This window comes from Tessaracoccus sp. ZS01, assembly GCF_022342445.1.
Taxonomy (GTDB): Bacteria; Actinomycetota; Actinomycetes; order Propionibacteriales; family Propionibacteriaceae; genus Arachnia.
The window spans coordinates 1-48,343 of the sequence record NZ_PQFE01000020.1 but is presented as its reverse complement, the minus strand read 5'-3'; the positions used below and the strand labels follow the sequence as shown (position 1 = coordinate 48,343).

The 48,343-nt window shown below is 69.2% G+C and carries 45 protein-coding genes and 1 pseudogene; 14 read left to right on the top strand and 32 right to left on the bottom strand.

The window, feature by feature from the left end:
• The 7 genes and pseudogenes from C3E87_RS13355 to C3E87_RS13325 all read right to left on the bottom strand — a co-directional run.
• Positions 1–1,256 (bottom strand): annotated as a pseudogene (locus C3E87_RS13355) (S9 family peptidase); the annotation flags it as partial.
• Between the two features lie 84 nt (positions 1,257–1,340).
• The gene (locus C3E87_RS13350; protein WP_076063752.1) at positions 1,341–2,570 is read right to left on the bottom strand and encodes a serpin family protein; all 1,230 of its coding nucleotides are present in this window, start codon (positions 2,568–2,570) and stop codon (positions 1,341–1,343) included.
• Positions 2,567–3,790 carry a serpin family protein gene (locus C3E87_RS13345; protein ID WP_083665672.1) on the bottom strand — a complete coding sequence of 408 codons (1,224 nt, stop codon included), beginning with the start codon at positions 3,788–3,790 and terminating at the stop codon, positions 2,567–2,569. The genes C3E87_RS13350 and C3E87_RS13345 overlap by 4 nt, the downstream gene beginning before the upstream one ends.
• Positions 3,787–5,202: a serpin family protein gene (locus C3E87_RS13340; RefSeq protein WP_076063750.1), complete on the bottom strand. Its 1,416-nt coding sequence runs from the start codon at positions 5,200–5,202 to the stop codon at positions 3,787–3,789. Before C3E87_RS13340 ends, C3E87_RS13345 begins: the two co-directional genes overlap by 4 nt.
• Position 5,203: 1 nt before the next feature.
• Positions 5,204–5,689: a SigE family RNA polymerase sigma factor gene (locus tag C3E87_RS13335; RefSeq protein WP_076063748.1), complete on the bottom strand. Its 486-nt coding sequence runs from the start codon at positions 5,687–5,689 to the stop codon at positions 5,204–5,206.
• Between the two features lie 294 nt (positions 5,690–5,983).
• Entirely contained in the window at positions 5,984–7,069 is a 1,086-nt protein-coding gene (locus C3E87_RS13330; RefSeq protein ID WP_076063746.1) for a hypothetical protein, read from the bottom strand.
• A 1-nt stretch (position 7,070) separates the two neighbouring features.
• Entirely contained in the window at positions 7,071–7,631 is a 561-nt protein-coding gene (locus C3E87_RS13325) for a SigE family RNA polymerase sigma factor (protein ID WP_198928319.1), read from the bottom strand.
• Positions 7,632–7,931: 300 nt separating this feature from the next.
• Here C3E87_RS13325 and C3E87_RS13320 point away from each other — a divergent pair, with 300 nt between their 5' ends.
• Positions 7,932–8,981: a biotin/lipoate A/B protein ligase family protein gene (locus C3E87_RS13320; RefSeq protein ID WP_076063763.1), complete on the top strand. Its 1,050-nt coding sequence runs from the start codon at positions 7,932–7,934 to the stop codon at positions 8,979–8,981.
• On the opposite strand, the gene C3E87_RS13315 is transcribed toward C3E87_RS13320, so the two are convergent.
• The 3 genes from C3E87_RS13315 to C3E87_RS13305 form a co-directional block, all read right to left on the bottom strand.
• Positions 8,947–9,900 carry a COX15/CtaA family protein gene (locus C3E87_RS13315; protein ID WP_076063741.1) on the bottom strand — a complete coding sequence of 318 codons (954 nt, stop codon included), beginning with the start codon at positions 9,898–9,900 and terminating at the stop codon, positions 8,947–8,949. The genes C3E87_RS13320 and C3E87_RS13315 overlap by 35 nt on opposite strands.
• A gap of 70 nt (positions 9,901–9,970) precedes the next feature.
• On the bottom strand, positions 9,971–11,716 hold the full coding sequence (locus tag C3E87_RS13310; RefSeq protein WP_076063739.1) for a hypothetical protein: 1,746 nt from the start codon (positions 11,714–11,716) through the stop codon (positions 9,971–9,973).
• Complete coding sequence (locus tag C3E87_RS13305; RefSeq protein WP_198928318.1) at positions 11,713–12,228, bottom strand: SigE family RNA polymerase sigma factor; 516 nt, start codon at positions 12,226–12,228, stop codon at positions 11,713–11,715. The genes C3E87_RS13310 and C3E87_RS13305 overlap by 4 nt, the downstream gene beginning before the upstream one ends.
• A gap of 381 nt (positions 12,229–12,609) precedes the next feature.
• On the opposite strand from C3E87_RS13305, the gene C3E87_RS13300 reads away from it, so the two are divergent.
• The 3 genes from C3E87_RS13300 to C3E87_RS13290 all read left to right on the top strand — a co-directional run bounded on the left by C3E87_RS13300 (position 12,610) and on the right by C3E87_RS13290 (position 13,768).
• Positions 12,610–12,873: a type II toxin-antitoxin system Phd/YefM family antitoxin gene (locus tag C3E87_RS13300; RefSeq protein WP_182762593.1), complete on the top strand. Its 264-nt coding sequence runs from the start codon at positions 12,610–12,612 to the stop codon at positions 12,871–12,873.
• Positions 12,870–13,133 (top strand): type II toxin-antitoxin system RelE/ParE family toxin, encoded by a 264-nt coding sequence (locus C3E87_RS13295; RefSeq protein ID WP_076063734.1) that lies wholly within the window; start codon positions 12,870–12,872, stop codon positions 13,131–13,133. The genes C3E87_RS13300 and C3E87_RS13295 overlap by 4 nt, the downstream gene beginning before the upstream one ends.
• 284 nt (positions 13,134–13,417) lie before the next feature.
• Positions 13,418–13,768: a VOC family protein gene (locus C3E87_RS13290; protein ID WP_076063732.1), complete on the top strand. Its 351-nt coding sequence runs from the start codon at positions 13,418–13,420 to the stop codon at positions 13,766–13,768.
• 90 nt (positions 13,769–13,858) lie between these two features.
• Here C3E87_RS13290 and C3E87_RS13285 read toward each other — a convergent pair whose 3' ends face one another.
• Entirely contained in the window at positions 13,859–14,809 is a 951-nt protein-coding gene (locus tag C3E87_RS13285) for a nuclease-related domain-containing protein (RefSeq protein WP_198928317.1), read from the bottom strand.
• 136 nt (positions 14,810–14,945) lie between these two features.
• On the opposite strand from C3E87_RS13285, the gene C3E87_RS13280 reads away from it, so the two are divergent.
• On the top strand, positions 14,946–16,523 hold the full coding sequence (locus C3E87_RS13280; RefSeq protein WP_076063729.1) for a sulfite oxidase: 1,578 nt from the start codon (positions 14,946–14,948) through the stop codon (positions 16,521–16,523).
• Between the two features lie 102 nt (positions 16,524–16,625).
• A complete protein-coding gene (locus C3E87_RS13275) occupies positions 16,626–17,150 on the top strand; it encodes a GyrI-like domain-containing protein (RefSeq protein ID WP_076063726.1) in 525 nt (174 codons plus the stop codon).
• Here C3E87_RS13275 and C3E87_RS13270 read toward each other — a convergent pair.
• A complete protein-coding gene (locus tag C3E87_RS13270) occupies positions 17,131–17,835 on the bottom strand; it encodes a hypothetical protein (protein ID WP_076063724.1) in 705 nt (234 codons plus the stop codon). The two genes, C3E87_RS13275 and C3E87_RS13270, sit on opposite strands and share 20 nt — an antisense overlap.
• A 157-nt stretch (positions 17,836–17,992) precedes the next feature.
• Here C3E87_RS13270 and C3E87_RS13265 point away from each other — a divergent pair, with 157 nt between their 5' ends.
• The gene (locus tag C3E87_RS13265) at positions 17,993–18,604 is read left to right on the top strand and encodes a protealysin inhibitor emfourin (RefSeq protein WP_076063722.1); all 612 of its coding nucleotides are present in this window, start codon (positions 17,993–17,995) and stop codon (positions 18,602–18,604) included.
• Positions 18,605–18,629: 25 nt separating this feature from the next.
• Here C3E87_RS13265 and C3E87_RS13260 read toward each other — a convergent pair whose 3' ends face one another.
• The 7 genes from C3E87_RS13260 to C3E87_RS13230 all read right to left on the bottom strand — a co-directional run bounded on the left by C3E87_RS13260 (position 18,630) and on the right by C3E87_RS13230 (position 27,205).
• Complete coding sequence (locus C3E87_RS13260) at positions 18,630–19,064, bottom strand: RbsD/FucU family protein (protein ID WP_076063720.1); 435 nt, start codon at positions 19,062–19,064, stop codon at positions 18,630–18,632.
• Between the two features lie 19 nt (positions 19,065–19,083).
• Positions 19,084–20,070: a LacI family DNA-binding transcriptional regulator gene (locus C3E87_RS13255; protein WP_076063718.1), complete on the bottom strand. Its 987-nt coding sequence runs from the start codon at positions 20,068–20,070 to the stop codon at positions 19,084–19,086.
• On the bottom strand, positions 20,067–21,479 hold the full coding sequence (locus C3E87_RS15005) for a rhamnulokinase family protein (RefSeq protein WP_076063716.1): 1,413 nt from the start codon (positions 21,477–21,479) through the stop codon (positions 20,067–20,069). Before C3E87_RS15005 ends, C3E87_RS13255 begins: the two co-directional genes overlap by 4 nt.
• A 75-nt stretch (positions 21,480–21,554) precedes the next feature.
• A complete protein-coding gene (locus C3E87_RS13245; protein ID WP_076063714.1) occupies positions 21,555–23,324 on the bottom strand; it encodes an L-fucose isomerase in 1,770 nt (589 codons plus the stop codon).
• A gap of 196 nt (positions 23,325–23,520) precedes the next feature.
• A complete protein-coding gene (locus C3E87_RS13240) occupies positions 23,521–24,600 on the bottom strand; it encodes an ABC transporter substrate-binding protein (RefSeq protein ID WP_238974204.1) in 1,080 nt (359 codons plus the stop codon).
• Between the two features lie 86 nt (positions 24,601–24,686).
• Complete coding sequence (locus tag C3E87_RS13235) at positions 24,687–25,688, bottom strand: ABC transporter permease (RefSeq protein ID WP_076063709.1); 1,002 nt, start codon at positions 25,686–25,688, stop codon at positions 24,687–24,689.
• Positions 25,685–27,205: a sugar ABC transporter ATP-binding protein gene (locus tag C3E87_RS13230; protein ID WP_076063707.1), complete on the bottom strand. Its 1,521-nt coding sequence runs from the start codon at positions 27,203–27,205 to the stop codon at positions 25,685–25,687. Before C3E87_RS13230 ends, C3E87_RS13235 begins: the two co-directional genes overlap by 4 nt.
• Before the next feature lie 258 nt (positions 27,206–27,463).
• Here C3E87_RS13230 and C3E87_RS14760 point away from each other — a divergent pair, with 258 nt between their 5' ends.
• Both C3E87_RS14760 and C3E87_RS14720 read left to right on the top strand, forming a co-directional pair.
• Positions 27,464–30,628, top strand: a complete 3,165-nt coding sequence (locus tag C3E87_RS14760) for a S8 family serine peptidase (protein ID WP_076063706.1) — start codon at positions 27,464–27,466, stop codon at positions 30,626–30,628.
• A gap of 161 nt (positions 30,629–30,789) precedes the next feature.
• Positions 30,790–33,924 (top strand): S8 family serine peptidase, encoded by a 3,135-nt coding sequence (locus tag C3E87_RS14720; RefSeq protein ID WP_076063705.1) that lies wholly within the window; start codon positions 30,790–30,792, stop codon positions 33,922–33,924.
• A gap of 72 nt (positions 33,925–33,996) precedes the next feature.
• Here C3E87_RS14720 and fbaA read toward each other — a convergent pair whose 3' ends face one another.
• The 5 genes from fbaA to C3E87_RS13180 all read right to left on the bottom strand — a co-directional run bounded on the left by fbaA (position 33,997) and on the right by C3E87_RS13180 (position 38,765).
• Positions 33,997–35,019, bottom strand: coding sequence for a class II fructose-bisphosphate aldolase (gene fbaA / locus C3E87_RS13200; protein ID WP_076063704.1), 1,023 nt, complete (start codon positions 35,017–35,019; stop codon positions 33,997–33,999).
• A 127-nt stretch (positions 35,020–35,146) separates the two neighbouring features.
• Positions 35,147–35,692, bottom strand: coding sequence for a hypothetical protein (locus C3E87_RS13195; RefSeq protein WP_143571050.1), 546 nt, complete (start codon positions 35,690–35,692; stop codon positions 35,147–35,149).
• Between the two features lie 5 nt (positions 35,693–35,697).
• On the bottom strand, positions 35,698–36,348 hold the full coding sequence (locus C3E87_RS13190; protein ID WP_083665670.1) for an RNA methyltransferase: 651 nt from the start codon (positions 36,346–36,348) through the stop codon (positions 35,698–35,700).
• Between the two features lie 18 nt (positions 36,349–36,366).
• The gene (locus tag C3E87_RS13185) at positions 36,367–37,410 is read right to left on the bottom strand and encodes a hemolysin family protein (protein ID WP_233120814.1); all 1,044 of its coding nucleotides are present in this window, start codon (positions 37,408–37,410) and stop codon (positions 36,367–36,369) included.
• Positions 37,407–38,765 carry a hemolysin family protein gene (locus tag C3E87_RS13180; protein ID WP_076063699.1) on the bottom strand — a complete coding sequence of 453 codons (1,359 nt, stop codon included), beginning with the start codon at positions 38,763–38,765 and terminating at the stop codon, positions 37,407–37,409. The genes C3E87_RS13185 and C3E87_RS13180 overlap by 4 nt, the downstream gene beginning before the upstream one ends.
• A 26-nt stretch (positions 38,766–38,791) precedes the next feature.
• Here C3E87_RS13180 and C3E87_RS13175 point away from each other — a divergent pair, with 26 nt between their 5' ends.
• Positions 38,792–39,154: a GNAT family N-acetyltransferase gene (locus C3E87_RS13175; RefSeq protein WP_369819276.1), complete on the top strand. Its 363-nt coding sequence runs from the start codon at positions 38,792–38,794 to the stop codon at positions 39,152–39,154.
• A 74-nt stretch (positions 39,155–39,228) separates the two neighbouring features.
• Here C3E87_RS13175 and C3E87_RS13170 read toward each other — a convergent pair whose 3' ends face one another.
• The 5 genes from C3E87_RS13170 to C3E87_RS13150 form a co-directional block, all read right to left on the bottom strand.
• Positions 39,229–39,771: a YceI family protein gene (locus tag C3E87_RS13170; RefSeq protein WP_076063695.1), complete on the bottom strand. Its 543-nt coding sequence runs from the start codon at positions 39,769–39,771 to the stop codon at positions 39,229–39,231.
• 362 nt (positions 39,772–40,133) lie between these two features.
• Positions 40,134–40,865, bottom strand: a complete 732-nt coding sequence (locus C3E87_RS13165; RefSeq protein WP_143571049.1) for a LemA family protein — start codon at positions 40,863–40,865, stop codon at positions 40,134–40,136.
• A 94-nt stretch (positions 40,866–40,959) separates the two neighbouring features.
• The gene (gene pyrE / locus C3E87_RS13160; RefSeq protein ID WP_076063693.1) at positions 40,960–41,499 is read right to left on the bottom strand and encodes an orotate phosphoribosyltransferase; all 540 of its coding nucleotides are present in this window, start codon (positions 41,497–41,499) and stop codon (positions 40,960–40,962) included.
• Complete coding sequence (locus C3E87_RS13155; RefSeq protein ID WP_198928320.1) at positions 41,496–42,185, bottom strand: class E sortase; 690 nt, start codon at positions 42,183–42,185, stop codon at positions 41,496–41,498. The genes pyrE and C3E87_RS13155 overlap by 4 nt, the downstream gene beginning before the upstream one ends.
• Before the next feature lie 82 nt (positions 42,186–42,267).
• On the bottom strand, positions 42,268–42,906 hold the full coding sequence (locus tag C3E87_RS13150; protein ID WP_076063688.1) for a LysR family transcriptional regulator substrate-binding protein: 639 nt from the start codon (positions 42,904–42,906) through the stop codon (positions 42,268–42,270).
• Between the two features lie 33 nt (positions 42,907–42,939).
• Between C3E87_RS13150 and C3E87_RS13145 the strand changes: the two genes are divergently transcribed.
• Positions 42,940–43,293 (top strand): DUF5997 family protein, encoded by a 354-nt coding sequence (locus C3E87_RS13145; protein WP_076063686.1) that lies wholly within the window; start codon positions 42,940–42,942, stop codon positions 43,291–43,293.
• A 12-nt stretch (positions 43,294–43,305) separates the two neighbouring features.
• Positions 43,306–43,824, top strand: a complete 519-nt coding sequence (locus C3E87_RS13140) for a hypothetical protein (RefSeq protein WP_076063684.1) — start codon at positions 43,306–43,308, stop codon at positions 43,822–43,824.
• 33 nt (positions 43,825–43,857) lie between these two features.
• Here C3E87_RS13140 and C3E87_RS13135 read toward each other — a convergent pair whose 3' ends face one another.
• The 3 genes from C3E87_RS13135 to C3E87_RS13125 are packed head-to-tail and all read right to left on the bottom strand — an operon-like array spanning position 43,858 to position 47,005.
• Complete coding sequence (locus tag C3E87_RS13135) at positions 43,858–44,580, bottom strand: hypothetical protein (protein ID WP_143571048.1); 723 nt, start codon at positions 44,578–44,580, stop codon at positions 43,858–43,860.
• 50 nt (positions 44,581–44,630) lie between these two features.
• On the bottom strand, positions 44,631–45,887 hold the full coding sequence (locus C3E87_RS13130; protein WP_083665668.1) for an acyl-CoA desaturase: 1,257 nt from the start codon (positions 45,885–45,887) through the stop codon (positions 44,631–44,633).
• An 8-nt stretch (positions 45,888–45,895) separates the two neighbouring features.
• Positions 45,896–47,005: a ferredoxin reductase gene (locus C3E87_RS13125; protein ID WP_076063680.1), complete on the bottom strand. Its 1,110-nt coding sequence runs from the start codon at positions 47,003–47,005 to the stop codon at positions 45,896–45,898.
• A gap of 130 nt (positions 47,006–47,135) precedes the next feature.
• Here C3E87_RS13125 and C3E87_RS13120 point away from each other — a divergent pair, with 130 nt between their 5' ends.
• Complete coding sequence (locus C3E87_RS13120) at positions 47,136–47,942, top strand: spermidine synthase (protein WP_143571047.1); 807 nt, start codon at positions 47,136–47,138, stop codon at positions 47,940–47,942.
• Positions 47,943–47,994: 52 nt separating this feature from the next.
• Positions 47,995–48,306, top strand: a complete 312-nt coding sequence (locus tag C3E87_RS13115) for a DUF1707 domain-containing protein (protein ID WP_076063676.1) — start codon at positions 47,995–47,997, stop codon at positions 48,304–48,306.
• Positions 48,307–48,343: the final 37 nt, after the last annotated feature.

The window sequence follows — 48,343 nt, the reverse complement described above, 5'->3', positions numbered from 1 at the left end:
GGGTGGGGGCCCTTCGGCCTGCCCGGCTCCTCCGTCGCAGGGGCAGCCTCGGCGACCGGCAGCGGGACGTGGAAGGAGGCGGTGGGGGTGGCGATGGTGCTGAGGCCCACGAAGGCCTCGTCGCGCAGCGGGGAGGAGTCGAGGGCCACCAGGGCGCCGGCCGGGAGGTCGACGGGACGCGGATCTGAGCCGTCGAGGTTGCGGTACTCGACGCGGTGCTGGGCGTCGTCGAGGTAGGCCAAGAGCATGCCGTCGCCCGCCGCTTCGACGGCGCTGAGCGTCGCGTCGGATTCCGGGACGACCTCGGTCAGTTCACCGCCGGCCAGGTTCAGGCGGATGACCCGGCCCAGCGGGGCGTCGAGGTCGGTGTGGAGGTAGAGGTGGCCGCCGTCGGTGCGGATGAAGGTGTACTCGGCGTCGGCGGTGTCGAGGAGCTTGACGGGCTCGCCGAGGGTGGAGCGGCCGTGCGCCGTGGTGATCGGGTAGACCCACAGGCGGTTGACGTTCTCCGTGCCGCGGAAGATGCTCACGACGAGCCAGTTGTCGTCGTGGCTGACCTCGCCGCTGGCCATGGTGTGCGGCTCATCGGGGAAGGTCAGCAGCAGCTCGTCGTCGCCGCAGGGGCGGTGGATCATGAGGCGGGCCACCCCGAGGCCGGCCGTCGCGGTGCCGCGGGCGTCGTCGGCCTCGTCGAACGTGGTGTACAGGAACGAGCTGTTGTCCGGCAGCCACGCGGGGCCGGAGAACTTCGCGGTGACCTCGCCGTCGAGGTCCTCGCCGGTGCGGAGGTCGCGGGTGCGGATGTGCTGCCAGTCCGAGCCGCCGTCGCTGCGGGCGTAGGCCATCAGCGAGCCGTCGCGGGCGACGGTGAAGGTGGACAGCGAGGACGTGCCGTCGTCGCTCCACGTGTTGGGGTCCAGGACGACCTCTCCCCCGCCGACCAGCTCCTCGAGCGTGGGCGCGGTGTACCAGAGGTCTTGCGCGCTGGTGCCGTCGTTGCGGCTGACGAACCAGCGGCCGCCGCGCTTCAGCGGCACGCCCGCCCGGGGTCGCGCGACGATGCGGCCCATCAGCTCCGTGAACCAGCCGCGGGCGGGGAGGTGCTGGAGTTGGGCCTCAGTGAAGTCTCGTTGCGCCGCCACCCACTCCTGCACCTCCGGGTTGTCGGCGTCCTCGAGCCAGCGGTACGGATCAGGGACGGGGGTGCCATGGAGGATGTCGACGGTGTCGTCGCGGCGGGTGTGGGGGTAGGTCATGGAACCAGCCTATGGGGCGTGTTCCAGGAGGGGCAGGGCCGGTGTCGTCCTCCGCTCCGCGTGCTTCGACCAGCCGCCGGCGGCTCAGCCTGCGGCGGCCGGGTCGGCGATGCTGGCCAGGAACAACGGCCAGCCGGTGCGGGTGTCGAGCACGCGGAACACGTAGGGGCGGTCCACCACGAACTCGTCGTCGAGCATCGGGGCGCTCTCCGCCACCCCCAGCTCGGTGACCGCCGCGCCCACGGTGCCCTTCGCGCTGACCTGGAGGATCACCTGCTGCACCCACTGCTCGCCGTAACCGCCGGGGAAGATGCCGCTGAGGTCGCTGAGGTCGATCTCGGGAAGGGCCTCCATGAGGTCCGTCTTGGATTTCAGGTCGAACGACGGCATGACCACCATCACCTGCTGCTCCTGGGCGTCGTTGAGGGCGGCGGTGGCGGCCTCGAGGTCCTCCGCGGCGAGTTCCTCCGGGCCCGTCCCCTCGTCCGGGAGCACGACGTCGGCGGCGAGGCTGTCGTCGTAGGGCAGCCGCACGGCGGTCCAACCGGCGCCCTCGGCGAGGCGGGCCGTCACGATGCCGCTCACGCCGTCGACCTGACCCGCGCCGGCCGGGCCGGTGAACGGGACCTTGCGCTCCTGCTCGAACGGCGTGCGCCACGCGGCGGCGAACAGGACCGCGTCCTGCAGCACGGCGACCGTGTTGGGCTTGACCTTGACGCCCGACTTCTCGATGAGGCCGGCCGTATGGAGGTTGACCCACTCGTCGAGGCTGGCCTGCGCCTCCGCGCGCGGGGACTGCGCCGCGGCCGCGTCGTAGAACTCGGCCAGGCGGTCGAGGAAGGGCTGCTCCACCGTCGCGTCGACTGCGAGGACGCGGCTGGCCTGATGGACGACGGGGGTTTCCGGCGGGTCGTTGACGTCCACCTCGTCGGGGAGGGAGTCGTACGGGGCCAGCGCCTGCCGGAGGGCGCCGAACGCCTTGGCGCGCTCGTCGCCGGTGAGGCCCAGGATGCGGTCGAAGCTCTGCAGCGTGACGGTCTGCGCGCCCTCGGCGGCCTGGGCCATGGACATGCTGAGGGAGCTCGGGGAGGTGAGGCGGTTGTCGCCTTCGGTGTTCTGGATGACGCGCCAGGCGACCTCCTGGGAGACGCGGGCCGCCTCGTCGACGTTGGGGGTGGTGTCGTAGGGAAGGTCGAGGACGCCTGCGGCGCCTTTGACCTCCGTCGCGATGGGTTCGGCGGTGGGTTGGGAGCAGGCGGTGAGGGCGAGGGCCGTGATGAGGAGCGCTGCCCGGCTCAGCCAGCGGATGTTCATGATTCCTCGCTCGGGTCGGAGATGGCCGCCAGGAACAGGGGCCAGCCGGTGCGGGTGTCCAGCACGCGGAAGACGTACGGGCGGTCCACCGTGAACGTGCGCACCTCTACCGACGATCCGGCGCTCGTCGCGATCGCCATCTCGGTCACGGCGGCGCCGACGGTGCCCTTGGCTGTCACGATCAGCTTGGCCTGCTGCACCCACTGGGCCGCGAAGCCGTCCTCGACGATGCCGCCGAGGTCGCTGAGGTCGATGTCGGGAAGAGCCTCCAGGAGGTCGGTCTTGGCCGTCAGGTCGAAGGCCGGCATGGTGACGTCCACCGGCTCCGGTTCAGCCTGCGCCAGCACGAACCGCGCCTCGGCGAGCTCACGCTCGGTCAGCTCCAAGGGGTCGACGCCGGGGCGGGGCAGAATCACGTCGGCCGCCAGGGCGTCGTCGTACGGGAGCCGCACGGCCGTCCAGCGCTCACCCCCGGCGAAGCGGACGGAGAAGGTGCCCGCGAGCCCGTCCACGGGCTTCGGTCCGTCGGGGGTGTCGAACGGGATGGTGGGCTCGCCCGTGAACTCCTGCGCCCAGGCCGCGGCGAACAGGAGCGCGTCCTGGAGGACGGCCACGGTGGAGCCGTCGGGCGTCACAGCGGACTGCGGGATCAGGCCGGCGGTGTGCTTCGTGACCCAGGCGTCCAGATTGGGTTTGGCGTCGGCGAGGGTCACCTGCTCGGCGGGGGCGTCGTAGAACTCGGAGAGGCGGTCGAGGAACGGCTGCTGGAGCTCGGAGTCGACGGCCAGCACCCGGCTGGCCTGGTGCACGACGGGGGTCTCGGGCGGGTCGTCGGCATCCACCTTGGTGGGGAGGTCGTCGTATGGGGTCAGCGACTGGCGGAGGGCGCCGAAGGCGCGGGCCCGGTGGTCGCCGGTGAGGCCGAGGACGTCGTCGATGCTCTCGAGCGACCGGCCCCTGGCGCCCTCGGCGGCCTGGACCAGCGACATGCTCAGCGACGACGGCGAGACCACCCGGTTGAGGCCCTCGCCGTTCTGGACGGCGAGCCAGCCGAGCTCCTCAGAGGCGTCGGCCGCCTCGTCGACGGAGGGCGTTGACTCGTAGGGCAGGTCGAGGACGGCGACGACGCCCTTCGCCTCGCCTGCGTCGATCGCCGGAGCGGGTTGGGCGCAGGCGGTGAGGGCGAGGGCCGTGATGAGGCTCAGCCAGCGGATGTTCATGATTCCTCGCTCGGGTCTGAGACTGCGGCCACGAACAGCGGCCAGCCGGTGCGGGTGTCGGAGACGCGGAAGACGTACGGGCGGTCGACGATGAACTCGCGCTCCGCGGAGCCCCCGCTGCTCGTGAAGACGGCCATCTCGGTCAGCGCCGCGCCGACCGTGCCCTGGGCCGTGACGATCAGCTTGGTCTGCTGCACCCATTGCCCCGCGAAGCCGCCGTCGAAGATGCCGTTGAGGTTGGACAGGTCCAGCTGGGGCAGCGCGTTCAGGAGGTCGGTCTTGGCGGTCAGGTCGAAGGTGGGCATGGTCACGTTGATGGGCGCGGGCTCGGCGGCATCCAGGGCCCCGCGGGCGGCCTCGAGCTCCTCGACGGTGAGGCTTTCGGGGGCCACCCCCGCCGTCGGGAGGATGACGTCGGCGGCGAGGTTGTCGTCGTACGGGAGCCGCACGGCCGTCCAGCGCTCCCCCTCGGCGTAGGCGACCGGCAGGACGTCCGAGACCCCCTCCACCGTCTTGGGCCCCGCCGGGGTGGTGAAACTGATGGGCTGCTCGTAGCGGAACTCGTCGCGCCAGGCGGCTGCGAACAGCAGGGCATCCTGCAGGACGGCCACGAAATCGGGTTTCGGCTCGATCGCGGACTGCTCGATGAGGCCGGCGGTGTGCTTGGTGGCCCAGGCGTCGAGGTTGGCCTTGGCGTCGTCGAAGGTGGTGGACTCGGCCTGGGCGTCGTAGAAGAGGGCGATGCGCTCGAGGAACGGCTGCTTCAGCTCTGAATCGATGGCCAGCACCCGGCTGGCCTGATGCACAACGGGGGTCTCGGGCGGGTCGTCGGCGTCGACGCTTGCGGGGAGGGAGTCATAGGGCAGCAGCTGCTCCCGGAGGGCGGCGAACGAGGCGGCCCGAGAGTCGCCGGTGAGGCCGAGGGTGTCGTCGATGCTGGCCAGCGATGCCCCCTCGGCTCCCTCGGCCGCCTGCACCAGCGACATGGACAGGGATGAGGGCGACACGACGCGGTTGGGGCCATCGGCTGCCTGGATGACGTCCCAGCCCAGTTCCAGGGAGCGCGTGGCGGCGAACTCCGGGGAGACCGTGACGGACCCCTCGCCGGAGGCGGCCTGGGGCGTCCCCTCTGCTTCCGGGGCTGCCTCTTCGACGGGGGGGTGGGTGGATTCGGCGACCTCGGCCACCGCGTCGGTCACCGGCGCGGAGGCGGGCTCGGCCACGGGCCCGGCGCCGTTGCCCAGGTTCAGCACCAGCGGCAGGATCAGCGTCCCGGCCAGCGCGAGGGCACCGGCGGCGACCAGCCCACGGGTGCGCCGACGGCGGCGGAGCGCCCCCCGGAGCAGGCCTGCGGGAACTGTGGGATGGGGGGCGGCGCGGTTGAGTGCGTCCCTGATGTCGTCGTCGTTCATCTCAAGCCTCCTGGGGCGTGAGGTGCGTCGACTCCCGGAGGGCGGCGCACGCTCGATGGGCGTACTTCTTCACCGCGCCCTGGCTGATGCCCAGCGCCTCGGCCACCTCCGCGATGGGCCGGTCCTCGACGTAGCGCATGGTCACCACCGCCCGCTGCATGCGGGGAAGGGTGGCCAGGGCGCGCAGCACGTCGAGCCGGAGCTCGGCGGTGGCGTCCGCGGCGGGTTGGTCGTCGTCGGGGACCTCGCTGGGGATCTCGGATCGCCAACTGAGCCGTCGCCACCAGGAGATGTACGTGCGGTACATGGTGGTGCGGAGATAGGCCTCGAACTTGTGGTCGTTGGCCAGGGTGTCGTAGGCACCCAACGACTTCGCCAACGCGGTTTGGAGGAGGTCTTCCGCGTGCTGGGAGTCGCCGGTGAGCACCCACGCGGCGCGGAGGAGGTCGCCACCACGTCGGGCGATGAACGCTTCGATGCCCTGCATGGCCACCTCCTCACCCTAACGACGCGGTGGGGGTCGCGGGAGGTTGTCACGGAGAAGCGGTCGGTTGGGATGGAGCGGGGCGGGTGGGTGATGCGGCGCCTCGGGTTGGGCAGGGCTGGGCTGGGCTGGGCAGAGTGAAGTTGTGCAGCAAGTCCGCCGCACAACTCAACAACGCCCGGCTGGGGGCGGCGCTCCCGGGCTGGGCAGAGTGAAGTTGTGCAGCAAGTCCGCTGCACAACTTCACTCAGCCCCCACCCTCGACGGCGGGCCGGGCGTCGACGGCGCCCCGGCGGCTCACCCGGCGAAGAGCGCGTCGAGCTCGGCCGCGAACTCCTCCGAGGGGGTCCAGCGCATCAGGCTGTCGTCGCCGCGGAACTCGTAGCCGTCGCCGCGCTGCTCGAGCCGCAGCTCGTCGCCCCACACGTTGCGCAGCACCAGGGTGCGCTGCCCGGCGTCGTCGCTGCCTGCGGCCTCGGTAGGGACGGAGTTGGCCAGGGCCTCCGCCCCGATCTGAGCAGCCACGGATTCACGCAACTCCACGTTCTTCGTCGGCTCGCCGGCCTCCAAGGCGCAGGCGTACCCGCCCACCACCTCGTCCAGCTCGACCGGGAACAGCGCCTGGTTGAACGTCACTGGGCACGCCTGCACCGGCGCGTACTCGCCCACGGGGCGTCCGAGCTGCACGCGCTGCGCCAACCAGCGGGCCTCGATCTCGTCGCGGAAGAACGCCTCGCTCCCCTGCAGCTGGTTCTCGCCGTCGGTCAGTTCAGTGGAGTCCTGGATGTCGCCGGTGAAGGAGGCCTTGCGGCCGTCGTCGTACTCGAAGATCACCGTGTAGAACTGCGCGGTCTCCGGGGCGTCAGCCTCGGTCAGCGGCGGCTGGGCGTAGAGGGCCTTTACGAGCCCATCGACGTCCACGACGAGCGGCTCCAGCGGGCCGACCGTGCCGTAATCGGATGTGCAGAGCCAGGCGCGGGCCGCACCGGTGTCGATGGTGCCGATGTTGATCCAGCTGCCCACCGGCTCGTCGACCTCGTTGTAGCAGACCTCGGCTCCGGGCTGGCCGTCGCGTCGGGTCGAGAGCGACACCTCCGGCGACGGCGCGGTCACGCTGGGCGCGGGCTGAGGCGTCTCCTCCGGCGAAGTGGTGGGCGCCGCTGAGCTCACCGTCGGCTCCGGGGAGGCCACCAGGTTCTCGGCCCCAAGCGACGACAGGTTGAGCGCCAGCGGGACCCCCAGCGCGATCACCACCCCGGCCGAGAGGCTGCCCGCAACCATTTGGCGGCTGCGGCGCTTGCGGCGGGCGGCGGCGGCCCAGCCGTTGGGGGCGGGCGCCTGGGGTACGGACTGCTTGAAGAGATCATGGAAGTCGTTGTTCATGTCACTCACCCCTTCCTGCGAGGTGCTTGGAGGCGCGCAGGGCGGCGCGGCCGCGGTACGAATGGGTCTTGACGGTGCCGGGTGAGATACCCAGGCGCTGGGCGATGTCGTCGGTGGCGAGGTCCTCGAAGTACTGCAGCACCAGCACGGCGCGCTGCATGCGGGGCAGTTCCTCGAGGGCGCGGACGAGGTCGAGGTTGACGCCGTGCGGTGTCTCGGGCGCGGCCGAATCCGCCACGAACTCGGCCGCCTTCTCGTTGCGCCAACTGAGCTTGCGCCACCACGACACGAACGTGCGGTAGATGGTGGTGCGGACGTAGGCCTCGAACTGGGCGTCGTTGTCGAAGTCGCCGTAGCGCGTGAAGGTCTTGGAAAGCGCGGTCTGGACGAGGTCTTCGGCGTGGTGGGAGTCGCCCGTCAGCAACCATGCGCCGCGCCAGAGGCCCCTGCCCCGCTGCGTCACGAACCCCTCGAAGCCGAGGGTCGCCTCGCTGACCTCGTCGTTCACAAGGCTCACCCTAACCGCGGCCGGAGCCGGGATGGCGAGTGTTTCGGCATGCACGGTGCCTCCTTGGTTGAGCGATATGTCACCCCCAACACGCGTCGAGGGTGCCGTTCGGTGCACAGGCCCGGCGACATGCCTGAGTCGGGGCGCCGCGGCCGCCCCCGCGTCGGCCCCGCCGTCGAACCTGCCCGGCAGAGTGAAGTTGTGCAGCGGACTTGGTGCACAACTTCGCTCAGCCCGCCGTCGCGACCGCCACCCCACCAGGCAAAGTGAAGTTGTGCAGCGGACTTGGTGCACAACTTCACCCAGCCCGCCGTCCCCCACGGGCCCCAACCCCGGGTGGGTAAGCTCATCGACATGCGTGGCGAATACAAGGTTCCTGGCGGCAAACTCGTGGCGGTCGACGTCGAACAGGAGGGCGACAGGCTCAGCCGCGTGGCCATCTCCGGCGACTTCTTCCTCGAACCCGACGGGGCCCTGGACGACATCAACGGCGCGCTGCTCGGCATGCCCACCACGTCGTCGGTGGTGGAGATGGCCGAAGCCATCACCGCGCGGCTGCACTCCGAGACGCAGATGATCGGCTTCACGCCGGAGGCCGTGGGCATCGCGGTGCGCCGCGCCCTCGGCCACGCCACCGACTGGTCAGACCACACGTTCGACGTCATCGGCCCCGTCTCCATGGACCCGCGGATGCACGTGGCGCTCGACGAGGTGCTCGCCGCGGAGCTCGCGAAGGGCGAGATCCGCCCCAGCCTCCGCATCTGGGACTGGGACCAGCCCCTCGTCGTGATCGGCTCGTTCCAGAGCTACAAGAACGAGATCGACGACGAGGGCCGCGCCCGGCACGGCATCAACGTGGTGCGGCGCATCACCGGTGGTGGCGCCATGTTCATGGAGCCCGGCAACTGCGTGACGTACTCGCTGGTGGTGCCGGTGTCGCTGGTGGAGGGCCTCAGCTTCGAGCGCTCCTACGAGTTCCTGGACCAGTGGGTGATGGGCGCGCTGAAGGAGCTGGGCGTCAACGCGCGCTACGTGCCGCTCAACGACATCGCCTCGGACAAGGGCAAGATCGCCGGCGCCGCCCAGCGACGGGTCACCGGCGGCGTCGTCGTGCACCACGTGACCATGGCCTACGACATCGACGCCGACAAGATGCTCGAAGTGCTGCGCATCGGGCGCGAAAAGATGTCCGACAAGGGCACGAAGTCGGCCAACAAGCGCGTCGACCCCCTGCGGTCGCAGACCCAGCTGCCCCGCGACGAGATCCTGGCGTCGTTCCTGAAGCACTTCGAGTCGCTCTACTCCACGCAGCGCCGCGACTACTCCGACGAGGAACTGGCGAAGGCGAAGCACCTCGTGGAGACGAAGTTCAGCTCCGAGGAGTGGACCAAGCGGATCCCGTGACGGCCTCCGGGACCGTGGGCTCAGGCGAACGTCGGGCGACGGATCCCGCCCGCCCGGTGACGTAGCCCAGCGCCCACACGATCCCCGACGCCAGCGCGGTGTACAGCACCGCGAGCGTGGCGTTGATGCCGTTGGTCTGGGTGAGCGCCAACCCCTGGGCGCGGATCAGCAGCCCCAGCGCCAACTCGAGGACGGTCAGCGCGGCCAGCACGACGGCGGGCATGCGCAGCCTGGGGCTGCGCGCGGCCTTCGCCACCGTCGCCGCGATCAGCACGAGCGCCGCGGCAGCCATCACGATGCGCGCCACCTGCAGCGCCGGGTACTTGTCGATGTCGAGCACCAGCCACAGCGGCCAGCTGATGCAGCGCGTGAACGAGCCCGTGCCCGCCGACGTCACGCCCGCCACGACGATGCCCAGCAGGTGCATGGAGATCAGCACGACGAGGGCGCCGAGGCCGAGGCGTCGCACCGACGGCGAGCCACCGTCGACCCGGGAAGTCACCGCCGCCGACGAAATGGTCATCATCGTCATCGCGACCATCGCGCCGCCCACGTCGATGAGGGCCAGGCCGAGCGGCAGGGTGAACAGGATGATCATCATCCCGAACACCGCCGAGCCGACGGCCAGGCCCAGCGCCACCCAAGGGAACAGCCGGACCCGCACGTCGGCGGAGTGGCGCCCGAGCCACCCCGCCCAGCCCGTGAACACCAGGGAAAGGAAGGCGATGAACCGGTGCACGAACTCGATGACGGGGTTGTTCAGCCACTCGAACTGCGGGAGGGGCGCCACCTGGTCGGCGTAGCAGACCGGCCACGCGGGGCAGGCCGAGCTCGAGTCGGTCGCGCACACCACCGAACCCAGCACGATGGTCGTGAAGAGCAGCGCTGCGGCCACCCTGAACACCGTCGTCGAACCCACCTCTTGGCCTCCTTGCCGTCGGACGCCGAAAGCCTATCCAGCGGTTCCCTGGCCGCCCGGGCGGGCCGGGCTAGAGGCCGAAAACGCGGTCCAGCTGGGCCTGCACGTCCGGCGACGGGGTCCACACGCGCGGGCCATCGGCGATCCAACCGAACGAGCCGTCCTCGCCGCGGAGCAGCGTCATGGGCTCGCCGTACTTGTTGACCCACACCAAGGTGCCCTCGCCGGCGGCCCAGTCGTCGGGCTGCGGGGCACTCTCGAACGTGGCGGAGATGGCCTTGACCAGCTCCTGCGGCAGGTCCACCGGCAGCGCGCCGTCGGGGCCGAGGCAGGCCACGATCTGGGTGGCGCCCTCCGCCTCGGGGCTGAAAGGGACCAGCGAATCGGCCCGCGGGCACAGCTCCTGCGCGCCGTAATACATCCCGGCGCCCTCATCCCCGGTCTGTTCGCGGAACAGGTCCACCAGCACGCCGACAAGGTCGCCGTCCTTCTGGACCGCGCCCGTCGCCGGGCCGCAGCCGTCCGCCCGCACCGCCGCCACGTCGCCCTCCATCCCGGCGTACACCACGTACACCTCGGGCCGGGTGCCGTCGGACGGGAGGGCGCAGACCCCCTCGAGCACCGGGAGGCCGTTGAACGCCTCCACCGCGCGCTCCACGAACGCCGGCTCGTACAGGCCTCCGGGCGCGATCAGCCGGGGCCCACCCTCGGGGCTCTCGAAGCAGAAGTAGACGCCGGTGATGTCGCCCTCGATGACCGCAGGGGTTTCGGCGGCGGTGTTGCGCGCCGCGGTGCAGTCCGGCCGCTCCGGCACGTACGGCTGCTGGGTGACGGGGTTCCCGAGCTGGCCGACGAGGGCGTCGAGCTCTGCCGCGAGGTCGCCCTTCGGGCGCCAGACCTGGTTGGGGCCCACCACGTAGCTTCCGCTGGCGAAGCGGGTCAGCGTGACGGACTCGCCCCACGCGTTGGCGAGCACCAGCCGTGCGGTGGGCTCCCATTCGCCCAGGGCGCCGTCGACGGCGTTGGCGGCCACGTCGTCCTTGACGCGCTGGAGCACGTCCGTCGGCAGCTCGACGCCCTCGCTCTTGGTGCCGGTGCCGTCGTCGGGCCGGCACAGGGCGCCCTGCGTGGCACCGTCGACCGTGGCCGGCAGGATGGCACCGATGGACGAGCAGACCTGCTCCGACGAGAGGCTGGACGTGGGCGCGGAGCCCTCGGCGCGCTGCGCCTGCCACAGGCCCGCGAGCGTGTCGAGGAACGCGTCACCGCCGGAGCGGTTGCCGACGCTGCGGCAGCCGTGCAGCTCGCCACGCACGGGCGTCATGGTGCCGTCGGCCGCCTCGGCGACCACGACGTAGGTGAGCGTGTACTCCATCGTGCAGGCCTGGTTCGGGTCGGCCTTCGGGAGCTCCCGGAATGCGGCCAGGGCCTCATCGACCCCCTGCGTCAGCGGGTCCTGCGGCCCGGTGCGGGAGAAGCCGATCTCACCCGGCTCGTCGCACAGCCACAGCCGGACGGCCTCCTCCGGAAACTCGTTGGCTGTGGACTGGTCCGCCCCGGAACACGCGGCCTCGCGGTCCTCGGCTGCAGTCGCCACCGGCTCGGTGCCGACGGGCGCAGGCACCGCGGTGTCGTTGGACTTGTTCACCAACTGCAACGCGAACGGGCTCACGACGGCGAGCGCGGCCACCATGGCCAGCGTGCCGACGGTCACCCGACGGCGACCCGCGCGACGGCGGGCATCCTCGGACCAGGCACCGTCGCCCGGGCGGGGCAGGTCGCGCTTGAACATCTCGGACAGCTGGTCGTCGCTCATGACCGTTCCTCCTCGGACAGGTGAAGCGAAGCGCGCAGAGCCGCGCGCCCCTGGGAGGTGTGTGCCTTGACGGTGCCCTCGGCGATGTCGAGCAGCTCCGCGACCTCGGTGACCGTGCGGTCCTCCAGGAACCGCAGCACCATCACCGCGCGCTGCATCTTCGGCAGCGCGGCCAAGGCCCGGACGACGTCCATGCTGACCGCCTGGTCTGCGCTGGCGGTCGGGCTGTCGGGCAGGTCGTCCGACGCCAGCTCGGCGTTCCACTTCCGCCGCCACCACGACACATAGGTGCGGTAGATGGTGGTGCGGACGTAGGCCTCGAACTTGGCGTCGTTGGCCAGCACGGTGTAGCGGCCGTAGGTGCGCCCGAGGGCGGTCTGGACCAGGTCGTCGGCCTTGTCGCGGTCGCCAGTGAGCAGCCACGCGGCCCGCCAGAGATCAGCGCGGCGGGCGCGGACGAACGAGTCGAAACCCACTGCCGTCTCGTCGACGGTGGGCTGGGCTTCGAACACGAGTACCTCCATACCTGTTACGACGCGTTGGCCCAAGTATGGGGTTTAGTCGCTGGGGCCGGCGATGGAAAACCTCCAACTATGTAGATGCACGGGCATCCATATTTGAGGAGGCCCGCACGCCTACATAGCTGGAGCCTTGACGCTCTGAGGGTCTGGCCTTTCATCGGGGCGTCGCAGGGGAACTCACAGGGTTCATGACCTTCGAAAGCGGCGTATCGCGTGGACTCCGCCCTTCGCGCGTCGTACCACCGCAGGCCCGGCTTGTTCATGCCCATGCCAAGTCGAGAACGTCCACAACTGCCGAGAGTCTCGTTCGTTCTGGGGACTGGAGCCGCTGAGTTGTACGATTCGGCTGTTCCAGCGGCTATCCTGGGTGTCATGACTGAGATGACTGTGAGCGACGCCCGGGCCCGCCTCGCCGATGTCGTGGACGCGGCCCGGGTCGGGCACGACCCGGTCTATCTGACCCGTCGCGGGCAGCGGGTGGCCGCGGTCATCGACGCCGACGACCTGGATCGGCTCATCGCGGCCGCGGAAGACCTGGCCGACCTCGAGGCCGCCCGTGCGGCACGTACCGAGATGGTCGATGGCGAGTCGGCGATCCCCTGGGAGCAGGTCAAGGCAGACCTCGGCCTGGCATGAGCTACCGGATCGAGGTCGCGCCCGCTGCGGTTCGACAGCTACGCAAGTTGGACAGGGGCGCCCAGCGGCGGGTCCAGGCGGCGATCGAACTGCTTGCCAGCGGACCGCGCCCTAGCGGTGCCAAGAAGCTGGTTGGCGGTGACGGTGAGTGGCGTGTCCGGACCGGTGACTATCGGATCGTCTACGAGATCCATGACAACGTGCTGCTCGTCCTCGTCGTTGCCATCGGCCACCGCCGCGACATCTACGAACGCCGGTAACCAACTCGCGCGGTCGACGCTTGGCTTCTGGAGCAGGTTGCTCCAGCCTATGACAGGCTGCGGGCAGACCCGGATGGTGCGCTGTCTGTAGGCGAGGTCCGTGCGCGGCTCGTGTCCCTGCGCGGCCAGTGACCTACACGGTCCGGTTCGCGCCGGAGGCGGCAGATCAACTCGAGGTGCTGTACCGGAAGATTGCTTCGTCAGCGTCGCCGCCGGTTGCTGCCGATGAGCACCCCCTGGCCCGGCTCTCGTAACAGTCTCCCAGTAGTGGCACACTCGCAAACATGAGGGTAGTGCGCATCATTCCGGACGTGCTGGTCAAGGACATCACCGCAGCCGACGACTTCTACGGCGACTACCTGGGTCTGCGTCGCGAAGACCTGGGCCTGGATTGGGTGACCCGCTACGTTGCTCCCTCGGGCGCCAACCTACAGTTGCTCACTCGAGACGGCGCTGCGTCCGATGCCCCAGCCATCTCGATCGCCGTTGACGATGTCGATGAGGCCTACGCCGAAGCCGTTCGTCGCGGGTACGAGATCGTTCACCCGCTCACAACCGAGCCGTGGGGCGTCCGCCGCTTCTTGGTACGAACACAAGACGGTCATGTCGTGAACATCCTGCGTCACCGCGAGTAGGCACGGATCTGCAGCGGTGCGCGAGGGAGACCTCTGCGGCTTGCCTGGCACCCCGGCACGACCGCCCGCACCGCCGCCGTCGGCGAGTGCTCACTCACCTGGTGGTGCCTGCTTCTGGCGCGGGAAGGCTTCGTGGAGTTGCCACTGGAGGTCCGCGATCTGCGCTTCGTCCAGCGGTCCGCGTTCGGTCAGTAGCGACTTGAGCTTCTTGGGCCACATCACTGCCACTTCGTTGACGGTGAACGCGCCGCCGAGCAGCGGCCAGTCCGCGTCAACGAAACACAGCACACCCCGCACTGGTACTTCTGGCCGCTCGGCCAGGGCCGCGCGGACCAGGTCTACCTGCTTCTGCATCCCCGTCACCAGCGCTGTCCGGTCTCGCCCCCCGACGGTCAACGACTCGGTCCGTGGCCTCAGCAAGCCTCCCTCGACTCGTAGCGCTGGCCGGGCGTTGCGGTAGCGCTTGGCGTCCACCACGAACACCCCGCTGGGGCACACGACCAGATGATCGATGTTCGCCCTGGTCCGGGGAATGCGGCGATCGTGCAGCACACGCAGCGAGTCCGCAGCCATGGACGCCAGCATGCCACCGAGCATCCGCTCGCCCTCAGCGCCCACCGACCAGGCCCGCGTCGACTGAGGGTCGTCGAAGACCGCCAGCAGGAACCGCCCCATACGCGGGTGGTTGCCCAATACCCGCTCGGCCCGGGCCGCATGGCGCCGCTGGTACTCGGCAGCCGCAGATGCGCCGCCCTGCCCATCAACCACCCCCAACGAGGGCACCTTCTCCACGTCAGGCCCTGGACGAACCGCAGCAGCTGCGACGGCTGCGATGGTCTCGTCGACAAGCACTCCCGGAGCAGTGGGATCTGTTTGGCGCAGTGGAGCCTGGGGTGGGCACGTCACGCAGGCCACCGTCTTGGTAGACCGGTCGTAGTCCGCGGTCGTGCCCGCACTCAATGCCGAGCCGCAGCTTGAGCAGGTGCCCGCATAGCGCAGCCGCATCCGCTTGACGTCCACCCGGGCCGCATCCTCAACCATGAGGAACAAAGTAGTGGTCCATCGACGGCGAATGTCGACGACGTCTCCGCTCGGCCACCAAACCACGGGACCCCGAAAGCGGCTAAGACGCCGATCAAGACAACCCCGATTACGCGGCGCCTCGTAAACTCGTGATGTGAACGGCCTCCCAACAGGCACCCCCGGCGGGGCGCCCACGCCGACCCTTCGGGACTCGGCAATCGCGGGCGCCGCGGCCACCGCCGTCGCGCTCGGCACCTCCGAACTCGTGGGCGCGCTCCTGCCCGGCGGCCGGTCGCTGGTGGAGGCCGTGGGCGACACCGTGATCGATCTCGTCCCGGGCTGGCTGGAACGATCGGCCATCGCGATCCTCGGCACTGCGGACAAGCCCGTTCTCATCGTCGGGATTCTGGCCGTTTCCCTCCTCGTGGGTGCAGGGCTGGGATGGGTGGCCCGTCGAAGCCTGCCGTTGGCCTCTGCCGGGCTGACAGTCTTCGCCCTGGTGGGCGTCGTCGCTGCCATCGGGGACGAGCGCTCCACCGCCTGGGCCGTCATGGCGGCGGGCCTGGCCGGCGCGGCCAGCGGGATCATCGCCCTAGTGATCCTCACCCGCGCCGCGTCAGCGCGGTCTGCCGCCCTGCCGGGCCCCGTCGGCCGCGGAGAGGCACGGCCCGGACGCCGAGCGTTCCTGCAGGCGGTCGGAATCGCGGTGGCCATCGCCGGTACCGCAGCAGCGGCCGGCCGGTGGCTCACGTCGTCGCGCCGCGTAGAGGAGATCCGCGCGCTGCTGCGGCTGCCCGTACCGGCGACGCCCGCTCCGCCGGCCCCACCTGATGCGGACCTGGCGCTCCCCGGGCTGACTCCGCTGTACATCGCCAACGACGACTTCTACAGGATCGACACCGCCCTCTCCATTCCCCAGGTCGATCCGGAGCAATGGTCGCTGGAGGTCCGCGGCCTGGTGGATCGCCCGTTCACCCTGACCTACGACGATCTGTTGGCGATGCCGCACGTCGAAACCGACATCGCGCTGACCTGCGTCTCCAACGAGGTGGGCGGAGGCTTGGTCGGAAACGCCCGGTGGCAGGGCGTGCCCCTCCGGGCCCTGCTGGAGCGCGCCGGGGTGCAGGACGGCGCCACCCAACTGCTGAGCAGATCGGTGGACGGGTTCACCGCAGGCTTCCCCACCGAGACCGCGATGGAGGGTGGCGCGCTGGTGGCCCTGGGGATGAACGGCGAGCCGCTCCCGGCCCTCCACGGCTTCCCGGCCCGCCTCGTGGTGCCCGGCCTCTACGGGTACGTCTCGGCCACCAAGTGGCTGTCCGTCATCGAACTGACCACCTTCGAGGCCGAGGCCGGGTACTGGATCCCCCGCGGATGGGCGCGCGAGGGTCCCATCAAGACGCAGTCCCGGGTCGACGTCCCCCGCCCGGGGTCCAGCGTGGCTGCGGGGCGCCAGCCGATCGCGGGCGTGGCATGGGCACCAACGCGCGGCATCGAGATGGTGGAGGTCAGCATCGACGGCGGCCCGTGGAAGGAGGCGCGCCTCGCCGCGAGCCTCAGCGTCGACACGTGGCGCCAGTGGGTCTACGAATGGGACGCGACGCCCGGGTCCCACACCATCGCGGTGCGGGCCAGCGACGGGTTGGGGGACACGCAGACCGACGTGCGCACACCGGTCGCGCCCGACGGTGCATCGGGGCACCACACCATCGAGGTGAGGGTGGAGCAGTGAGCGTGGGTAGAAGCCTGTTCACGCGCAATCCGCGCGGGTAAAGTTGCTGGCCACGCGGGCCGACGCCGTCTCGTCGGCTCGAATCCCAATGAGGGGAAGATCATGACTGAAGCCCACCCGGCCCCGTACTACACGGGCCCTGCCCGCACCGATGTGGAGTTCCTGGAGGTGGCGGAGATCCCCACCGTGGTGCAGAAGTTCACCGACTATCCGCTGTCCGCCATGTCCCAGGCGATGGACGGCGCCGTGTCCGCGCTGTTCCCCGCGCTGGAGGCTCAGGGGCTCCAGCCGGTCGGCCCGGTGTTCACCCTCTACGAGCAGATGCCCGGAGTGAATGCGACCTTCGAGGTGGGGGTGCCGGTCGACCGCCCCCTGACCACCGCTGTCACAACCCCATCCGGGGCCTCGCTCCACGGCTCGGTCCTTCCGGGCGGCAACATCGCGACGGTCTCGCACGTCGGCTCCTACAGCCGGCTGGGCGAGGCCTGGGGCGTCTTCCTCGAGAAGGTCGAGTCTGCCCACAGGAAGGCAGGGCTTCCCTTCTGGGAGATCTACCTGACCGAGCCCACCCCCGAGGCTGACCCGGAGTCGATGCGCACGGAACTCGTCATCGTGCTGGCCGACTGACGCCATGGATTCGGGCGCGCAGCTCATGCTCGTCCACCGACACCACATGGAGGGTGAAGGCGCGGCCGTCTTCGAGCTCGACGCTCACCCCGTCCCCGGCGGGCCGCCAGTGTCCTGGGACTTCGACGGGGCCATCACCGGGGGCGTCGTCCACGGCGACGAAGGAGCCGCTGCCGTCCACCGCGAATCCCGCCACCGAGCGTGACAGCGGAGCCTCCTCCCGTGGGACGTAGACACCGACCCCGTCGTCGTCGGTGCGGATGGGGCCACGCCAGTCGCGGAACAGGCCCGCTGGGACGTCGGCGGGCCCGACGGGGTGGAAGAACGCGTGACCGAAGGTAGTAGACCGGACGGCGTGGAAGGGGTAGGTGACCGTGGCGTCGTCAACCTCGCCGGCCACCTCGCGGAAGTACACATCCACCGTGCCGCCGCGGATCCCCAGGGTGTGCAGCTGAATCTCCGCAATGGCGACACCGGCTCCGTGACCGCGTGGGCCCAGCGCGACAACCGTCACCACCTCCGTGTCCCAGTCGACCGGGTGCTCCATGGGCGGCTCACCATCGAAGAACTCAACGAAGGCAGCGTGGTCACGCAGCACCGTCGAAACGGGGTCGCGGGGGCCGTCGTCGGCCTGGGCCAGGGTGGTGAAATCTAGAGACTCGGTGTCCGGAGTGGGGATGGGCATGGCGGGTCCTCCTTCTCCCTTGGCGAGGGTGTTCCCACCCTAACCGGGAGCATGCGCACATGAGGCAGATGCGAACCCTCTTCCTTTGCCGGGGGCCGGTGGCTTAGGCTCGCTTGACCGCCTGGAAGCGTCAACCCCGCCCAGCTAGGAGCGCACCATGACCGCCGCTGATCACCCCGCCGTCGTCGCACTGTCTGCCGCCATCGAGAATGCCGCCAACCTCCTGCGGATCCCCACGGAGGGCGTCGCGCTGGAGGGCATGGAGGCGCGGGACTGGCCCGATTCGTGCCTGGGCCTCGCCGAAGACGACGACGCGTGCGCGGACGTGGTCACGCCGGGCTACCTCATCCGGTTGGGCGACGGTTTCACCTACCACGCCGATCAGCAGGGCAATGTGCGCCGGGCCCGAGGGGACAACCCGCGTCCCGACACCGAGATCAGGCTGCGCTATTCGGTCTCCGGCGGTATCGCCGGCCGATCCACCTCCTACGAGACCGACAGCTACCAGCTGACCAAGGCTGAGGATGATGAGCTCCGCCACCTCATCACAGAGGCGGACTTCTTCACCATCCCCAACTCCCTGCCTGACTCACCGGTCGCGGATGGCATCACGGCGCGCCTCTGGATCGCGGTCGGCAGGCGCTCCCACGAGGTGGTCCGGGGCGACGGCATCGACGCGGAGGACACCGAGGCCTTCCACGCGCTGGTGGCGTGGGTGGATGCGCGGACGCCTCCGTTGTTCCCGGAGGTCTCCGGCAACCTGGCCTGACATCGCTCTCCGCGTCAACCAGCGACTACTGGCGAACACCGATCGTCAGCAGCAGGTTCGCGTAGATGCGCTGCTCGCCCGAGGCGATCACGATGCCGACGTCGTCCTTCTTCGCCTCGTCGTAGAAGTCCCAACGGGAGATCTCCACGAACTCGACGCCGGGCAGGGCCGCCTTGTACTCGTCGTGGGCGTCGATCTTGTCGGGGCGCAGCTCCGGCGGGGCGTCGGCGGCGGGCACCATGATGCCGGCCTGCTCAATGGGGACGGCCTGCTTCAGCACGTCCAGGATCTGCGAGACGTTGAGCAGCCCGGGCGCGAGGTTGAGGTAGATGCGGCGGGCGCGCGGGTTGGCGCCCGTCTCGTGGGGGTAGTTGCCGTCGGTGATGAGGATCTTGCTGCCGTGACCGGCGCGGCCGAGCGCGTTCAGCAGCTCGGGGTGGATCATGGGGCCGTTGAGCATGGGGCTTCCTTTCGGGTGGTTACGTGCTGTCGCGGACGATCAGCGTGGGCGTGATCAACGACGACTCCGCAGGCTCGCCGTTCAACAACAGGTTCAACGCCTTCACGGCCTGCTCCCCCATCGTGAAGAAGTCCTGCCGCACGGTGGTGAGGCCGGGCAGGAACCACTCGGAACCCGGCACGTCGTCGTAGCCGACGACCCGCACGTCGCCGGGCACCCGGCGGCCAGCCAGCTGCAGCGCCGACATCGTGCCGAGCGCCAACTGGTCGTTGGCAGCGAAGATCGCGTCGACGTCCGGCGGCAGGTCCGGCACCAGGGCAGCCGCGGCGGAGGCGTCCCAGGAGTTGGCGAACAGCACGGTGGGCTCCAGGCCCGCCTTGCCCATGGCCAACTTGTAGCCCTCCAGGCGCTCCTGCGCGTCGATCCAGTCCTGCGGACCGGCCACGTGCAGGATCCGCTGCGCACCGCGGCTGATGAGGTGGTCCACAGCGGCCACCGCCCCCGCCCGGTGGTCCACAGCCACGCCGACGGCCGGCGACGGGAGGTCCTTCGTCTCGCCCACGCACACCGTCGGGAGGCGGCTGGCGATGGTGTCGATCCACGGCCGAGACTCCGCCCGCCCGCCGAGCACGATCACGCCGTCGGCGCTCACCGGCACCAGGTGGTGCAGCTCCCGATGGTCGATGTCCGGCGATCCGAACACGGAGGTGGACGTGTGCAACTCGAGGTTGGACAGCGCCTGGCAGATGGCGACGAACGACGTGGCGTGTCCGTGGAACAGCGGCACGGCGTCGATGATGTGCACGGAGCCGGTGCGCGCCGCCGACAGGGAGCGGGCGGCGAGGTTGGGCTGGTAGTTGAGCCGCTCGATGGCCTCCAGCACCCGCGCGCGGGTGGCCTCGGCCACCACGTCGACGCCCCGCACCACGCGGGAGGCGGTCTGGATGGAGACGCCGGAGGCTTCGGCGATGTCTCGCAGGTTGGCGCGTTGCTGCCCGGCCCTCATGACCGCGGCCCGAAGGTCTCGGTACGGGCGGTGCTGGCGATGACGTCGTTGCGGTTGGCCGGGTCCAGGTGGCCCATGATCTCCAACTGCGCCAGCAGCGAGCCGAGCACGGAGGCCTCCACTGGCCCCGCGATCACCGGCACCCCCAGCGCATCGGCGGTCAGTTGGCACAACAACCTGTTGCGCGACCCGCCCCCCACCAGGTTCAACTGCGTGGCGGGAGTTCCGGTGAGGGCGGCGAGGTCGGCGATGCCGCGGGCGTAGCGCGCCGCGAACGACTCCAACACCACCCGCGTGACCGCCCCCTCGTCGAGGTCGTCGACGGCGACGCCCTGGGCAGCGAGCGCCTCCAGCACCCGCCTCTCCATCCCGCCCTTCAGCACGAACTGCGGCTCGTCGGGGTTGATGGTGGCACCCAGCGACGGTGAGGCCTCGGCCCGCCGGATGAGCTCCACGATGTCGTGGGTGCGACCCTGCTGCTCCCAGTCTCGCTGGAGTTCCTGCAGGATCCACAGGCCGGTGATGTTGAACAGGGGGCGCAGGCCGTCGTCGGCGCGCGCCTCGTTGGTGAGGCCCAGCGCGCGGGCCTCGTCGGAGAGCAGCGGTTCGTCGCGCAGCACGCCCAGCACGGACCATGAGCCGCAGCTCAGGAAGTACGAGTCCTGGCTCACGTCGCGCTGCAGCGCGTGCACGGCGCAGGCGGTGTCGTGGGCACCGGCGCGCACCACGGTGAGCTGCTCGAGCCCCTCGACGATGCACCGGCCCACCACGTTGAGCTCGCTCGTCACGTCGCCCACCCACGAGCGCGGGATGCCCAGCGCCTCGAACACCTCGTCGGAGAACTCGTGGGCGCCTGGGCGGATCAGCGCCGACGACGACGCGTGGGAACGCGACCAGCCGCGGGCGCCGGACAGCAGATAGGTGAAGTAGTCAGGCAGCAGGAGGATCTGCGACGTCCTGGCCACCACCTCCGGCTCCTCCTGAAGGAGCGCGAACAGCTGGTTCGCGGTGTTGATGGTGGCCGGCGCGATACCGGTGGCGGCCCACAGGGCCTCGTCGGACAGGCGCTCACGGAAGGCCTCATGGGTGCGGATCGTGCGCTCGTCGCGGTACGCGCGGCCGGGAGTCAGCGCCGCGCCGTCGTCGCCGAGTGCCACGTAGTCGACTCCCCAGGTGTCGACGGAGACGCTCACCGCGTCGGGGAAGCGGGCGACGGCGTCGCGGAGCCCCTCGACCACCTCGCCCCAGATGACATCGAGATCCCAGGAGAGGTACCCGTCGCGCATCCGCGCCTCGTGGGGAAAGCGGCGGACTTCGACTTCCTCGATGCGGCCGTCGCGGAACGTGCCGGCGATCACTCGCCCGGTCGACGACCCGAGATCAACCGCAAGGGCGGTGACGGTGGACACTTCTCTCCTCCTGGATGGTGGTGCGCGTTCCCTGGGCCAGCCGCGCACGGCCGGCCCAGGGAACCAACAGCGCTACTAGTTGTACATCGGGCCGAACTGGGCGCAGGCGCGGAAGTCTGCTCCCTCGAGGTCAGCCGTGCCGAAGCCCAGCCAGTTCTTCGGGCGGAAGATCCGCTCGCGCTCCACGTTGTGCATGTTCACCGGGATGCGGAGCATCGACGCCAGCGTGATCAGCTGGTGGCCGATGTGACCGTACGAGATGGCGCCGTGGTTGGCGCCCCAGGCGTTCATGACCTCGTAGACGCTGGTGAAGGCACCCTCGCCCGTCAGGTTCGGCACGAACCAGGTGGTGGGCCACCCGGGATCCGTGCGCAGTTCGATGGTCTTGGCCACCTCGTCGGGCAGTTCGACGGTGTAGCCCTCGGCGATCTGCATGACCGGGCCGAGGCCGTCGACCCAGTTGATGCGCGTCATCGTGACGGGCACCTCACCGGCGGAGCGGAAGTGCGTCGAGAAGCCACCGCCGCGGAAGTAGCCGGTGTTGGCAGGATGGAACGTCGTCTCGTCGATCATCGCCTGGATGTCGTCGTCGCTGAGTTCCCACCAGGGCTTGATGCAGGGGTTGCCGTCGGCGTCCTTGGCGGCGAACGTGCCGTCGAGGGTGGTGGCGCCGGAGTTGCGCAGGTCGATGACACCCGCCGCTGCGCGACCCTCGGGACGGTGGCCCGTGACGCGCTCGATGGCGTCGGCGCTCCAGTAGGTGCGCACGTCGGAGAAGATCTGCGCCGTGTTGGTCAACAGGTAGTTGAACATCATCGACGCGCCGTTGAGGTTGTCGTTCTCCGTGGCCTGGATGAGGGGCTGCCTCTTGCCGTTCCAGTCGAACTGCGTGTTGAGCAGCGTCTCCATCAGGTCGCCGTTGGGCAGGTAGTCGGTCCACTGACGCTGGCCCTGGAAGCCGGAGACGAGCGCGCCGTGACCGACGGCCTCCTCCTCGAAGCCCATCTCGGCGAGCTTCGGGTTGCCGATCATCAGGTCACGGCCGATGAGCACCATCTTGGTGCTCCACTCCCACCACTTCTCGTGGTCCTCGGCGGAGCGCTGCCACTCCTCGGGGTTGAAGTCCTCACCCTGCTTGAGGTTCTCGCGCACCCACGTGTACGCAATCTCGTATTCGTCCTTGTCGTAGATGCCCAGGTTGATGCGACGCTCGATCTCGACCATGTCGATGTACTCGTTGCGCATGCCCAGCCAGTAGTTCCAGAACTCCTCCTTCACCACGCAGCCGGCGATGCCCATGGACACGCCACCGATGGAGAGGAACGACTGGCCGCGCATCAAGGCGACGGCGAGGCCGGCCTGTGCGTAGTCCAGCAGGCGCTGACGCACGTCGGCCGGGATGGACTCGTCGTCGGCGTCCTGCACCTCTTCGCCGTAGATACCGAAGGCGGGGATGCCCAGCTGTGCGTGGCCGGCCAGCGCGGCGGCCAGGTAGACGGCACCCGGACGCTCGGAGCCGTTGAAGCCCCAGATCGCGTGCGGCATGGTGCGGTCCATGTCGATGGTCTCGGAGCCGTAGCACCAGCACGGCGTGACCGAGAGGGTGAGGCCGACGTTCTCGGCCTTGAACTTCGCGGCGGCGGCCTGGGCCTCCGGCACGCGGCCGATCGTCGAGTCGGCGATGACCACCTGGACGGGGGTCCCGTCGGGGTACTTCAGCTCAGACTCGTAGAGTTCCTTGACGCGCAGCGCCATACCCATCGTCTGGTCCTCGAGCGCCTCGCGCACGCCGTTACGCCGGCCGTCGATGATGGGACGGATACCGATCTTCGGGTAGTTGGTCACGAATCACACCTTCTTTGTTCGTTACTAGTGGTTCAGGTTTCCGGCACGGTGTGCTCCGCGCAGGCGGCCGGGTGGCTGCGTCGGATGAAAAGGGGCCCCTGTCTGCGTGTCCCACGCGAGGCAGGCAAACGCGGACAGGCGCCCCTAGGGATTGTTCATGAGGTGGGGTGGGCCCGGGCGGGCCCACCCTCACGCATCACTCGTAGAGGTTGGCGGCGATCTCGGGATCCTCGATGTTCGAGGCGTCGTACCAGGCGAAGCCGGAGTCGATGACCTTCGGCAGCTCCTGTCCGTTGATGGCCTTGATGGCGGCGACGACGGTCTCGTAGCCCATCTTGACGGGGGCCTGGGTCACGGCGCCGGCCTGGTCGCCGGACTTGATGGCCTCGATCTGGGTCTTGCCGGAGTCGAAGCCCACGACGACGACGTCAGCGCCGGATTCCTTGGCGCCCTGGATGGCGCCGGTGGCGGCGGCCTCGTTGGTGCCGTAGATGCCCTTGAGCTCGGTGTTGGCCTGGATCATGGACTTGGCGGTGTTGGCGGCGAGGTCGACCGCGCCGGCAACCTGGGGCTCGAGAACGGTGACGTCAGGAGCGTTGTCCTTGATCCAGTTCTGGAAGCCGTCGCAACGCTGCTTGCCGGTGGCGGAGGTCTGGTCGTGGCAGATCAGGCCAACCTGGCCGGAGCCACCGATGAGTTCGACCATGTGCTCAGCGGCGTTCTCAGCGGCTGCGGTGTTGTCGGTCGAGACGGTGGTCAGCGGGATGTCGGAGTCGACACCGGAGTCGAAGGCGATGATCGGGATGTTCGCAGCCTCGATCTCGTTGAGGAGATCCGAAGCGGCACCCGAGTCGAGGGCGGCGAAGCCGATGGCGGCGGGCTTGGAGTCCAGGGCCGTCTTCAGCTGGTTGAGCTGCTCGGTGACCTGGGTCTCGTCCTGCGGGCCGACGAACTGAACCTTGTAGCCCAGCTCTTCGCCGGCCTGCTCAGCGCCTTCCTTCACGGCCTGCCAGAAGCGGTGCTGGAAGCCCTTGGAGACGAGGTAGATGGTCTGCGTGCCGTCGCCCTTGGGGACATCGCCGTCCGCAGGGGCTTCTTCAGAAGCGGATTCGGAGGGGGACTCTTCCTCAGCCGGGGCCGAGGTCTCTTCCGCGGGTGCCGAAGCGCTGGTCTCCTCTGCCGGGGCGGGAGCTTCGGTCTCGGTGGAGGTGGACGTGCCGCAGGCGGTGAGGCCCAGGCTGAGCACGGCTCCGAGAGCCAGTGCGGAGCGCAACATGCGCATAGCGGTTCCTTTCGGTTGTTGGGAGGACCGCCCTCCCGGTACAGGGGGTTGTTGTGCGTGAGTGGTGGACGGGGGGCGGGTCAGACCGCAGCAGCTCTGGCGCGGCGGACGTTGTCGATGAACACGGCCAGCAGGACGACGACGCCAGTGGCGACGAGCTGCCATTCCTGTGCGATGCCCATCATCTGGAGGCCCTTGCGGAGGGTCTCCATGATGAGTGCGCCGACGACGGTGCCGATGATGTTGGCACGGCCACCGACGAGTGAGGTGCCACCGATGACGACGGCGGCGATGACGTTGAGCTCGAAGCCCACGCCTTCAGCGGGTTGGACGAAGCCGAACCGCGACGAGTAGAGGATGGCGCCGAAGGCCATGAAGACGCCGGCGGTGACGTAGACCATCGTCTTCCAGAACCGCACGTTGACGCCGGAGAGGCGGGTGGCCTCCTCGTTGGAGCCGATGGCGATGGCGTAGCGGCCCAGCAGCGTCTTGTTGAGCATGACGCCGGCGATGATCGCGAAGAGGATGAACCACAAGATGGCGTTCTTGAGGCCGGGGATGAGTTCGCCGTTGAACAGCCAGGTGTACTGCGGGTTCTTGATGCTGATGGTCTGCTTGTCCGACACGACGAGCGCCAGGCCGCGGGCCGCCATCATCATCGCCAGCGTGGCGATGAACGGTGGTAGGCCGAGGAAGGCGATGTTGAAGCCGTTGATCAGGCCGATGAACGCGCCCACGAGGATGGTCAACGCGAGGCCCGCACCCAGCGGCAGGTTCAGCCACGGGTCGGCCGCGAGGAACGCGCCCGCCGCGACGGCGACCAGGCTCATGCCCGTGCCGACCGAGAGGTCGATGCCGGCCGTCGCGATCACGAAGGTCGCGCCCAACGCCATCACACCGACGTAGGCCGACTGGGAGACGATGTCCAGCGCGACGCCGAGCGTGGCGAAGTTGGGCGCCACGAGCATGAAGACGATGTAGATCAGGACCAGCGCGAGGAAGACGAAAATCTGCTGAAGCGACGACTTCAGGTAGCCCTGGACGGGGCTCGTCGTCTGCTTGGTGGTGGCTTGAGTGCTCACGCTGCGGTTCCTTTCAACTGAGCCTTGCCGAGGGTGGCGAGCTCCATGATGCTTTCCTGGGTGGCGTCCTCGTTGTCGAGGATGCCGGTGATGTGTCCGTGCGCCATCACGACGATGCGGTGCGAGACGCGCAGCACCTCCGGCAGTTCGGAGGAGATGACGATGATGGCCTTGCCCGCGGCGCTCAACTGTTCGATGAGGTCGTAGATCTCCTCCTTGGCACCCACGTCGATGCCTCGGGTGGGCTCGTCGAAGATGAGGATGTCGGAGTTACGCACGAGCCACTTCGCGATGACGACCTTCTGCTGGTTGCCACCGGAGAGCTTGCCGAGGAGCTGGTTGACCGACGGCGTCTTGACCCTGAGCTTGTCGGAGAACTCCTTGCCGACGGTGCGGATCTTGCCGTCGAGGACGAACCCGCCGATGCTGAAGTCGTTCATGGCGGCGAGCACGGCGTTGTACTTGATGTCCTGCTCGAGCAGCAGGCCGTACGTCTTGCGGTCCTCGGAGAGGTAGCCGATGCCTGCGCGCACCGCGTCTGCGGCGGAGCGGATGTTGATCTTCTTGCCGTGCACGTGGATGTCGCCGGAGGTGCGGGGGTCTGCGCCGAACACGGCCCGGGCCACCTCGGTGCGGCCGGCGCCGACGAGGCCGGCGAAGCCGAGCACCTCGCCCTTGCGCACGTCGAAGTTGATGTCGTGGAGGAGCTTCCTGGTGTTGAGGTTCTCCACCTTGAGCAGCACCTCGTCGCTGTCGACGGTGGTGCGGGGTCGCGCGTCGCCCGAGACCTCGCGGCCCACCATCATCGAGATGATCTCGCGCATCTCCACCTCGTCGGTGGTGACGGTGCCGATGTACTGGCCGTCGCGCAGCACCGAGACCCGGTCGGTGATCTCCTCGATCTCCGGCATGCGGTGCGAGATGTAGATCAGGCCGGTCTCCGGGGTGACGAAGTCGCGGATCATGCCGAACAGGGCGTCGGTCTCCGAGATGGTCAGCGCCGCGGTGGGCTCGTCCATGATCAGGATCTTGGTGGACTCGAACGACAGGGCGCGCGCGATCTCCACCATCTGCTGCCGGGCCACCGAGAGGTCGCCGACGCGGGAGGTGGGGCGGATGCTCATCCCGAGGCGTTCGAAGAGCTCGCTCGCCTCGCGGTTGAGTGCCTTGTCGTCGACGAAGCCGCCCTTGCTGCTGCCGGGGCGCCCGAGGTACAGGTTCTGGGCGACGGTGAGGTCCGGCACCATGTTGAGTTCCTGGTGGATGATGCTCAGGCCCAGATCACGGGCGTGGTTCACGTCGCGGACGGTGACCTTCTGGCCCTGCAGCCAGATCTCCGCGCCCGGATCCGGCGTGTAGATGCCCGTCAGGATCTTCATCAGCGTGGACTTGCCGGCACCGTTCTCGCCGCACAGGCCCAGCACCTCGCCGGCGTTGAGGTCCAAATGGACGTTCTGCAACGCTTTGACGCCTGGAAACGTCTTGCTGACGTTCTTCAGCTCAAGAAGTTTGCTCACGTGTACTCCTTCGTACTTTCGCCGGAAATCCCGCAACTATGCGGCTCTCTGAACGACGATGTTAACGCTAGCACTCCTCCACGATTGATGCAGGGTTTGTTATCAAACCGTGACTCATCGCTCTTCGGATACGACACCGCCGCCGATTCAGCCGTCCCCCGGGCCATGCCTTCGATGACACCACCTGCCCGGAAGCCGCGTGGCTGGCCCGACGAACCGCTAGGTTGCCAGCCAGACCACCATTGCGAGGAGAAACCCATGCCCCTGCCCTCCACCTGGAGGCGCGCAGCGACGGTTGCCATTGCGGCCATCGTCGGGCTCGCACCCCTGACCGCCTCAGCAGACCCCGGAGACCCGGACCTGCGTGTGCCGCGCGACAGCGCCGCCGCCGAAGATCGCACCGCCCGCTGGCTGAACGCCACCAAGTGGTTCGTCGAGTTCGAGAGCGAGCCCACCGCCAGCGGCGGCAGCCGCACGACGATCCAGCGTCAACACCGCTCGTTCGCCGAGGAGGCGCGCCGCGCGGGCCGCCCCGCGAACGTCATCAGGAACTACGAGCGACTCTTCAACGGCGTGGCCGTCACCGCTGACACCGCCACCGCCGAGCAGTACGCAGAGCTCCCAGGAGTCAAGGCCGTCCACCCGGTGCGCATCTTCTCCGTGCCGGAACCGCAGGACGTCACCCCACGGCTGATCACCGCCATCGCGCAGACCGGCGCGGACATCGCCCAGACCGAACTCGGCCTCACCGGTGAGGGCGTCAAGGTGGGCATCATCGACACCGGCATCGACATCGACCATCCGGATTTCGGCGGCAGCGGCACCAACGGCTCCACCGCCTTCCCCAGCGCGCGGGTGGCCTACGGTTACGACTTCGTCGGTGACGACTACAACGCCGACCCGACGTCGACCTCCTACCAGCCCGTCCCGAAGCCCGACGGCCGCCCGGACGACTGCCAGGGCCACGGCACCCACGTGGCCGGCATCGTCGGCGCCGACGGTGAGGTCACCGGAGTCGCCCCTGGCGTCACCCTCGGCGCCTACCGCGTGTTCGGCTGCAACGGCTCCGTGGACGACCAGGTGATCCTCGACGCGCTGGAGCGCGCGGAGGCCGACGGCATGGACGTGGTCAACATGAGCCTCGGCGCCGACTACGACTCCTGGCCGGAGGCCCCAACCTCCAAGGCCTCGGACCGCCTCGTGCGCAACGGCGTCGTGGTGGTCAACGCCGCCGGCAACGCCGGCGACAGGTACACCATGACGATCGGCTCTCCCGGCACGGCCGGCCTCGCCATCAACGTGGCGTCCTTCGACAACTCGCACGTGACCATGGACGAAGTGCTGTTCACCACGGCCAACGGCCCCGTCTCCGCAGGTTTCCTGGGCGCGACGGGCTCGCCCGACGCGACGTCGGCGCTGAACAACCTGCCGGTCGCGCGCACCACGGACCCGCTGAACTGCGAGGCGGAGGCCGCTGATCTCACCGGCAAGGTGGCCATCGCCCAGCGCGGCACCTGCACCTTCCACCAGAAGGCCGCCAACGCCCAGGCCGCCGGCGCCGAGGCGCTGGTCATCTACAACAACGAGCCCGGCTTCATCAACGCTACCGTCGAGGGCGAGGTGACCATCACCATCCCGGTGGTCACCGTCACCCAGGCCGTGGGCACCTCCGTGGTGGGCGCGCTCCCCGCCACCATCCAGTTCACCGGCGGGGAGAGCCAGCAGCCCAACCCCACCGGCGGGCTGATCTCGGACTTCTCCTCCTGGGGTCTGGCCGCAGACCTGACCCTGCAGCCGGATCTCGGCGCGCCGGGCGGGTCCATCCGCTCCACCTACCCGCTGGAGAAGGCCGACGGTTACGCCACCCTGTCCGGCACCTCCATGGCCGCACCGCACGTGGCCGGCGCCGTGGCGCTCATGCTGGAGAACGCGCCGTCGATGACCCCGGCGGAGATCCGCAGCCGGCTGCAGAACAGCGCCGTGCCCGCCGCCATCGCCGAACTCCCCGACGAGGGCATCCTCGACGCGGCCCACCGTCAGGGCGCCGGCCTGATCCGCGTCGACCGGGCACTGCAGGACGGCTTCGTCGTCTCGCCGGGCAAGATCTCCGCCGGCGAATCCGCCGACGGCGCCCACACCGAGACGCTGACCATCACCAACGTCACCGACGCCCCCGTCACCTGGGCGCTGTCCTACGAGGACGCGCTCAGCACCTACCTGGAGACCGATCCGGACTGGGGCGACGGCACGCAGAACACCGTCGGCTACAACCTGTTCGCCTCGCAGGTGTCCTTCTCCGCGCCGAGCGTCACCGTGCCCGCCGGCGGCGCGGCCACCGTCGACGTCACGATCAACGCGGACCCGGAGGCCCCGGAGGGCGCCCAGTACTCGGGCTTCGTCCACCTGACCTCCGACGAGGGAGCCACCGCCGTGTCCGTGCCGTTCGCCGGCATGGCGGGCGACTACGGCAACCTCGAGATCTTCCCGGAGATCTGGGACCTCCCGGCGGTGGTCGAGATCACCGCCTGCTCCTTCTGGGACGAGGGCCAGTGCGTGGACCCGGACGTCGACTACGAGATCGTCGACGCCGGACGCATCTTCACGGGCGGCGAGGACCTGCCGACGGTGGCCTTCCACCAGGCCGTGCCGGTGCAGAAGCTGACCATCGACGTGCTGCGCGCAGACGCCAAGGGCAACCCCATCGACGCCAGCCGCGCCACGGTGCTCAGCTTCGACCACCTGGGACGCTCCGAGTTCGAGTCGCTGTACACGTGGAACGGCCAGCTGCCCAACGACGCCGGCCTGCTCGTCCCGGCCACGCCCGGCAACTACGTGATCCAGGTCACGGGCGTCGCGGCGGACGGCGACGGCGGCAGCCAGAGCTGGACGTCGGCGGCCTTCGGCTGGAAGAACACGCCGGTGGCGTCGCCCACGCCCACGCCGTCGGTGCCGGTGGCGAAGCCGACGGTGACCGTCACGAAGTCGCCTGCGGCCGAGCTGCCGGCCGACGTGTACAACACGCCGGGCATGCACGAGGTCAACGGCCGCAAGTGGTTCACGGCCTGCGAGGACTACTCGCAGACCGTGCGGTGCCGCACGATGATCTGGGCCACCACTGTGATCCAGGCCGACGACGGCTCGTTCGTGCCGCGCAGCGGGTGGGCGTTCAACAACCTCACCTACCTCCCGCACATGACGCGGGCGCAGTGGGGCACCAACCCGCTGGCCGTCAACGGCACCTGGAAGGGCACCGACGGCCGCACGTGGCGCACCGAATGCGACACGGCGACGACGGGGCGCGGCGGCTGCCGCTCCTACATCACCGCCAGCGTGATCGAGGCCTACCCGGCGGCTGACGGTGGCTACGCCTACCGCTGGGTCACGAAGGAGATCCTCAACAACATGGTCCGCTTCAAGAACTGACCAGCGGCACCTGAAGCACCCCGAGGGGGCCCGGCGGCACGGTCGCCGGGCCCCTTTTCGCGTCACCCCATGGGCGCCGGGCCCTCCTTAGACCTGGGGCGGAGACGAGGGGGGCCGCGGACCAGTAGGTTGTGCTCATCTCTTGGCAACGGAAGGACGCCATGTTCCAGCAACGTTGGTGGCGCACGGCGATGACTTCGCTCGTCGTCGCTGCTCTCGCACTCTCCCCCGCGGTGTCGCGCGCCGATGACGAGGCCTCCGCCCCCGTCAACCTCGGCAACCTCGCCGACTACGTGACCAACCCGGCCGCAGACCTGGGGAAGACCAGGCCCACCGGCGAATGGTTCGTCGAGTTCCGCTCCCAGCCCACCGCCTCCGGCGGCCGGCAGACGCAGCTCCAACGCAACCGCTCGGACTTCACCGCCGAGGCGCGCGCCGCGAGCCTGCCGGCCGAAGTGGGTCGCATCTACACGCGGCTCTTCAACGGCGTCACCGTGAAGGCCGACGACGCGCAGGCCCGGAAGCTGGCCGGGCTGCGCTCGGTGAAATCCGTGCACCCCGTCCTCGCCATGCGGGTGCCGGCCGCCCCTCCGTCGGCCGAGGGTTCCGCCACCAGGCCCACGCTCGCCATGATCGGCGCGGACCGTGCCCAGAGCGAACTCGGCGCCACCGGCAGGGGCGTCAAGGTGGGCATCATCGACTCCGGCATCGACTACGCTCACCCCGACCTGGGCGGCACCGGTTCGGAAACCGCCACGTTCCCCACCGAGCGCGTGGCCTACGGCTGGGACTTCATCGGCGACGACTGGACATCCTTCCCCGATGAGTTCGGCGAGGTGGGCGAGATCACGCCCGACGGCGACCCCATGGACTGCCTCGGCCACGGCACGCACGTGGCGGGCACCGTCGGCGGCGCCGGCGACGTGGTGGGCGTCGCCCCCGAAGCCACCCTCGGCGCCTACAAGGTGCTGACCTGCAGCGGCGACACCACCATGGCCATCGTGCTCGACGCCATGGAGCGCGCCACCGCCGACGGCATGGACGTGGTCAACATGAGCCTGGGCTGGCCGCTGCAGAGTTCGGCGAACCACCCGCTCTCGCAGGCCGGTGACCGCATGGTCGACGCCGGCGTGGTGCTGGTGGTCGCCGCCGGCAACGAGGGCGAGCTCGGCACCCAGACGCTGCGCGCACCGTCGGTGGCCGCCAAGTCGATCTCCGTGGCCTCGTTCGACGCCACCAGCATCTCCACCCCCGAGGTGGTCTTCACTCCCGCCGCGGGCGAGGCCATCCACTCCGGCTACACCGTGGTGTCCGAGGCCCCGGTGCCGACGGGCTTCACCGGCGAACTGGCCACCTTCAGCGACCCCCTGCAGTGCAAGCCGGACCCGACGCTGGCCGGGAAGGTCGCGTTCTTCTCCGGGGACGGCGGCTGCGACATCGAACGACGCACCCAGCTCGCGCTCCAGTCCGGCGCGATCGGCGTCGTGCTGCACAAGCAGTACTTCTGGGACTGGGTGTGGAGCGACGGCGCGCCCGTCATCGGCATCCTCTCCGACGCGGGACGCCAGGTGCAGGCGGCCCTCCAGCAGGGCCCGGTCACGGTCACCGTGCCGGGCACCTTCATCGACGACCCCAACCCCTACACCCCAGGCCTGGCCTCGGTGTTCACCTCCTGGGGCCTCGATGCCGAACTCGGCCTCAAGCCGGATCTCGGGGCGCCGGGCGGCAACGTCTACTCGACGATGCCGTTGGCGATGGGCGGCCACGCCCTGATGTCCGGCACGTCGATGGCGTCGCCCCACGTGGCGGGCGCTGCCGCGCTGCTACTGCAGGGCGACCCCGCCGCCACTCCCGCCGAGGTCCGCACGAGGCTGCAGAACACCGCGACCCCTGCCGCCTTCTCCTTCATGCCGGAATCCGGCGTGCTCGACGGCGCGCACCGGCAGGGGGCGGGCCTGATCCGTGTGGACCGGGCGATCACGCAGCAACACCTGGTCACGCCGTCGAAGCTCGCCACCGGTCAGTCGGCCGACGGCCCGTTCCGCCAGACGCTCACCCTGACCAACGCCACGGACGCCGCGGCGACGTGGACCGCCACGCACCAGAACGCCGTGACCACGTCTGTCGCCTGGGGGGAATCCAGGTTGCAGAACCGGCCGGACTTCACGCAGGAACAGGCCCAGGTGACCTTCTCGTCGCCGACGATCACCGTGCCGGCGGGCGGCAGCGCCACCGTGGACGTGACCATCGACGCCCCCGAAGCCGCGCCCGAGACCGCCATCTACAGCGGCTACCTCCGGTTCACGACGGAGGGCCACTCCATCCAGGTCCCCTTCGCCGGCATGAAGGGCGACTACAGCGCCGCGCCGCTGGTGCTGGGCGATGACAGCCAGTACCCGCCCTTCCTGGGCGTGCTGTGGGACTGCCTCCAGCGGGAGGGGCGACTGTGCGTCGACATGTCGCCGTCGTTCAGCCCGGTGGAGGAACCCATGCCCTACAACGAATGGGCGCTGCCCGCGGTCGGTTTCCTGCTGGCCACCCCGGCGTCGTCGGTGACCTTGTCGGTGCTCGCCGTGGATGCTGCCGGAGCGCCGATCGAGGCCAGCGCCCAGGAGGTGTACACCGAGCTCACGCCGTGGCGCTCCCCCGACGGCAACTCCGCGGCGTGGGACGGCCTGCTGATCGATGCCGACGGCGAACTCGTGCCGGCCCCGCAGGGCCAGTACGTGCTGCGGATACGGGTGACGAACTCGGACCTCCCGGCCAGGACCGAGGCGTGGACCTCGCCCGCGTTCCAGTGGCTCGACGAGCCCACCGAGGAGCCGGAGCCCAGCCCCACGCCCACGAAGAAGCCCACCACCGCGGCCCCGAAGCCCGAGGTGAGGGACGTCTACAACACGCCCGGGCTGCACATGGCCAACGGGCGCCAATGGTTCACGGCCTGCGAGCCGTACTCGCAGACGGTGCGCTGCCGCACGATGATCATGGCCACCACGGTCACCGAGAGGGCAGGGGTGTTTACCCAGACGAACGGCTGGGTGTTCAACAACCTCACCTACCTGCCGCGGATGACGCGTGCCCAGTGGGGCACCAACCCGTTGGCCCGCAACGGCGCCTGGACGTCGGCCGACGGCCGGAAGTGGCGCACCGAGTGCGACACGGCCGCCACGGGCCGCGGCGGCTGCCGCACCTACCTGAGCGCCAGCGTGATCGCGGCACTGCCCACGGCGGCCGGCGGCACCCAGTACACCTGGGTGACGAAGGAGATCCTCAACAACATCGTCCGGTTCCGCTGATCTGACGAAAAACAACTGCGGCCGGCCCCCGAGGGGACCGGCCGCAGTTCTGTTCAGCGCGTCAGCGAGGCGTCACTTGGACGACTGGCCGGCGGAGCGGAGCTGCTGGCAGGCCTCGAGCACGCGGGCGGCCATGCCGGCCTCGGCTGCCTTGCCCCAGGCGCGGGGGTCGTACAGCTTCTTGTTGCCGACCTCACCGTCGATCTTCAGCACACCGTCGTAGTTCTTGAACATGTGCGTGACGACCGGGCGGGTGAAGGCGTACTGGGTGTCGGTGTCGATGTTCATCTTGATGACACCGTGGTCAACCGCGTCGGAGATCTCCTGCGCGGTGGAGCCGGAACCGCCGTGGAACACGAGGTCGAACGGCTTCTCCTTGCCGTACTTGGCGCCGACGGCGTCCTGGATCTCCTTGAGGAGCTCCGGGCGCAGCTTGACGGCACCCGGCTTGTACACGCCGTGCACGTTGCCGAAGGTGAGGGCCGTCATGTAGCGGCCCTTCTCGCCGAGGCCGAGGACCTCGATGGTGCGCAGGCCGTCTTCAACGGTGGTGTAGAGCTTCTCGTTGATGGCGGCTTCGACGCCGTCCTCTTCGCCGCCGACGACGCCGACCTCGATCTCGAGGACGATGTTGGCCTTGGCGCAACGCTCGAGGAGCTCAGCAGCGATCTGCAGGTTCTCCTCCATGGGAACAGCGGAACCGTCCCACATGTGCGACTGGAACAGCGGCAGTTCGCCGCGGGCGACGCGCTCTTCCGAGATGGCGAGCAGCGGACGCACGAAGCTGTCCAGCTTGTCCTTCGGGCAGTGGTCCGTGTGGAGAGCCACGTTGACCGGGTAGTTCTTGGCGACTTCCTGGGCGTAGGCCGCGAAAGCGGCTGCGCCGGCGATCTTGTCCTTGATGGTGGGGCCGGAGAAGTACTCGGCGCCGCCGGTGGAGACCTGCAGAATGCCGTCCGAGCCTGCTTCAGCGAAGCCCTGGAGAGCGGCGTTGAGGGTCTGCGAAGAGGAGACGTTGATGGCCGGGTAGGCGAACTTGCCCGCCTTGGCCCGGTCGAGCATCTCCGTGTAGACCTCAGGAGTTGCAACTGGCATGGGAGCCCCTTTTTTCTCGATGAAAGCTGGTTCCCGCCCAGCCTATCGCGTCGGCTGAATACCACACCGTCTGGGTCCGGGTTGTAGCCCCCGGGCATTCCCGGGGCGCTGGGATCGTGTCGGAGGGTCAGAGCAGGTTGTCGAGCGCCGTGGTGTCGAGGCGCACCCGGCCCAGCGAGTACGCCTGGGCGGCGGAGTCGATGACCGCCGGGGCGGCGTCGAGGAACGCCACGGGCACCTTGGCCGCCAGTTGGCCGTTGGCCTCGACGACGAGGTTGGGCCCGGCGCCGAAGTTGTGGCCTGCGAGCTTCAGCGCCGTCACCTCGGCCCACGGCACCGTCACTGCGGTGGGGTGGACGAATTCGACGCCCTTGGGGTCCAGATAGAACGCCACTCCGTCGGTGATGGCGGCCAGATCCTTCTTGGCGTTGCTCAGCCCGACGGCCGACAGCACGAGCCAGAACACCGTCGACACAAGCCACAGGGCGGCGATGCCGATGGTCCAGCCCAGCGACCAGTCGCGGCCGAAGAAGAACCAGAACACCACCAGCAGAACGAGCGAAACCACCGTCGAGATCACGCGCCACCGCAGGGTGCTCCGCGCTCTCGTGACGCGTGCCGCCGTGGGCAGTGGCGTCAGCCCGGCCGCGAATCGCTGTCCCTGCTGCTGCATGGAGGTCATGCTAGCGCCACCCCGGTTGAGGCCGGCCCGTGCTGCAACTGCCAGTGGTACATCGCGATCGCCGCGGCCGCCCCGGCGTTCATCGAGCGGGTGGAGCCGTGCTGCGTGATGGCCACCAACTGCTCGCAGCCCGCCACCATCGCGTCGGTCAGGCCGGGGCCCTCGGAGCCGAAGACGAGGCAGCAGTCGGCGGGGAGTTCCGCCGTCTCCAGGGGCACGGAACCGGGCAGGTTGTCGACGCCCACAGCCGTGACGCCGCGCTCCGCGAGGAAGGCCAGCAGCGACGCCTCGTCCTCGTGGTGGTGGACGTGGAGGTAGCGGTCCGTGACCATCGCGCCGCGTCGGTTCCACCGTCGCTTCCCGACGATGTGAACGGCCGCCACGTTGAACGCGTTGGCGGTGCGCACGATGGAGCCGATGTTGAAGTCGTGCTCCCAGTTCTGAATGGCCACGTGCAGCCGGGAGCGGGTGCGGTCAAGATCGGCGACGATGGCCTCGAGCTTCCAGTACCGGTACCGGTCGATGACGTTGCGGCGGTCGCCGTCGCGCAGCAGTTCCGCGTCGAGGCGCTCGTCGTCCGGCCACGGCTCCGGGTGCGGCCCCACTCCCACGGTTGGCGCAGTGGGGTCGTGGGGCTCGTCGGTCATGCCCGGCAGGATAGCGGCTCAGCCCGCATCGACGGATTGGACGATGCCCGTGGGCATCAGCCCGGGCAGCACGTCGCTGAGGGTGACGATGCCGATCTCGAGGTCGCCGTCGGTCACCACGGCGATCTGGGTGCGGGCCAGGCGCAGCTGGTTGAGCGCGGTGGCGACACCGGTGTCCGCGGGCAGCCGTACGGGCGGGCGGGCCAGGTCCATCGCGGGGCGCGACAGGTCCGGCTCGTCCAGGGTGTCGCGGACGTGCACGATGCCGACGGTGGTTCCACCGTCGCGGACGAGCACCCGCATGTGGCCGTGGTTGCGCGTCACCGTCTGCACGTCCGCCAGGGTGCCGGTCACCGGGATGGCGGCCAGTTCCTGCCCCTCCGGCACCAGTTCGCGCACCTGGCGCTCGCGCAGGGTCAGCACGGACGTGATCGACGACTGGAAGCTGGCCTCCAGGGCGCCGACGTTGGCGGAATGCTCCACCAGGTGACGCAGGCCGGCGACGTCCTGCGTGGCCGACAGCCCGTCGACGGGCTCCGCGCCGGCCTTGCGGACCAGCCAGTTGGCCATCGAGTTCATCGCCTTGAGGATGGGGCGGACCACGAACATGAAGGCCCGCATCGGCACCGCCAGCAGCACCGAGGATTCCTCGGGGTGCGCGATGGCCCAGGACTTGGGGGCCATCTCCCCGACCACCAGGTGGAGGAACGTGACGATGATCAGCGCCAGCACGAACGACGCGACGTCGGCGACGGCGGCGGGCAGCCCGGTGACCTCCAGCAGCGGGGTCAGCGCGTGGTGCACGGCGGGCTTGGTGATGGCGCCGAGCGCCAGCGTGCACACCGTGATGCCCAGCTGGGAGCCGGCCAGCACCAGGGTGAGTTCATGCGAACTCTTGATGGCGGCGCGGCCGGCGAATGTGCCCGCCCGCTCCTCCAGCCGGTGCGGTTTGGCGGCCATCAGCGCAAATTCGACGGCGACGAAGAACGCGCTCAGCACGATGATCAGCACGGTCCAGAGGGTGACGGTCCAGCCGCTCATGCCTGTCTCGAGCAACGTCATTTCTGCTCCCCCAGTTCAGGCAGCGAGATCCGCACGCGGGAGGCCACGTGGCGCTCCACGGCGAGCACCTCGATGCGCACGAGGTGCGCCGGGGAGTGGGAGTCGATGGCACGCTGCGCCGCCGTCGGCTCCAGCACGAGGTTCACGACGGCGCCCTCCTCGGGCAGGTCCCCCAGGGAGTGGATGATGAGGCCGGAGACGGTTTCGAAGTCGCCGCCGGGGAGCTTGAGGCCGATGGCGCGCTCCACCTCGTCCACGTGGACGTCGCCGGGCATGACCCAGACGCCATCGTCGGACTGCGGGAGGTAATCGGGGTTGTCGGGGTCGTGCTCGTCGGTCAGCTCGCCGATGACCTCCTCGGCCAGGTCCTCGAGGGTCACGACGCCCACGAAGACGCCGAACTCGTCGATGATGCAGGCCATCTGCTCGCCGGCGGCGCGCAGCTGGTTCTCGGCGTCCGGCAGCTTGGTGAGGTCCGGCAGCCGGAAGGGCTCGCGGGCGATGCGCAGCACGGGCTCATCAAGGGCGCGGCCGGTGCGCAGCACATCTGCCAACTGGACCACCCCGATCACCGAATCATGCTCGTCCACCACCGGGTAGCGGGTGTGGCCGGTGGCCATGAGGTTGCGCACCTCGCCGATGGTGGCGTCGGCGCGCACCACGTCGACGTGCACGCGGGGGTTCATGGCGTGGTCGAGGTCGCGGCGCGGGAAGTCGAGGATCCGGTCCAGGATGTGCGCCAGCTGAGGCGACAGCGTGCCGGATTCGCGCGAGGCGGCGACGACGCGCTCGAGATCTGTGGCCGACGCGGCCGACTCGACGTCGTGCACCGGCTCGATCCGCAGCGCGCGGAGCAGCAGTTCGGCCGCCTTGTCGAAGACCCAGATGATGGGGCCGAACACGGCCAGGTAGATGCGCGTCGAAGGCGTCAGCGCGTCCGCCACCACCGTCGAGCGGGCGATGGCGTAGTTCTTGGGGAACAGCTCGCCGATCAGCATCTGCACGAACGTGGAGAACCCGATGGCGACGAATCCGCCGATGGCCACGCTGACCGCGGTGAGCGCCCCGCCGTCGAGCAGGGAGCCGATGGCCTGGCCGATCAGCGGCTCCGCGACGTACCCGACGAGCAGTCCCGTGACGGTGATGCCCAGCTGGGCGCCTGAGAGCATGAACGAGGTGCGGCGGGTGATCTCGAGGGTGCGGGCCGCGCGGTCGTCGCCGGCCTTGGCGCGGCTGCCCAACTTGGACCGGTCAACGGCGACGTAGGCGAACTCCTGCGCCACGAAATAGCCGGTGGCGACCGTGATCAGGAGCACTACCAGGACGCCTACGAGCAGGGATACAACAGGGGTCATCTCGGTTTACCTCTGAGAGGCAGACGTTGGGACCCCTCCGATGTGTCACAGCATGGCATGCACTCCAGTATGTCAGGTGGACGTATCGTCGACCCATGACCGAAAAAGCCACCGTCACCAACAATCCCGAGCAGAACCGCTACGAGATCCGGCTGGGCGACGACCTCGCCGGTTTCGCCGACTACATTCTGAGCAACGAGCTCATCACGTTCACCCACACGGAGATCGACCCCGCCTTCGAGGGCAAGGGCCTGGGCTCCACCCTCGTCCGCGGCGCCCTCGACGACGTGCGCGGGGCCGGCGACCGCAAGGTGTTGCCGATCTGCCCGTTCGTCAAGAGTTGGATGGCCAAGCACCCCGAATACGAGTCGCTCGGCTACGGTTCCTGACCCGCTCCCCTGAGCAGAGACAGAAGAACGCCCCGGTGTGGTCACCGGGGCGTTCCTGTGGTGATCTGGGGAGATCAGGCCTGCTTGATGGCCGAGATCTCGAACTCGAGGACGACCTTGTCGGAGACGAGGAAGCCACCGGTCTCGAGGGCTGCGTTCCAGGTCAGGCCGAAGTCGGAGCGCTGGATCTGCTTGGAGCCTTCGAAGCCCACGCGGGTGTTGCCGAAGGGGTCGAGGGCCGAGCCCTGGTACTCCAGCGGGATGGTGATGGACTTGGTGACGTCCTTGATGGTGAGGTCGCCGGTCACGTTGACGGTGTCGCCTTCGATGGAGAAGTCGGTGCCCTTGAAGGTCCAGGTGGGGTAGTTCTCGACATCGAAGAAGTCGGCGGAGCGGACGTGGCCGTCGCGGTCCGCGTTGCGGGTGTTGATCGACGCGGCGTCGATGGTGACCTCGAGGGTGCTGGCCTTCACATCGTCGGCGTTGATGACGGCCTGGCCCTCGAACTTCTCGAAGGAGCCGCGGACCTTGGTGACCATCGCGTGGCGGGTCACGAAGGAGAAGGTGGTGTGGGCGGGGTCGAGGACGAAGGTGCCGTGGAGTTCGTTGAGGGACATAGTGTTTCCTTTCCGGGGTGGTAGTTGAAACTCTAACAGTCTTTGATTGAGGTTTCAACTATGTCTGACGGTTTTCACCAAAGTCCCTTGTGGGAGCGGCGTGTCGCCTGGGGTGCGAGGGGGTCTGGTTTGGGGCGATGGCGCCAAATCAAGATCTGGGGTGGTTGACGACGCTGAATCCAGATTTGGGGTGGGGTGGCGTGGGGGCCGAATCTAGATCTGAGGTCGCGGACGACGCTGAATCCAGATTCGGGGCCGACGGCCGGGCGCGACGTGGGTCGGGGCCGACGGCGGGAGAGCCGAAAGCGGAAGACGCCCCTCCGTCGCTACGACGAAGGGGCGTCTGCCTGCTCACGGGCCGCTCAGTTCTCGAACGGGGGCCGCTCCGCGGGCTGCTGCTGCGGCTGCTGGATCTGCTGCTGCGGCGGCTGGACCGGCTGCTGGTACTGCTGCTGCGGGGCGATCTGCTGCTGCTGCTCGGGGGCGGCAGCGGGGCGCTGGGAGATCTCGCCGAAGTTCACGTCGGGGGCCTGGCGGACCATCGGGTCGTTGACCTCGAAGTACGTGGCCTTCTCGAACTTCGCGAACCCGGCGATGACGTTGCTGGGCACCGATTCGATGCGCGTGTTGTAGTCACGCACGTTGGCGTTGTAGAAGCGACGCGAGGCGGCGATGCGATCCTCCGTGTCCGTCAGTTCGCGCTGGAGCTGCATGAAGTTCTGGTTGGACTTCAGATCCGGGTAGGCCTCCACCGACACCAGCAGGTTGTGCACCGCCTGGGTCAGTTCGGATTCGACGGCGGCGCGCTCTTGGCTGGGCTGGCCGCCGCTCTGGCCGGCGAGCGCACGGGCCTGGTTGCGCAGCGCGGTGATCTGCTCGAGCGTGTTGCGCTCGTGCGCCGCGTAGCCGCGGACCGTCTCCACCAGGTTGGGGATCAGCTCGTAGCGCCGGTTGAGTTCGACGTCGATCTGGCGCCAGGATTCCTGGATGAGGTTGCGGCTCTTGACGAAACCGTTGTAGGCCGCAACGCCCCAGAGGACCACGCCGAGGGCGAGGACGACCAGCACGGCCAGGATGATCAGCAGTGTGTCCACGAAGTTCTCCTATCTTCGGGAATCACGCTACCGCAGGCGCGAAGCCACGGGCAGGGTCTCACCGGAGCAATTGGATGGGGTCCCGAAAAGGGGGTCAGAGGCCGAGGTCGGCCAGGTTGAGGGCGTAGCGGTACTCGAGCCCGGCTTCGGCGACAGCCTCGGCCGCACCGGTGCCGCGGTCGACGACCACCGCCACGGCCACCACCTCGGCGCCCGCCTCCCGCACGGCCTCGACGGCGGTGAGGGCCGAGCCGCCCGTCGTGGAGGTGTCCTCGACGACCAGCACCCGGCGGCCCGAGACCTCGGTGCCCTCGATCCGGCGCTGCATGCCATGCGACTTGCTCTCCTTGCGCACCACGAACACGTCCAGGCGTCCGCCGGCTGCGGCCTTCGAGTGCAGCATGGCGGTGGCGACAGGGTCGGCGCCCAGCGTGAGGCCGCCCACGGCGTCGAAGTCGAGGTCCGCGACCAGGTCGTTCATCACGCGGCCGACGACGGGGGCGGCCGCGCCGTCGAGCGTCACGCGTCGCATGTCGACGTAGTAGTCGGCCTCCTTGCCGGAGGCGAGGGTGACCTTGCCGTGCACGACGGCGAGGTTCTGGACGTGCTCGATGAGTTCGGTGCGGTCGGTCATGATGTCTTCTTCTCCGTGTCGCTGAGGGTGCCGAAGCCGACGGCCCGGTCCGGGGTGGGGAACAGATCCTCGCAGGTGGTGAGGGTGATGAGCGCCTGGTGGGGCACGACGTCGGGGTGGCCGGGGACCGGCTCGAGGACCCAGTTGTCGTCAGCCCCGACGGTGAGCTCGGCGGGGGCCGAGACGATCTCGTAGGTGAAGGTGGCGGTGCGGGTCTCGACGGTGATCTCGTCGCCCTGCCGCAACTCGAGAAGGCGACGGAAGGGCTCCCCCTCCGTCACGCAGTTGCCCGCCAGGGCGAAGTTGCCCAACTGGCCGGGCAACGCGCTGCCGGGGTACCAGCCGACCCCCCGGTTGAGATCCGTGGGCTCGACCCCGGCGATGATCGGCCACTCCGCGCTGAAGGCCGGAATGCGCAGCAGCCAGTTGGCTTCATGCATGCCGGGCTCCGCGATGAGCGGCGGGGCGGCGGGATCCTCCTGCTGCAATTCGGGAGGGAGCGGCGCGTCCCATTCCGTGCGGAGCCGGGTGATCTCGTCGACGGCACGGTCACGGGCGAACGCAGTGGTCCCCCAGACCTGCCAGCCGACGTACCCGCCCACCGCGAGGATCACGACGAGCAGGGTCACGAGGAGCAGCAGGAACGGGGAGATGCCCCGCTTCTCCCTGATCACCCGAGTCGCCACGGACCCATTCTTGCAGGATGCCCCCGCCTCGCGGTCCCTGAGCCCGTCCCAGCGGACACCACTGGGCGGCGAGCCTCCGCGGTCAACGGCGGCGTGGGCTCCGTCGACCCCTCGGCTGCGGGGGCTTCGCCGCGCGCGGCTGCTCCTTCGGGGGCTTCTCCCCCTTGGCCTGGGCCGTCCGCGTGCTGTTGACCGTGCGGCCGCGCACCACGCCGATGAAGTCCTCGATCCGGGGGTGCTCGTTGTCCACCCGCCAGGCCAGCCCGACCGTGGTCGGCTCCGCATCGACGACCGGGAGATAGACCATGTCCTTCCGGCTACCGGAGCGCGCGATCGACATCGGCACCCGGAGCACGGCGGCGGAGTAGGCGGCGAGGTCGACGCTCTCCGGCTCCGCGTCGTGAATCACCCGCGTGCCGTCCTCCGCCAGGTCCTCGGCGGTGACCTCGTCCAGCGCCGCCAGGAGGTGGTCCTTGCTCAACCACAGCACGGGCTGTTCCTCGTAGAGCGGGATGACGTGCAGCCCGTCCCTGTCGATGGGCAGCCGCACGAAACACAGGTCGACGTCGCCGGCGACCACGGCGCGCCGCTGCTCCGCCTCGGTGACCTCCGTCACCTCCAGCGGTTCGCGGAACCGCTCGCCCCAGATGCGGCGCCATTTGGTGAGCGTGACGCCCGGCACGAAGCCGATGCGCAGGCCGCCGTCGTCTGCTGCTGTCATGCGTTGAGGCTACTGCAGGGCTACGCTTCGGGCATGAGCCAGACGATGAAGCCGATCACCGCAGCGGCCAAACTGGGCATCTACCTGCCCGCCGCGCCCGAGGACTTCCGCACCACCCCCATCACCCGCGAAGAGGTCGACGCGCTGCGCGACGACCCACCGGAGTGGTTGGTGGAACTGCGCCGCAACGGCCCGTTCCCCCGCGACGTCGTCGCGCAGAAGCTGGGGGTCTCGAAGTCGGGCCTCGCCCGCTCCGGCGTGAAGGAGGCGCTGACCAGCGATGAGATCGGCGAGCTGCTGGCCAACCCACCGGGCTGGCTCGTCGACGAGCGCGAGACGCACCAGAAGGTGCTGAAGGAACAGGCCCGTCAGCGCGACCAGCACTGAGAGGACTGACCCATGGCCACGATTGAACCCACAGATCCCCCGGTCGCCGACGAGGAGGTCGTCGTCGACGAGGAATTCCTGCGCTCCCTGGAGGACGACGAAGAGGCGCAGAAGATCCTGCAGCTGATGTCGGAGAAGGTCTGCGACTACTGCGAGGCACCGGTCACCTGGCTGGACCCGACGGACCTTCGGGCGGTGGACCCCCAGTCGTTCGATGATCTGGTGAATCGCTACGACATCGACCCGGAAACCATCCTCATGTGCTGGGACTGCCCGGAGTGCGGCAACTTCAGCCTCATGGGAGACGACTTCGAGGTGCAGTGGCTCGACGCCACGCCCCAATGCCCGGAGTGCGACAGCTACCAGGTGGAGGTCATCGACCCCGCCCAGGTGGCGCACCTGGACCGCGCGCGGTACCTGGAGTGGAAGAAGCAGGTGGGCGTGCAGGCGCTGCTCGACGGCGACGCCGTCCGGTGCCACGACTGCGGCGTGCTCAGCTTCGTGCCGAGGCAGGACGCCGAGGGCGACTGACGCCGCCCCGTTCGCGCCGCGACGACGACGGGGTCAGGCCGCCACCTCTTCGGGCGGCCTGAACCGGGCGAGCGCGGCGTGCTCGACGGCGCGGCTCCGCAGGAACCAGCTCCACGCGAAGGCCACCATCGCGATCGTCTCCAACATCAGGATGGGCTTGTAGCGGCCCAGCATGAAGTAGATCTCCACGGGCAGGAACGTCCACAGCACCATCAGGAGCACCGAGATCACGATGGTGGCGCCGCTGATGCCGTAGGCCACCAGGCGGGGCCCCAGGTCATGCTCCGGGATGGCGCTCATGGGGAACAGGATCAGGCAGAAGGTCGCCAGCGCCAGGAGGAACACCGAAGCGGCGACATTGTGCAGCCAGTAGGTGGTGCTCACCCCGATCACGCATTGCAGCACCGTGCAGTCCCACTCCGCCTGCCGCGGCTGGAGCGGGGCCAGCGCGACGAGGGCCGCGGCGATCGAGGCCACCTTGGCCACGATCCGATCGGCCCGCAGCTCCGGGTTGGTGGGGTGGTAGCCGCGGTAGGACCAGAGGAACAGCGCCAGCGCGCACAGCGTGCCGACGAACACGTCCCGCATGGGCGTGTAGTAGTACTCCGAGATGCTGCCGCGGAGGCCTTCACCGCTGATCAGGCTCCAGCCGATGAGCGACACCGGCAGGAAGAAGCTCAGCAGGGCGATCACGCGTTGCTGCGTGATGAAGGTTCGCCCCAACTGCTGATGGCTACTCGGCCGGTCTTCGCGCACGACGCGCACCTCCTATGCCCTCAACGGCGGTCGGAGCACAGGATAGTCGCCTACGACGCGACGGCGGCCCGACGGGGCAGCCACATGCCGCGCGTGTTGCGCACGACCTCACCGACGGCGTCGCGTGCGGCGCCGGCCACCTCGCGCAGGCGGCTGGAGCCCTCGCGCTTGTCCGGCAGCGAGTGGCGCAGCACCGTGCGCCAGGCGGAGAACACCTGCTTGTACAGGGGGCCGGAGACGTAGCGCAGGTTGTGGCGCTCCATCAGTTCCTGGATCCGCGGCGCGATCTGCGGGTACCGGTTGCTGGGCATGTCCGGGAACAGGTGGTGCTCGATCTGGTGCGAGAGGTGCCCGGTCATCAGGTGCATCACCCTCGAGCCTGTGATGTTGGCGGAGCCGAGCATCTGCCGCAGGTACCACTCGCCCCGGGTCTCGCCCTCGATGGATTCCGTCTCGAACGTCTCGACGCCCTCAGGCAGGTGCCCGCACAGGATCACCGAGTGGGTCCAGATGTTGCGCAGGGTGTTGGCGATCACGTTGGCGGCCAGCGTGGGCAACGCCGACGGGCCCGACAGCAGCGGGTGCACGACGTAGTCCTTGCTGAACTGCTTGCCGATCTTCTTCAGCGTGGTGGTCAGGTCTGCCTTGAACTCGGCCGTGGACCGCTTGCCGTCCTTCCACTCCTTGATCTGCATGTCGTAGGCGGCGATGCCGTACTCGAAGAACAGCATGGTGAAGAAGTTCGTCACGGACTGGAACAGGTGCTTGAGCTCCCATTCCTGGCCGGAGTCCACGCGCATGATGTTGTAGCCCAGGTCGTTGTCCATGCCGACGACGTTGGTGTAGGTGTGGTGCTCGACGTTGTGCGAGCGCTTCCACTGGTCCGCCGGCGACGCGAAATCCCATTCCCACGTGCTGGAGTGGATCTTCTTGTCGCGCATCCAGTCCCACTGGCCGTGGAGGATGTTGTGGCCGATCTCGGTGTTCTCGATGATCTTGGCGAACGTCAGCCCCGCGGTGCCCGCGATGAACGCCGGCGGGAACTTCGAGAACAGCAGCATGACGCGGCTGCCGGCCTCGAGCATGCGCTGGAGGCGGATGACGCCGCGGATGTAGTCGGCGTCGTTGGCGCCGCGGCTGTTGAGCACCTCGTCGCGGAGCTCGTCGAGCTCGCGGCCGATGGCCTCGATGTCTGCCGGGCTGAGGTGGGCGATGGGGTTGCGCCGCCCCGTCGACGAGGTCTCGGCGCGCTGTTGCGGTGTGCTGGCGGTGATGCGGTTGGAGCGAACTTCCGTGGTGGCAGTCATGGCATGTCCTAAACGGTGAGGTGACAGGGCCCGGCCGCAGCCGATACGCAGGTCTGGACGAGTACAGGGTCTTGGGGATCAGCCGTGGTGACTTCCCCGGTGCGTAGGTCGCGGATGCTGCCCCCGGTGAGCGGCAACACACAGTTGAAGCAGATGCCCATCCGGCATCCGGAGGGCATCAGGACACCGGCGCCCTCGCCGGCGTCGAGCAGGGTGGTGGCGGCGTCGGCGTCCACCGTCACGCCGGAGGTGTCGAAGGTCACCGCGCCACCGTCGCCGACGGCGATGATGGCCGCGCGGAAGCGTTCGGTGTGCAACCGCTCCCCCAAGCCCTCGGCGGCCCAGTGGGCCTCCGCGTCGTCGAGCATGGCGGCCGGGCCGCAGGCCCAGGTGTCGCGGCTGCGCCAGTCAGGGACCACCGAGTCGAGTTGGTCGGGCGTGAGGATGCCGTCGACGGCGGTGAAGCGGGTGACCAGCCGCAGGCGGCCGGCCGCCTCGAGGCGACGCAGCTCAGGCAGGAAGAGCGCCTCGGCCTCGCTGGGGGCGGAGTGGACGATGACCACATCCGCCGGCAGGGGGTCGTTGCGCAGCATGCCCATGATGGGCGTGATGCCGGAGCCCGCCGTCAGGAACAGCGCGGCGGGCGGGGTGGGTGTGGGCAGCGTGAAGAGGCCTTCGGCCTGGTCCAGGTGGAGCAACGTGCCCGGGGCGAGGCTGCGGACGAAGTTGCTGACCTTGCCGTCCGGGATGGCGCGTGCCGTGATGGTGAAGGTGTCCGCATTCACCGGGCTGGTCAGGGAGTACGCGCGCCACAGGCGCACGCCGTCCACGTCGAAGCCGATGCGGACGTACTGGCCGGGCGTGTGGGGGCGCCAACCCCTGCCGGGACGGATGGTGACGGTGGTGGCGTTGGGGCCTTCGGCGCGCACGCCCAGCACCCGGCCGCGGAGTTCGGCACCGGAGCCCAGTGGGCTGATGAGGTCGAGGAAGTCTTCGGGGAGAAGCGGGGTGGCGATGGCCTCCGCAACCCTGCGGGCGCCCTTCCGGACACCGCCGAGAACGCGCTTCGCGACCGACGTGGTCTGGGGCTGAGGGGCGATGACCCCCGTTGTGGTCATGCATACAAGCCTACGGCACCGTAGGTAAGGGGCGGGGAAAACGGTATACCGGTGGACAGGAACCGGCTCCCCGGGCCCCGCCCGAGGCGCTCCCCGAGCGCCGCCGCTGAGGTTTGGCTAGGCTCTCCAGGTGGCTGACCGACTCTTTCCCGACCCCGAAACGATGGGGGCGTACTACGTCCGGTTCGGCCCCACGTCGCAGTCCTACGTGGATCCGTACCAGCCGGATCTGCTCCTGTTCGAGTACGTGGCGCACATCTCCCTGCTGCTGGAACACTCGGCCTTTCGGGCACCTGCGGACCAGCGGCTCCGCGTCGTCCACATCGGCGGCGCCGGCATGACCATCCCGCGTTGGGTGGCCCACCGCCGGCCGGAGACTGCCCAGGTGGTGTGCGAGCCCGACGTCGAGCTCACCGAGGAGGTGCGGCGCAAGATCCCGCTGCCCAGCCGTTCCGGGATCAAGGTCCGCGACGTCGACGGCCGCACGGGGTTGGCCGCGATGCCCTCGCAGTGGGCCGACGTCATCATCGTCGATGCCTTCAAGGAACTCGTGGTGCCGGGAGACCTGGTGACCCAACAGGCGCTGGACGACCTGCGGCGCATCGGCAGGGGCGACGCCGTCGTCATCTTCAACATCACAGACAAGGCGCCCTTCGAGTGGGCCCGGAAGCTCGCCGGCGGGCTCAACCAACGGTGGAAGCATTCGATGATCGGGATGGAGAACGACGTCTACAAGGGCCGACGCTTCGGGAACCTGCTGATGTTGGCGTCCGACACCAAGCCCGACACCGGGCCGATCGAGCGTGAATCCGGGCGCCGGCTCTTCGGCTACCGCTGGGTCACGGGGCACGCGGCGCAGCGCTGGCCCGGCGGGGCGCTGCCCTTCACCGACGACACCATGGAGGACTCGCCCGGCCCCCGGGGCCGGGGATGGTGAGCGGTCCGTGGGGCGCGGGGATTTTGTCGCCCTGCGCAGCTAGCCTGAGGTCATGGACAACCTGCAGCTCCGCATCGGAGACCTGGAACGCAACGAGGCCGTCGGGTTCCTCCAGACCCATGCCGAGCAGGGCAGGCTCAGCTCCGAGGAGTTCAACGAACGGATCGGCAACGCGCTGACGGCCCGCACGCTCGGGGAACTGGCCTCGCTCTTCTCGGATCTGCCTGCACCCAAGCCCGGCCCCGCGTCCAGCCTGCCCGCGGTCCCGTCGCCGGCCCCGCTGCCGCACGCGCTCAGCAGGAGAGCCGCGATCGCGGTTCCGATGAGGGCCTTCTTCATGTGTGGTTCCTCCAGTCAGCATTGACTTTGATGGCATTTAGTTGTGCCGTGAGACTAATCCT

What these genes read in the sequence shown, in the direction of transcription:
- C3E87_RS13350 (WP_076063752.1), bottom strand. Translation starts at nt 2,570, where the DNA reads ATGAACATCCGCTGGCTGAGCCGGGCAGCGCTCCTCATCACGGCCCTC.
- C3E87_RS13255 (WP_076063718.1), bottom strand. Translation starts at nt 20,070, where the DNA reads ATGAGGGCCGGGCAGCAACGCGCCAACCTGCGAGACATCGCCGAAGCC.
- C3E87_RS13330 (WP_076063746.1), bottom strand. Translation starts at nt 7,069, where the DNA reads ATGAACAACGACTTCCATGATCTCTTCAAGCAGTCCGTACCCCAGGCG.
- C3E87_RS13300 (WP_182762593.1), top strand. Translation starts at nt 12,610, where the DNA reads ATGACTGAGATGACTGTGAGCGACGCCCGGGCCCGCCTCGCCGATGTC.
- C3E87_RS13335 (WP_076063748.1), bottom strand. Translation starts at nt 5,689, where the DNA reads ATGCAGGGCATCGAAGCGTTCATCGCCCGACGTGGTGGCGACCTCCTC.
- C3E87_RS13180 (WP_076063699.1), bottom strand. Translation starts at nt 38,765, where the DNA reads ATGACCCCTGTTGTATCCCTGCTCGTAGGCGTCCTGGTAGTGCTCCTG.
- C3E87_RS13195 (WP_143571050.1), bottom strand. Translation starts at nt 35,692, where the DNA reads ATGCAGCAGCAGGGACAGCGATTCGCGGCCGGGCTGACGCCACTGCCC.
- C3E87_RS13265 (WP_076063722.1), top strand. Translation starts at nt 17,993, where the DNA reads ATGACCGCCGCTGATCACCCCGCCGTCGTCGCACTGTCTGCCGCCATC.
- C3E87_RS13130 (WP_083665668.1), bottom strand. Translation starts at nt 45,887, where the DNA reads ATGACTGCCACCACGGAAGTTCGCTCCAACCGCATCACCGCCAGCACA.
- C3E87_RS13290 (WP_076063732.1), top strand. Translation starts at nt 13,418, where the DNA reads ATGAGGGTAGTGCGCATCATTCCGGACGTGCTGGTCAAGGACATCACC.
- C3E87_RS13170 (WP_076063695.1), bottom strand. Translation starts at nt 39,771, where the DNA reads ATGTCCCTCAACGAACTCCACGGCACCTTCGTCCTCGACCCCGCCCAC.
- C3E87_RS14760 (WP_076063706.1), top strand. Translation starts at nt 27,464, where the DNA reads ATGCCCCTGCCCTCCACCTGGAGGCGCGCAGCGACGGTTGCCATTGCG.
- C3E87_RS13145 (WP_076063686.1), top strand. Translation starts at nt 42,940, where the DNA reads ATGAGCCAGACGATGAAGCCGATCACCGCAGCGGCCAAACTGGGCATC.
- C3E87_RS13140 (WP_076063684.1), top strand. Translation starts at nt 43,306, where the DNA reads ATGGCCACGATTGAACCCACAGATCCCCCGGTCGCCGACGAGGAGGTC.
- C3E87_RS13320 (WP_076063763.1), top strand. Translation starts at nt 7,932, where the DNA reads ATGCGTGGCGAATACAAGGTTCCTGGCGGCAAACTCGTGGCGGTCGAC.
- C3E87_RS13240 (WP_238974204.1), bottom strand. Translation starts at nt 24,600, where the DNA reads ATGTTGCGCTCCGCACTGGCTCTCGGAGCCGTGCTCAGCCTGGGCCTC.
- C3E87_RS13190 (WP_083665670.1), bottom strand. Translation starts at nt 36,348, where the DNA reads ATGACCGACGAGCCCCACGACCCCACTGCGCCAACCGTGGGAGTGGGG.
- C3E87_RS13345 (WP_083665672.1), bottom strand. Translation starts at nt 3,790, where the DNA reads ATGAACATCCGCTGGCTGAGCCTCATCACGGCCCTCGCCCTCACCGCC.
- C3E87_RS13125 (WP_076063680.1), bottom strand. Translation starts at nt 47,005, where the DNA reads ATGACCACAACGGGGGTCATCGCCCCTCAGCCCCAGACCACGTCGGTC.
- C3E87_RS14720 (WP_076063705.1), top strand. Translation starts at nt 30,790, where the DNA reads ATGTTCCAGCAACGTTGGTGGCGCACGGCGATGACTTCGCTCGTCGTC.
- C3E87_RS13260 (WP_076063720.1), bottom strand. Translation starts at nt 19,064, where the DNA reads ATGCTCAACGGCCCCATGATCCACCCCGAGCTGCTGAACGCGCTCGGC.
- C3E87_RS13340 (WP_076063750.1), bottom strand. Translation starts at nt 5,202, where the DNA reads ATGAACGACGACGACATCAGGGACGCACTCAACCGCGCCGCCCCCCAT.
- C3E87_RS13285 (WP_198928317.1), bottom strand. Translation starts at nt 14,809, where the DNA reads ATGGTTGAGGATGCGGCCCGGGTGGACGTCAAGCGGATGCGGCTGCGC.
- fbaA (WP_076063704.1), bottom strand. Translation starts at nt 35,019, where the DNA reads ATGCCAGTTGCAACTCCTGAGGTCTACACGGAGATGCTCGACCGGGCC.
- C3E87_RS13185 (WP_233120814.1), bottom strand. Translation starts at nt 37,410, where the DNA reads ATGACGTTGCTCGAGACAGGCATGAGCGGCTGGACCGTCACCCTCTGG.
- C3E87_RS13310 (WP_076063739.1), bottom strand. Translation starts at nt 11,716, where the DNA reads ATGAGCGACGACCAGCTGTCCGAGATGTTCAAGCGCGACCTGCCCCGC.
- C3E87_RS13270 (WP_076063724.1), bottom strand. Translation starts at nt 17,835, where the DNA reads ATGCCCATCCCCACTCCGGACACCGAGTCTCTAGATTTCACCACCCTG.
- C3E87_RS13115 (WP_076063676.1), top strand. Translation starts at nt 47,995, where the DNA reads ATGGACAACCTGCAGCTCCGCATCGGAGACCTGGAACGCAACGAGGCC.
- pyrE (WP_076063693.1), bottom strand. Translation starts at nt 41,499, where the DNA reads ATGACCGACCGCACCGAACTCATCGAGCACGTCCAGAACCTCGCCGTC.
- C3E87_RS13295 (WP_076063734.1), top strand. Translation starts at nt 12,870, where the DNA reads ATGAGCTACCGGATCGAGGTCGCGCCCGCTGCGGTTCGACAGCTACGC.
- C3E87_RS13275 (WP_076063726.1), top strand. Translation starts at nt 16,626, where the DNA reads ATGACTGAAGCCCACCCGGCCCCGTACTACACGGGCCCTGCCCGCACC.
- C3E87_RS13150 (WP_076063688.1), bottom strand. Translation starts at nt 42,906, where the DNA reads ATGACAGCAGCAGACGACGGCGGCCTGCGCATCGGCTTCGTGCCGGGC.